This window comes from Streptomyces sp. NPDC102437, assembly GCF_044765565.1.
GTDB lineage: Bacteria > Actinomycetota > Actinomycetes > Streptomycetales > Streptomycetaceae > Streptomyces.
On sequence record NZ_JBIWKI010000018.1, the window covers coordinates 1 to 56,791 of the forward strand.

Annotated in this window: 48 protein-coding genes, 5 pseudogenes and 1 riboswitch (1 of these 54 cut by a window edge); of the genes and pseudogenes, 15 read left to right on the forward strand and 38 right to left on the reverse strand. The window is 70.1% G+C overall.

The genetic code is table 11. The features are described 5' to 3' along the window. Positions 1-106: 106 nt before the first annotated feature. Complete coding sequence (locus ACIRJP_RS22905; RefSeq protein ID WP_404177124.1) at positions 107-2,539, reverse strand: ATP/GTP-binding protein; 2,433 nt, start codon at positions 2,537-2,539, stop codon at positions 107-109. 244 nt (positions 2,540-2,783) lie between these two features. Here ACIRJP_RS22905 and gabT point away from each other — a divergent pair, with 244 nt between their 5' ends. Next, the gene (gene gabT, locus ACIRJP_RS22910) at positions 2,784-4,124 is read left to right on the forward strand and encodes a 4-aminobutyrate--2-oxoglutarate transaminase (RefSeq protein WP_404177127.1); all 1,341 of its coding nucleotides are present in this window, start codon (positions 2,784-2,786) and stop codon (positions 4,122-4,124) included. Between the two features lie 304 nt (positions 4,125-4,428). Then, positions 4,429-5,091 (forward strand): phosphatase PAP2 family protein, encoded by a 663-nt coding sequence (locus tag ACIRJP_RS22915; RefSeq protein ID WP_404177130.1) that lies wholly within the window; start codon positions 4,429-4,431, stop codon positions 5,089-5,091. Here ACIRJP_RS22915 and ACIRJP_RS22920 read toward each other — a convergent pair. The 8 genes and pseudogenes from ACIRJP_RS22920 to ACIRJP_RS22955 form a co-directional block, all read right to left on the reverse strand. Next, the gene (locus ACIRJP_RS22920; protein WP_404177133.1) at positions 5,076-6,896 is read right to left on the reverse strand and encodes a chitinase; all 1,821 of its coding nucleotides are present in this window, start codon (positions 6,894-6,896) and stop codon (positions 5,076-5,078) included. The two genes, ACIRJP_RS22915 and ACIRJP_RS22920, sit on opposite strands and share 16 nt — an antisense overlap. A gap of 173 nt (positions 6,897-7,069) precedes the next feature. After that, positions 7,070-7,529 (reverse strand): annotated as a pseudogene (locus tag ACIRJP_RS22925) (hypothetical protein). A 175-nt stretch (positions 7,530-7,704) separates the two neighbouring features. After that, positions 7,705-9,120 carry an NAD(P)/FAD-dependent oxidoreductase gene (locus ACIRJP_RS22930; protein ID WP_404177135.1) on the reverse strand — a complete coding sequence of 472 codons (1,416 nt, stop codon included), beginning with the start codon at positions 9,118-9,120 and terminating at the stop codon, positions 7,705-7,707. Between the two features lie 24 nt (positions 9,121-9,144). Then, positions 9,145-9,945: an ABC transporter permease gene (locus ACIRJP_RS22935; RefSeq protein WP_404177138.1), complete on the reverse strand. Its 801-nt coding sequence runs from the start codon at positions 9,943-9,945 to the stop codon at positions 9,145-9,147. After that, positions 9,945-10,874 carry an ABC transporter permease gene (locus ACIRJP_RS22940; protein ID WP_266729400.1) on the reverse strand — a complete coding sequence of 310 codons (930 nt, stop codon included), beginning with the start codon at positions 10,872-10,874 and terminating at the stop codon, positions 9,945-9,947. The genes ACIRJP_RS22935 and ACIRJP_RS22940 overlap by 1 nt, the downstream gene beginning before the upstream one ends. Next, positions 10,871-12,019 carry an ABC transporter ATP-binding protein gene (locus ACIRJP_RS22945; RefSeq protein WP_404177141.1) on the reverse strand — a complete coding sequence of 383 codons (1,149 nt, stop codon included), beginning with the start codon at positions 12,017-12,019 and terminating at the stop codon, positions 10,871-10,873. Before ACIRJP_RS22945 ends, ACIRJP_RS22940 begins: the two co-directional genes overlap by 4 nt. Positions 12,020-12,073: 54 nt before the next feature. Further along, a complete protein-coding gene (locus ACIRJP_RS22950) occupies positions 12,074-13,324 on the reverse strand; it encodes a PotD/PotF family extracellular solute-binding protein (RefSeq protein ID WP_404177144.1) in 1,251 nt (416 codons plus the stop codon). A gap of 42 nt (positions 13,325-13,366) precedes the next feature. After that, positions 13,367-14,881, reverse strand: a complete 1,515-nt coding sequence (locus ACIRJP_RS22955; protein ID WP_404177147.1) for a gamma-aminobutyraldehyde dehydrogenase — start codon at positions 14,879-14,881, stop codon at positions 13,367-13,369. A gap of 217 nt (positions 14,882-15,098) precedes the next feature. On the opposite strand from ACIRJP_RS22955, the gene ACIRJP_RS22960 reads away from it, so the two are divergent. After that, the gene (locus tag ACIRJP_RS22960; protein ID WP_404177150.1) at positions 15,099-15,638 is read left to right on the forward strand and encodes an NADAR family protein; all 540 of its coding nucleotides are present in this window, start codon (positions 15,099-15,101) and stop codon (positions 15,636-15,638) included. A gap of 136 nt (positions 15,639-15,774) precedes the next feature. On the opposite strand, the gene ACIRJP_RS22965 is transcribed toward ACIRJP_RS22960, so the two are convergent. Beyond that, positions 15,775-16,503, reverse strand: coding sequence for a DUF4190 domain-containing protein (locus ACIRJP_RS22965; RefSeq protein WP_404177153.1), 729 nt, complete (start codon positions 16,501-16,503; stop codon positions 15,775-15,777). 49 nt (positions 16,504-16,552) lie between these two features. Here ACIRJP_RS22965 and ACIRJP_RS22970 point away from each other — a divergent pair, with 49 nt between their 5' ends. The 6 genes and pseudogenes from ACIRJP_RS22970 (at position 16,553) to ACIRJP_RS22995 (ending at position 22,666) form a co-directional block, all read left to right on the forward strand. Further along, positions 16,553-17,671, forward strand: coding sequence for an adenosine deaminase (locus ACIRJP_RS22970; RefSeq protein WP_404177461.1), 1,119 nt, complete (start codon positions 16,553-16,555; stop codon positions 17,669-17,671). Positions 17,672-17,693: 22 nt separating this feature from the next. After that, positions 17,694-18,398 carry a glycerophosphodiester phosphodiesterase gene (locus tag ACIRJP_RS22975; protein ID WP_404177156.1) on the forward strand — a complete coding sequence of 235 codons (705 nt, stop codon included), beginning with the start codon at positions 17,694-17,696 and terminating at the stop codon, positions 18,396-18,398. A gap of 141 nt (positions 18,399-18,539) precedes the next feature. Further along, positions 18,540-19,341 (forward strand): annotated as a pseudogene (locus ACIRJP_RS22980) (SAM-dependent methyltransferase). Positions 19,342-19,354: 13 nt separating this feature from the next. Next, positions 19,355-20,608, forward strand: coding sequence for a sensor histidine kinase (locus ACIRJP_RS22985; RefSeq protein ID WP_404177159.1), 1,254 nt, complete (start codon positions 19,355-19,357; stop codon positions 20,606-20,608). Then, positions 20,605-21,270 (forward strand): response regulator, encoded by a 666-nt coding sequence (locus ACIRJP_RS22990; protein ID WP_388591351.1) that lies wholly within the window; start codon positions 20,605-20,607, stop codon positions 21,268-21,270. The genes ACIRJP_RS22985 and ACIRJP_RS22990 overlap by 4 nt, the downstream gene beginning before the upstream one ends. Positions 21,271-21,469: 199 nt before the next feature. Further along, complete coding sequence (locus tag ACIRJP_RS22995; RefSeq protein ID WP_404177162.1) at positions 21,470-22,666, forward strand: serine hydrolase domain-containing protein; 1,197 nt, start codon at positions 21,470-21,472, stop codon at positions 22,664-22,666. 1 nt (position 22,667) lies between these two features. Here the strand turns inward: ACIRJP_RS22995 and ACIRJP_RS23000 are convergent, their stop codons facing one another. From ACIRJP_RS23000 to ACIRJP_RS23010, 3 genes are all read right to left on the reverse strand, one after another. Next, on the reverse strand, positions 22,668-23,213 hold the full coding sequence (locus ACIRJP_RS23000; protein ID WP_404177165.1) for a hypothetical protein: 546 nt from the start codon (positions 23,211-23,213) through the stop codon (positions 22,668-22,670). 63 nt (positions 23,214-23,276) lie between these two features. Beyond that, the gene (locus tag ACIRJP_RS23005; protein ID WP_404177464.1) at positions 23,277-24,440 is read right to left on the reverse strand and encodes a PotD/PotF family extracellular solute-binding protein; all 1,164 of its coding nucleotides are present in this window, start codon (positions 24,438-24,440) and stop codon (positions 23,277-23,279) included. 190 nt (positions 24,441-24,630) lie between these two features. After that, positions 24,631-26,070 (reverse strand): gamma-aminobutyraldehyde dehydrogenase, encoded by a 1,440-nt coding sequence (locus tag ACIRJP_RS23010; RefSeq protein ID WP_404177168.1) that lies wholly within the window; start codon positions 26,068-26,070, stop codon positions 24,631-24,633. Positions 26,071-26,233: 163 nt separating this feature from the next. On the opposite strand from ACIRJP_RS23010, the gene ACIRJP_RS23015 reads away from it, so the two are divergent. The 5 genes from ACIRJP_RS23015 (at position 26,234) to ACIRJP_RS23035 (ending at position 31,457) form a co-directional block, all read left to right on the forward strand. Continuing rightward, positions 26,234-26,740 carry an Lrp/AsnC family transcriptional regulator gene (locus ACIRJP_RS23015; protein WP_404177171.1) on the forward strand — a complete coding sequence of 169 codons (507 nt, stop codon included), beginning with the start codon at positions 26,234-26,236 and terminating at the stop codon, positions 26,738-26,740. Next, a complete protein-coding gene (locus ACIRJP_RS23020; protein WP_266729411.1) occupies positions 26,725-28,104 on the forward strand; it encodes an aspartate aminotransferase family protein in 1,380 nt (459 codons plus the stop codon). The genes ACIRJP_RS23015 and ACIRJP_RS23020 overlap by 16 nt, the downstream gene beginning before the upstream one ends. A gap of 279 nt (positions 28,105-28,383) precedes the next feature. Next, entirely contained in the window at positions 28,384-29,121 is a 738-nt protein-coding gene (locus tag ACIRJP_RS23025; RefSeq protein ID WP_404177174.1) for an ABC transporter ATP-binding protein, read from the forward strand. After that, positions 29,103-30,281, forward strand: coding sequence for a hypothetical protein (locus ACIRJP_RS23030; protein WP_404177177.1), 1,179 nt, complete (start codon positions 29,103-29,105; stop codon positions 30,279-30,281). The genes ACIRJP_RS23025 and ACIRJP_RS23030 overlap by 19 nt, the downstream gene beginning before the upstream one ends. Positions 30,282-30,335: 54 nt before the next feature. Further along, positions 30,336-31,457, forward strand: a complete 1,122-nt coding sequence (locus ACIRJP_RS23035; RefSeq protein WP_404177180.1) for an LOG family protein — start codon at positions 30,336-30,338, stop codon at positions 31,455-31,457. A gap of 13 nt (positions 31,458-31,470) precedes the next feature. Here ACIRJP_RS23035 and ACIRJP_RS23040 read toward each other — a convergent pair whose 3' ends face one another. The 10 genes from ACIRJP_RS23040 to rpsB all read right to left on the reverse strand — a co-directional run bounded on the left by ACIRJP_RS23040 (position 31,471) and on the right by rpsB (position 41,993). Beyond that, a complete protein-coding gene (locus ACIRJP_RS23040; RefSeq protein WP_404177183.1) occupies positions 31,471-31,923 on the reverse strand; it encodes an SRPBCC domain-containing protein in 453 nt (150 codons plus the stop codon). Between the two features lie 167 nt (positions 31,924-32,090). Continuing rightward, positions 32,091-33,116, reverse strand: coding sequence for an ABC transporter ATP-binding protein (locus ACIRJP_RS23045; RefSeq protein ID WP_404177186.1), 1,026 nt, complete (start codon positions 33,114-33,116; stop codon positions 32,091-32,093). A 2-nt stretch (positions 33,117-33,118) separates the two neighbouring features. Then, positions 33,119-34,732: an ABC transporter permease gene (locus ACIRJP_RS23050; protein WP_404177467.1), complete on the reverse strand. Its 1,614-nt coding sequence runs from the start codon at positions 34,730-34,732 to the stop codon at positions 33,119-33,121. Between the two features lie 116 nt (positions 34,733-34,848). Next, complete coding sequence (locus ACIRJP_RS23055) at positions 34,849-35,961, reverse strand: thiamine ABC transporter substrate binding subunit (protein WP_404177189.1); 1,113 nt, start codon at positions 35,959-35,961, stop codon at positions 34,849-34,851. 74 nt (positions 35,962-36,035) lie between these two features. Continuing rightward, positions 36,036-36,152, reverse strand: a riboswitch (TPP riboswitch). Positions 36,153-36,193: 41 nt separating this feature from the next. Next, positions 36,194-37,300 (reverse strand): 23S rRNA (adenine(2503)-C(2))-methyltransferase RlmN, encoded by a 1,107-nt coding sequence (rlmN, locus tag ACIRJP_RS23060; protein WP_404177192.1) that lies wholly within the window; start codon positions 37,298-37,300, stop codon positions 36,194-36,196. Positions 37,301-37,393: 93 nt separating this feature from the next. Continuing rightward, positions 37,394-38,479: a phosphatidate cytidylyltransferase gene (locus ACIRJP_RS23065; RefSeq protein ID WP_404177195.1), complete on the reverse strand. Its 1,086-nt coding sequence runs from the start codon at positions 38,477-38,479 to the stop codon at positions 37,394-37,396. Next, positions 38,479-39,036, reverse strand: coding sequence for a ribosome recycling factor (gene frr, locus ACIRJP_RS23070; protein WP_072487217.1), 558 nt, complete (start codon positions 39,034-39,036; stop codon positions 38,479-38,481). The genes ACIRJP_RS23065 and frr overlap by 1 nt, the downstream gene beginning before the upstream one ends. 179 nt (positions 39,037-39,215) lie before the next feature. Next, positions 39,216-39,992 (reverse strand): UMP kinase, encoded by a 777-nt coding sequence (gene pyrH, locus ACIRJP_RS23075; RefSeq protein ID WP_404177199.1) that lies wholly within the window; start codon positions 39,990-39,992, stop codon positions 39,216-39,218. 159 nt (positions 39,993-40,151) lie between these two features. Then, on the reverse strand, positions 40,152-40,988 hold the full coding sequence (gene tsf / locus ACIRJP_RS23080) for a translation elongation factor Ts (RefSeq protein WP_404177202.1): 837 nt from the start codon (positions 40,986-40,988) through the stop codon (positions 40,152-40,154). 99 nt (positions 40,989-41,087) lie between these two features. Next, on the reverse strand, positions 41,088-41,993 hold the full coding sequence (rpsB, locus tag ACIRJP_RS23085; RefSeq protein WP_404177205.1) for a 30S ribosomal protein S2: 906 nt from the start codon (positions 41,991-41,993) through the stop codon (positions 41,088-41,090). Positions 41,994-42,271: 278 nt separating this feature from the next. On the opposite strand from rpsB, the pseudogene ACIRJP_RS23090 reads away from it, so the two are divergent. Further along, a pseudogene (locus ACIRJP_RS23090) lies at positions 42,272-43,009 on the forward strand (peptidoglycan DD-metalloendopeptidase family protein); the annotation flags it as partial. Positions 43,010-43,095: 86 nt separating this feature from the next. Here ACIRJP_RS23090 and ACIRJP_RS23095 read toward each other — a convergent pair. From ACIRJP_RS23095 to lepB (ACIRJP_RS23165), 15 genes and pseudogenes are all read right to left on the reverse strand, one after another. After that, positions 43,096-43,662, reverse strand: a complete 567-nt coding sequence (locus tag ACIRJP_RS23095) for a TetR/AcrR family transcriptional regulator (protein ID WP_404177470.1) — start codon at positions 43,660-43,662, stop codon at positions 43,096-43,098. Positions 43,663-43,780: 118 nt separating this feature from the next. After that, complete coding sequence (whiG, locus tag ACIRJP_RS23100) at positions 43,781-44,617, reverse strand: RNA polymerase sigma factor WhiG (RefSeq protein ID WP_317868247.1); 837 nt, start codon at positions 44,615-44,617, stop codon at positions 43,781-43,783. Positions 44,618-44,858: 241 nt separating this feature from the next. Further along, entirely contained in the window at positions 44,859-46,136 is a 1,278-nt protein-coding gene (dprA, locus tag ACIRJP_RS23105) for a DNA-processing protein DprA (protein ID WP_404177209.1), read from the reverse strand. Beyond that, positions 46,133-46,771 (reverse strand): annotated as a pseudogene (locus ACIRJP_RS23110) (ATP-binding protein); the annotation flags it as partial. The pseudogene ACIRJP_RS23110 and the gene dprA, both read right to left, overlap by 4 nt. Before the next feature lie 48 nt (positions 46,772-46,819). Beyond that, a complete protein-coding gene (locus ACIRJP_RS23115) occupies positions 46,820-47,293 on the reverse strand; it encodes a VOC family protein (RefSeq protein ID WP_404177212.1) in 474 nt (157 codons plus the stop codon). A 28-nt stretch (positions 47,294-47,321) separates the two neighbouring features. Next, positions 47,322-47,891 (reverse strand): DUF6262 family protein, encoded by a 570-nt coding sequence (locus ACIRJP_RS23120; protein WP_404177215.1) that lies wholly within the window; start codon positions 47,889-47,891, stop codon positions 47,322-47,324. After that, on the reverse strand, positions 47,888-50,518 hold the full coding sequence (locus ACIRJP_RS23125; RefSeq protein WP_404177218.1) for a tyrosine-type recombinase/integrase: 2,631 nt from the start codon (positions 50,516-50,518) through the stop codon (positions 47,888-47,890). The genes ACIRJP_RS23120 and ACIRJP_RS23125 overlap by 4 nt, the downstream gene beginning before the upstream one ends. Further along, positions 50,515-51,666, reverse strand: a complete 1,152-nt coding sequence (locus ACIRJP_RS23130) for an integrase (RefSeq protein WP_404177221.1) — start codon at positions 51,664-51,666, stop codon at positions 50,515-50,517. Before ACIRJP_RS23130 ends, ACIRJP_RS23125 begins: the two co-directional genes overlap by 4 nt. Before the next feature lie 159 nt (positions 51,667-51,825). Beyond that, positions 51,826-52,815, reverse strand: a pseudogene (locus ACIRJP_RS23135) (YifB family Mg chelatase-like AAA ATPase); the annotation flags it as partial. Then, entirely contained in the window at positions 52,815-53,174 is a 360-nt protein-coding gene (locus tag ACIRJP_RS23140) for a YraN family protein (RefSeq protein ID WP_404177224.1), read from the reverse strand. The gene ACIRJP_RS23140 and the pseudogene ACIRJP_RS23135, both read right to left, overlap by 1 nt. Before the next feature lie 147 nt (positions 53,175-53,321). Continuing rightward, entirely contained in the window at positions 53,322-53,630 is a 309-nt protein-coding gene (locus tag ACIRJP_RS23145) for a DUF2469 domain-containing protein (protein WP_003965949.1), read from the reverse strand. A gap of 64 nt (positions 53,631-53,694) precedes the next feature. Further along, positions 53,695-54,183 (reverse strand): NUDIX hydrolase, encoded by a 489-nt coding sequence (locus ACIRJP_RS23150; RefSeq protein ID WP_358943846.1) that lies wholly within the window; start codon positions 54,181-54,183, stop codon positions 53,695-53,697. After that, positions 54,173-54,922, reverse strand: coding sequence for a signal peptidase I (gene lepB / locus ACIRJP_RS23155; protein ID WP_404177227.1), 750 nt, complete (start codon positions 54,920-54,922; stop codon positions 54,173-54,175). The genes ACIRJP_RS23150 and lepB (ACIRJP_RS23155) overlap by 11 nt, the downstream gene beginning before the upstream one ends. Positions 54,923-54,973: 51 nt before the next feature. Next, positions 54,974-55,915: a signal peptidase I gene (lepB, locus tag ACIRJP_RS23160; RefSeq protein WP_404177473.1), complete on the reverse strand. Its 942-nt coding sequence runs from the start codon at positions 55,913-55,915 to the stop codon at positions 54,974-54,976. A 274-nt stretch (positions 55,916-56,189) separates the two neighbouring features. Beyond that, positions 56,190-56,791: the 3' portion of a signal peptidase I gene (gene lepB, locus ACIRJP_RS23165; protein ID WP_404177476.1), read on the reverse strand. The gene runs 280 nt beyond the window's last position; the window shows 602 of its 882 coding nt (coding positions 281-882); the start codon falls outside the window, past its right edge; it ends in the stop codon at positions 56,190-56,192.

Consider the following 56,791-nt stretch of genomic DNA (forward strand, 5'->3'; position numbering starts at 1 on the left):
TTTTTGCGCCGCCCCTTACGACGGGCTTTTCTAAATCCTGCCGGGGGGGCGGGGCCCGCCCCCCCCCCCCCCGGGGGGGGGGGGGGCGGGCCCCCCCCCCCACCGCTCAGCCGTTCAGATTCACCAGCAGCGGCGGCGCGTGTTCGCCGTCGACCGTCGTCACGGAGAGAACCGCGTGCCCGGCGGGCAGCTCGTAGGCCAGCGCGGAGGCGGACCAACGTTCGCGCTCCACCTGCCGCACGGTGACCGCGTCGACGGTGACCGCCTTGCCGGTGGCGAGCTTGCGCAGCGCGTGCATGGCGCGGGTGAACGGCTGGTCGGCGAAGACCCCGTGCTGGGCCACCTCGCGGACGGAGACCCATTCCTTGCCCCATGCCTCCGAGAACCGCTTCCCGTCCCAGGTGGTGACGCCCGGGAAGATCATGCCGCATCCCACCGCGCCCAGCAGCGCCGAGTGCAGCCCCTCGGGGACGTCGTCGAGGGTGCGCAGCGCCAGTACGGCGCCGGCGTTCACCGACCTGAGCCGCCTGATCCCCTGGACGGTCTCGGCGGTGACCGTGTGCGTCGCGTCGTCCAGCACCAGACAGGTGAAGACCGACCGGTCGGGGCGGGCCGCGGCGATCGCGTTGAACTGTGCGAGGACGAGGCGGGTCAGCACCCGGCAGGCCCCGGCATGGGCGCGCTCCGGCAGGTCGATCCGGACCCTGAGCGGATGCTGTCCCAGCGAGCGGAGCGAGAAGGGCCGTGCCTCCTGGCCGGTGGCGAAGAAACCGGCGAACGCGGGCCGGTCGAGGAGGGCGACGCGATCGGCCAGTACCGCCGCCGGGTCGCCCGCTCCGCCGGTCTGCCGGATCCGGGCGTCCAGCTCACGGAGCATGGCCGAGTGGCCGCCCGCCTCCAGGGCGCGTCGCAGCTCACCGACGGCCGACTCGTCCCCGGCCAGCAGCTCCCGTAGCGCCGGCACCGCCGGGAAGCAGCCGTGGACCGCCCGGTACGGGCCGAGCAGCTGGCCGAGGGTCAGGGCAGCGCGCCGTCCGTCCAGGTCCGGCACGTCCCCGGCGAGACCTTCCGCGAGGGTGGCCGCGGCCTCGTCCGGGTCGGCCGACCCGCCGTACAGGTCGAAGTCGTGGACGGACGAGGGGTCGCCGATCTTCACCACGACGTCGTACGCGTCGTCGGGACCCAGGGATGCCCCCGCGGCGCCCACCGCGAGCACCGCCGCCCCGCCCGTCAGGGCCTGGAGGGCCAGCGTTTCGACGACCGGACGCACCACCCGCGCCGTCTTGCCCGCGCCGGGCGGGCCGACCGCCAGCAGGGACGTGCCGAGGAGGGCGGGGTCCAGGGCCATGCCCGCACCCCTGCTGGCGTACGGGTTGCGTTCGTCGTCCGCGCAGTCACCGATCCGGACCTGGCCGGTCAGCAGATCGTGACGCGCGGTCCGCAGGGGCATGTCCCGGCTGCCCGAGGGATGCAGAAAGGCGTCGGCCCCCCGGCGCACGACCGCCTCGTCGAAGGACGCCGGTCCGTCGTGACGGGTCCGCGCCCGCTCCCAGGCACGGTTCACGCGCACGCAGTCCACGTCGTTCAGGTGCCCGGCCCGGACGGCCGCGGTGAGCGCCTCCGCCGCCTCCACGCGTCCAGCGGCGCGCAGCTTCGGCCAGGTCGCCGCGTCCGTCCCGGCCACGGGCGGCGGGTTCCCCGCGTCCTGCGGGCGGGGGGCCGCGCGCCGCGCCCGGAGAGCGCGGAGAGCCGCGGGCCATTGCCCGGCCCGGCCGATCGGCACCACGACGACGGCGATGGCCACCGCGTAGGAGCCGTAGGCGGCCAGGGTGGCCAGCAACTGGTCCCCGCTGAACAGCCAGCCCCGCGTCCAGTAGAAGAGGACATCCAACAGCGGCACCTTCTGGGTCCAGATCAGCCACAGGGCCAGTAGCGCGCCGAAGCCCGAGAGGGCCAGCCGGGCACGCTCCGGCCGGGGGCCTGCCCAGTACCGGAAGAGCCCCGCCCAGTGTCCGACGCGGGCTGCCCACAGCCCCGCGATCAGCACCAGCAGCTGGTTGTAGAGCGTCTCGATGCTGTACGCGGCGGCCGGTACGGAGCCTGCCCGCAGCGTGTCGAAGACCCACCAGCTCCCCGGCGTGACCGCCTCCAGGGGCACCTTCACGTACGGGATCCGGAAGTCCGCCAGCAGCGCCCAGATCACCAGCCAGAGCGCCAGGGCGATCAGCGGCCCGAGCAGGGAGGGACGCGGCGGCCGCTCGGCGGAGCGCGGCACATGTCCGTAGCGCCAGACACCGGGCCCGGCGGCGGGGCGGACGGTGTTCAGCCACTCCACGACCGACGGCCCGGCCCCCGGAAGGCCGGCGGGCAGCGGCGGAGCCGTGGGCGGACCGCTCCGGGGGGCGCCGATGGGCATGGGCGGGGCGGCGGGCGGCGGCCCGGCCGGGCGCGGCACCTGAGGGCGGGGCACATCGGGCCGGCCGCCCTCCCCCTCGATACCGCTCGTGCCCCGCGCACCGCGCGCGTCGTCGCTCTTCATGAACCGTTGCCCCCTGACCGGCCGGGTCCGTCCGTCTGCCCCGGTCAATCTAGTGCGCCCGCAGGGCGAGTTCAGCAAGGCTCCCGCACCGGGGCGCACGGTTTCCCGGCCCGCCGCACCCCCTCGCTATGTCCGTGACGGACAACGGCGCGCGAACACCACTCCCGAACGGAACATGCCGTACCCCCGGCCTCGCCCATAGCCTGGCCGGGAAGCGTCCGAAACATCCCCCCAGGAGCCCCTCATGACCGAAATCCCGCAGGAGCGCCGCGTCGTCACTGCCATTCCCGGCCCGAAGTCGGTGGAGCTGCAGGCCCGCCGTCTGGAGACGGTTGCCGCAGGTGTGGGCTCCACCCTGCCGGTGTTCACCGCCCGCGCCGGTGGCGGGATCATCGAGGACGTGGACGGCAACCGTCTGATCGACCTCGGCTCCGGTATCGCCGTGACGTCGGTCGGCGCCTCCGCCGAGGCCGTCGTGCGCCGCGCCTCCGCGCAGCTCGCCGACTTCACCCACACCTGTTTCATGGTCACGCCGTACGAGGGGTACGTCGAGGTCTGTGAGCAGCTCGCCGAGCTGACGCCGGGCGACCACCCGAAGAAGTCCGCGCTGTTCAACTCGGGCGCCGAGGCCGTCGAGAACGCGGTGAAGATCGCCCGCATCCACACCAAGCGCACCGCGGTCGTCGTCTTCGACCACGGCTACCACGGCCGCACCAACCTCACGATGGCGCTGACCGCCAAGAACATGCCGTACAAGCAGGGCTTCGGCCCGTTCGCGCCCGAGGTCTACCGGGTGCCGGTGGCGTACGGCTACCGCTGGCCCACCGGTGCCGAGAACGCCGGTGCCGAGGCGTCCGCCCAGGCCATCGACCAGATCACCAAGCAGATCGGCGCGGAGAACGTCGCCGCGATCATCATCGAGCCGGTGCTCGGCGAGGGCGGCTTCATCGAGCCGGCCAAGGGCTTCCTCCCGGCGATCGCCCAGTTCGCCAAGGACAACGGCATCGTCTTCGTCGCCGACGAGATCCAGTCCGGCTTCTGCCGCACCGGCCAGTGGTTCGCCTGTGAGGACGAGGGCATCGTCCCGGACCTGATCACCACCGCCAAGGGCATCGCGGGCGGTCTGCCGCTCTCCGCCGTGACCGGCCGCGCCGAGATCATGGACTCCGCCCACTCCGGCGGCCTCGGCGGCACCTACGGCGGCAACCCGGTCGCCTGCGCGGGTGCGCTCGGCGCCATCGAGACGATGCGCGAGCTGGACCTGAACGGGAAGGCCAAGCGCATCGAGGAGGTCATGAAGGGCCGCCTCGCCGAGATGCAGTCGAAGCTCGACAACGGCGACATCATCGGTGACATCCGCGGTCGCGGCGCGATGATCGCGATCGAGCTGGTGAAGTCCGGCACGAAGGACCCGAACCCGGAGGCCGCCGCGAAGCTCGCCAAGGCCTGCCACGCGGAGGGCGTCCTGGTCCTCACCTGCGGCACGTACGGCAACGTCCTGCGCTTCCTCCCGCCGCTGGTGATCGGCGAGGACCTGCTGAACGAGGCGCTCGACGTCATCGAGCAGGCTTTCGGCCGGATCTGACCTGTGCGAGCCCCGACGGCTCCGGAAGGCGTTCCGGCAGGTGTTCCGAGGGGCCCGCGTGTGGGCCTGTGAAGAACGTGTGGGGGGCCGATGGCGGGATCTGTTTCCCGCTGTCGGTCCCCAGTCGGCTGCCGTACGGTTCCTGCAGATGAGAGAAACACCCCGCCCGCAGGGGACTGCGGGCGATGCCGGGCCGGAGCTTCCCCAGCGCCGTCCTGGCCGTGCCTTCGGGCACACCGCTGGAGTCTCTGGCTCCGGAACTCCTCACCGATCGGATGGCCGCTCGCCCCAGACCCCCCGGGGCGTGCGGCAAACCGGTCCGACCGGCCGCCCCGGAACCACCCCCCCTGTTCCCGGGCGGCCGGCTGCTTTCCTCTTCCTGGCACCACTCCTCCTGGTGTTCTTCGCGCTCACCACCTGGCAGATCGTGGCCGACGGCCCGCTGCGCGCACTGGACGAGCGGACCGGCCGGGCCGTCGTCGGCCACGGACCCGCCCGGCTGACCGAATTCCTCGCCGATCTGGGCAATACGCAGGTCGCGCTCCCGGTGCTGGGCTGCGCGATCGTCCTCGCCCTGGTGCGCGGTGCGCGCCGTGCCCCGCTGCACGCGGCGATCGCCATGGGCGCGGTGCCCGCGCTGGTCGTGCCGCTGAAGGCGTGGAGCGCCCGTCCGGGGCCGCTGACGGACGCCACCGGCTACTTCCCGTCCGGTCATGCGGCGACGGCCGCGGTGGCGTACGGGGCGGCGGCGCTGCTGGTCGCGCCGTACGTGCGGCGATCGTGGTCATGGATGATGCCCGTCGCCGCTGTCCTGGTGACCACGGCGACGGGCATCGGTCTGGTGCTGCGCGGCTACCACTGGCCGCTGGATGTGCTGGGCAGCTGGTTCCTGTTCGAGGCGGTGCTGCTGCCCCTGAGAAATGTCCGTGGCCCCAGAAATGTCCGTGGCCCTCAGCTGCCGAAGTAGGCGTCGAAGTTCTTCGAGAACTCCCCGTTGTCGAACCGGTCCCAGTTGATCGACCACGTCATCAGTCCGCGCAGCGCGGGCCAGGTTCCATGGGTGGTGTAGGAGCCGCAGTCGGTCTTCTTCGTCAGGCAGTTCAGCGCCTTGGTGACCTCGGCGGGCGAGGTGTGGCCGTTGCCCGCCTGGGTGGAGGCGGGCAGGCCGATGGCGACCTGGTCGGGGCGGAGCGCCGGGAAGATCTTCGTCCGGTCGCCCGCCACCGGGAAGCCGGTCAGCAGCATGTCGGTCATGGCGATGTGGAAGTCCGCGCCGCCCATCGAGTGGTACTGGTTGTCCAGGCCCATGACGGAGCCCGAGTTGTAGTCCTGGACGTGCAGCAGGGTCAGGTCGTCGCGCAGGGCGTGGATGACCGGGAGGTAGGCGCCGGCCCGGGGGTCCTGGCCGCCCCAGGGGCCCGAGCCGTAGTACTGGTGGCCGAGCTGGACGAAGAAGGTCTCGGGGGCCATCGTCAGGACGAACTTGTCGCCGTACTTGGCCTTGAGGGACTTCACCGCGGAGATCAGGTTGACCACGGCCGGGGTGGTGGGGTTGCGGAAGTCGTTGTCCCCGGTGTTCAGCGAGAGCGAGTGGCCCTCGAAGTCGATGTCGAGGCCGTCCAGACCGTACTCGTCGATGATCTTGCCGACCGAGGAGACGAAGGTGTCGCGGGCGGCGGTGGTGGCGAGCTGCACCTGGCCGTTCTGGCCGCCGATGGAGATCAGCACCTTCTTGCCCGCGGCCTGCTTGGCCTTGATGGCCGCCTTGAACTCGGCCTCGGACTCGACGTTCGGGCACTCGGCGACCGGGCAGAGCGAGAAGCGGATGTCGCCCGAGGTGACCGAGGTCGGTTCACCGAAGGCCAGGTCGATGACGTCCCAGGAGTCGGGCACGTCCGCCATCCGCGTGTAGCCGGAGCCGTTGGCGAAGCTGGAGTGCAGATAGCCGACGAGCGCGTGGGCGGGCAGGCCGCCTCCCTCGCCGCCGCCCTCCGTGGTGGTGGCGGAGACGGCCGCGGACTTGGCGGACTCCCCGGCGGAGTTGGTCGCGGCAACCTGGAAGCTGTACGCGGTCGACGCGGCGAGGCCGGTCACGGTGGTGGAGGTGCCGGTGACCGAGAGGACCTTCGTGCCGCCCCGGTAGACGTTGTAGCCGGTGGCCCCGGAGGAACCGGTCCACGAGAGGTCGACGGAGAAGGCGGTGGCCGTGCCGGCCTTCAGTCCGGTGGGGGCGGCCGGGAGTTCGGCGGGGGCGCCGCCCGGACCGACGAGGGTGAGGTCGTCGGCGTAGTAGGCGGGGGTGCCGAACCAGCCGTGGGTGTAGACGGTCACCTCGGTGGTGGACGGGCCGGTCCTGAACGTGGTGGTGATCTGCTTCCAGTCGGCGGAGGACTGGCTCCAGGTGGAGACGTCGGTGGTGCCGGTGCCCTCCGCGCCGAGGTAGACGTAGGAGCGCTGCACCCAGGCGCTCAGCGTGTAGGTGGAGTCCGGCTGGACCGCCACCTGCTGGGAGCACTTGGCGTTGTCGGAGCCGGCCGGGGCCGCCTTCAGCGCCGAAGCGCCGCTGTGGGCCGGGGTGCTGACGGCGACTCCGCTGCCGCGGGTACAGGACCAGCCGTCCAGGCCGGACTCGAAGCCGCCGTTGCGCGCCTGGTCGGTGTCGGCAGCGGCGGCGGGCGGAGCCAGGACGGTGAGGCCGCCGGCGGCGAGCAGGGCCGCCGCGAAGGCGGCCACGGCTCCGGTAGATCGAGCGTGGGGTCCCGTGCGTTCCACAACGGCCTCCGTGCGTGGGGGAATTGAGTGCAGCCGCCACAACATGGTCCAGACCAATCGAGTTGTCAAGACCTCTGACAGTGCCGTCAGTCCCGGGGCGCCCGCCCCGGACCGACCGCGTACACCGTTCTCCCCGGCCCGGCGGCCGGCTCCTTTCACCCGCCCGGTCCCTGTCAGCCCCTGCCGCGCCCGGCCTGTCCGGCCGCCGCCTCGTGCATCGCGAGTCCAGAAGTGCCGCGTCGGTGAGGGTTCCCGAGCCGTCGGGCGGGATCAGCCGGCGCACCCCGCCGCTGGACGCCCGGCCCGGCTGCGGCACGACGATCCAGGTTCCCTGCCCCACGCCCCGTACTCCGGTGCCGACCCAGCGGGAGACGGTTCCCGGCGCCACGAAGAAACCCGTGCGGGCGTCGCCGAAGTCGGAGAGAACAGGACCGGGCCTGTCGATGAGGCGGGTCGGTACGTCGAGGGTGGGACGGCCCAGCGCCCCGGCAGGATCAGCACGTCCCAGCGCCGGCCGGAGGGAAGGAGCGCGACCCGTCGGAGATTGTGCTCCCATTCGCACCGGCAGCCATCCGGATCCGGCGCCACCGATGCCAGCCATTCGACCGCTGCCTTGGCCCCCGCGCCAGCCATGACCTGTCTCCATTCCGTGTGCGCCGGCCATACGGTGACGGTGCTTCACACAGGAGAGAGAGGTGAGGCCGATCGATTACGCGGGTTCGGGCAACGAATTCACGACAAGCGGGCAGGTCACCCCCGGGTGGGGTGACCTGCCCGACGTACTCTGCTTCCTGCTCGACTGCCGTACTCAGCTGTCGAAGCCGAGTCCCAGCCGGTCCATCGTCCGCAGCCAGAGGTTACGGTGCCCGCCGTTGCTGTCAGCCCTGGCCAGGGACCGCTTGGTGAGCTCGATCCCGGCCCAGGCGAAGGGCTCCGGCGGGAACGGCATCGGCTTGCTGCGGACCATTTCCAGCGCGGTCCGTTCGTTCTGTTCGCCCGCCAGCAGATCGAGCATCACATCGGCGCCGAAACGGGTGGCGCCGACGCCGAGTCCGGTGAATCCGGCGGCATAGGCGACCCGGCCCTGATGGGCCGTGCCGAAGAACGCGGAAAAGCGCGAACAGGTGTCGATCGCCCCGCCCCAGGCATGGCTGAAACGCACCCCCGCCAATTGCGGGAAACAGTCGAAGAACTGGCCCGCGAGCTTGAGGAAGGTCTCCGGACGCTGATCGAGATCGGCGCTCAGCCGGCCACCGTACGGATAGATCGCGTCATAGCCGCCCCACAGGATCCGGTTGTCGGACGACAGCCGGAAATAGTGGAACTGGTTGGCGCTGTCGCCCAGCCCCTGCCGGTTCCTCCAGCCGATGGAGGCGAGCTGGTCCGCGGTGAGCGGCTCGGTCATCAGCGCGTAGTCGTAGACCGGCACGGTGTACGGGCGCACCCGCTTGACCAGCGACGGGAAGATGTTCGTACCGAGTGCCACCCGGCGCGCGAAGACCCTTCCGTACGGGGTGCGGACCGCCATCCCCGTGGTGGACCTGGCCAGTTCGAGGCCCCGGGTGTGCTCGTACACCCGCACGCCCAGGTCGACGCAGGCCTGCTTCAGGCCCCAGGCCAGCTTGGCGGGGTGCAGCATGGCGACGCCCCTGCGGTCCCAGAGACCACCGAGGAACGTCGGTGAGTCGACCTCGGCGCGCAGCGCGTCCCGGTCCAGGAATTCCGACCCGGTGAAGCCGAGCTTCTCGGCCTCCTGGTGCCATTCCCGGAGCTCTTCGAGCTGGTGCGGTTCGGTGGCGACGTCGATCTCGCCGGTGCGCTCGAATTCGCAGTCGATCGAGTAACGGGCGACGGCGGCCTCGATGGCGTCGAGGTTGCGTTCCCCGAGCTCCTCCAGCTTGTGGATCTCCTCGGGCCAGCGCTCCAGCCCGTTGGGCAGGCCGTGGGTGAGGGAGGCGGCGCAGAATCCGCCGTTGCGGCCCGAGGCGGCCCAGCCCACCTCGTGCCCCTCGATCAGTACGACGTCCCGTTCCGGGTCGCGTTCCTTGGCGATCAGCGCGGTCCACAGTCCGCTGTAGCCGCCGCCGATGACGAGCAGGTCGCAGTGCTCGTCACCGGTGAGTGCGGGCAGTGTGCCGGGCTTGCCGGGGTCGTCCAGCCAGAACGAGACGGGCTTCGCGTCGGAGAGCGATTGTGCAGCAGTACGCATGGCAGCTGGGGCCATGGTTTCCAACTCCTTCAGGGCTTTCTATCGTGCGCTGTTCTTGCGCCGGTTCGCAATGAGCTGGCCGACGACGACCACCATCACGGCAATGATGAACATCGCCGTGCCGATGACGTTGATCTGCACGGGCGTGCCGCGCTGTGCCGATCCCCAGACGAACATGGGGAAGGTCACGGTGGAGCCCGCGTTGAAATTGGTGATGATGAAATCGTCGAAGGAGAGCGCGAAGGCGAGCAGAGCTCCCGCGGCGATTCCGGGGGCGGCGATCGGCAGCGTCACCCGCAGGAAGGTCTGCACGGGTCCGGCGTACAGATCTCGGGCGGCCTCCTCCAGCCTCGGGTCCATCGACATCACGCGCGCCTTGACGGCCGTAACGACGAAGCTCAGGCAGAACATGATGTGCGCGATGAGGATCGTCCAGAAGCCCAGCTGTGCGCCCATGTTGAGGAAGATGGTGAGCAGCGAGGCGGCCATGACGACCTCGGGCATCGCCATCGGCAGGAAGATCAGCGAGTTGATCGCGCCGCGCGCCCGGAAGCGGTAGCGGACCAGCGCGAAGGAGATCATCGTGCCGAGGACGGTCGCGCCGACAGTGGCCCAGACGGCGATCTGCAGGGACAGCGAGAGCGAGCCGCACATGTCGGCGACGCCGCAGGGGTCCTTCCAGGCGTCGAGCGAGAAGCGCTGCCAGGAGTAGTTGAAGCGCCCGTTCGGCTTGTTGAACGAGAACACCATGACGACGATGTTCGGAAGGATCATGTACGCGAGGGTCAGCAGACCCGCGATGACGATCAGATTCCGGCGTATCCAGCGCAGTGCGGGCATCAGACCAGGTCCTCCGTCCCGGAGCGGCGGATGTAGACGGTGACCATGATCAGGACGACCGCCATGAGGATGAAGGAGAGCGCGGCCGCCGTCGGATAGTCCAGGACCCGCAGGAACTGGGTCTGGATGACGCTGCCGACCATTTTCGTGTCGGTGGAGCCCAGCAGTTCCGCGTTGACGTAGTCACCGCTGGCCGGGATGAAGGTGAGCAGCGTTCCGGAGACGACACCCGGCATGGAGAGCGGGAAGGTCACCTTGCGGAAGGTGGTGGCGGGGGTGGCGTACAGGTCGCCGGCCGCCTCGTGCAGCCTGCCGTCGATCCGCTCCAGCGAGGTGTAGAGCGGCAGGATCATGAACGGCAGGAAGTTGTACGTGAGGCCGCAGACCACCGCCATCGGGGTGGCCAGCACGCGGTTGGACTCGGTCCAGCCGAGCCAGCTGGTGACGTCCAGGACATGGAGGGTGTTCAGTACGTCGACGACCGCGCCGCCGTCCGCGAGGATCGTCTTCCAGGCGAGCGTGCGGATCAGGAAGCTGGTGAAGAACGGCGCGATGACCAGCACCAGGACGACGTTGCGCCAGCGGCCCGCCTTGAACGCGATGAGGTAGGCGAGCGGGTAGCCGAGCAGCAGGCAAAGGATGGTGGCGGTGCCGGCGTACAGCAGGGACCGGACGAACTGCGGGTAGTAGTCGGTCAGCGCGTCCCAGTAGGTCTGGAAGTGCCAGGTGACCTCGAATCCCTTCTCCAGGGATCCGGTCTGCACGGAGGTCGACGCCTGGTAGACCAGCGGCAGCGCGAAGAAGACCAGCAGCCACAGGATGCCGGGGAGCAGCAGCCAGTACGGGACGAGGCGCTTGCGGGTGGAGGGCTTGCGCAGCACGAGCTCCGCCGTGACGGGCGCCGGTGGCGCCTCCTTGGTGACGGTCACGCCGCGTCCTCCACCGTCTCCACGCCGGCGTCGATGTCCTGGGCTGCGTCCAGTCCGAAGGTGTGCGCGGGGTTCCAGTGCAGAACGACCTCGGCCCCGGCGGTGAGCCGCGCGTCGCGCTCGATGTTCTGCTCGTACACCTGGAGCGCCTTGCCGGCCGGGCTCTCCACCACGTACTGCGTGGACACCCCGATGAAACTGGAGTCGATGATCCGTCCGGTGACCCGGTTGCGGCCGTCGGCGATCGTGTCCGCGTCGTCGGCGTGCGCGAGCGAGATCTTCTCCGGGCGGATGCCGAGGAGCAGCTTGCCGCCGCTCGTGGTCGGGGCCGTGCACCGGTCGGCGGGCAGCCGCAGCTTCCCGCCGCCCGCCGCCACCACGATGTCGGTGCCCGCGGAGACGGTCTCGCCCTCGATGAGGTTGGAGGTGCCGAGGAAGTTGGCGACGAAGGTCGTCCTCGGGTTCTCGTACAGGTCGGCGGGCGCGCCGAGCTGCTCGACGCGGCCCCCGTTCATCACCGCAACGGTGTCGGCCATGGTCATGGCCTCCTCCTGGTCGTGGGTGACGTGGATGAAGGTGATGCCGACCTCGGTCTGGATGCGCTTGAGCTCCAGCTGCATCTGGCGGCGCAGCTTGAGGTCGAGGGCGCCGAGCGGCTCGTCGAGCAGGAGCACCTGCGGGTGGTTGATCAGGGCGCGGGCGACGGCGACGCGCTGCTGCTGGCCGCCGGAGAGCTGGTGCGGCTTGCGCTTGGCGAAGTCGCCGAGCTGGACGAGCTCCAGCATCTCGTCGACCTGCTTCTTCACGGACTTGATGCCGCGCCGGCGCAGGCCGAATGCGACGTTCTCCGTGATGTCGAGGTGCGGGAAGAGCGCGTAGCTCTGGAAGACCGTGTTGACGGGCCGTTTGTACGGGGGAAGCCCGGTGATGTCGCGGCCACCGAGCGAGACCGTGCCGGTGGTCGCCTCCTCCAGGCCCGCGATCATCCGCAGGGTGGTGGTCTTGCCGCAGCCGGACGCGCCGAGCAGCGCGAAGAAGGAGCCCTGCGGGACGGTGAGATCGAGCGGCTTGACGGCTTCGAAGGAGCCGTACGTCTTGCTGATCCCGGTGAGGCGGACGTCGCCGCCGGTCTGCTGCTGTGTCATGGATCGCGGTCCCAGTGGTGTCAGAGGGAGATCAGGAGGGGTGCGGAGCGGCGGTCAGGCGCCGATGAGCTTGGCGAACTTCTCCTCGTACGCCGTCTCTTCCTTGCTGGTCAGAGAGCGGAAGGCGTGCGACCGGGACGCCATCTCCCGGTCCGGGAGGATCAGGACGTTGTCGGCCATCGCCCGGTCGATCTTCGCCAGCTCGTCACGGACCCCGTCGACCGGGCAGACGAAGTTGATGTATGCGGCGAGTTTCGCGGCGACCGACGGCTCGTAGTAGTAGTCGATGAGCTTCTCGGCGTTGGTCTTGTGCCGGGCCTTCACCGGGACCATCAGGTTGTCGCTGGATATGACGTAACCCGCAGTGGGTATCGCGTACTTGATGTCAGGGTTCCCGGCCTGGAGCTGTATGACGTCGCCGGCCCATCCGACGCAGGCGGCGATGTCGCCCTTGTCGAGGTCCGCGGTGTAGTCGTTGCCGGTGAAGCGGCGGATCTGGTTCTTGTCCACGCCCTTCTGGAGGCGGCCGATCGCGGCGTCGTAGTCGGCGTCGGTGAAGTTGCCGGGGTCCTTGCCCATGTCGAGCAGGGTCATGCCGATGGTGTCGCGCATCTCCGAGAGGAAGCTGACCCGGCCCTTGAGCTTCGGGTCGTCCAGCAGCTGGCTGACGGAGTCGACATTGCGGCCGCCGGTCGCCTTGGAGTTGTAGGCGATGACGGTGGGGATGCCCGCCCAGGGGTAGGAGTGGGCACGGCCCGGGTCCCAGTCCGGGGAGCGGAACTGGGCCGAGAGGTTGGCGTAGGCGTGCGGCAGGTTCGACGCGTCGAGCTTCTGCGCCCAGCCGAGCCGGACGATGCGGGCGGCCAGCCAGTCGGTGACGCAGATGATGTCGCGGCCGGTGTCCTGGCCGGCCGCGAGCTGCGGCTTGATCTTGCCGAAGAACTCGACGTTGTCGTTGATGTCCTCGGTGTACTTGACCTTGATCCCGGTGCGCTCGGTGAACGCCTCCAGGGTGGGCCGGTGCTTGCCGTCATCGGTGACGTCCATGTACTCGGTCCAGTTGGAGAAGTTGATCTGCTTCTCCTCGGCCGAGTGGTCGTCGGACGCCGCGGCGGCATCCCCCTCCCGCTTGGCGGGCGGGATGCCGCACGCGCTCAGCGTGCCCAGCCCGCCGATCGCCAGCGCCCCCATGCCGGAGGCGCGGATCAGCGATCGGCGGGTCAGAGCGCCCCGTCCGTTGGTGAGGCTGCGTCGCATCGCGGCGATCTGGGCCGCGGAGAGGCGCTCGGGCTCGTACTGCTCCATGCGCGTTGCCCTTTCGGGTGTGTGTGGCCGGGGTCGGCCGGCTTATCGGTCCCCGAAGATTGTGCGGTGCCAGTCCTTGCGGGCGACCGCGGTGTTGTCGTACATGACGTGCTTGACCTGTGTGTACTCCTCGAAGGAGTACGAGGACATGTCCTTGCCGAAGCCGCTGGCCTTGTATCCGCCGTGCGGCATCTCGCTGATGATCGGGATGTGGTCGTTGACCCAGACGCAGCCCGCCTTGATCTCGCGGGTGGCGCGGTTGGCGCGGTACAGGTCGCGGCTCCATGCGGAGGCGGCGAGTCCGTACGGGGTGTCGTTGGCGAGGCGGATGCCCTCGTCGTCGCTGTCGAAGGGCAGCACGACCAGGACCGGGCCGAAGATCTCCGACTGGACGATCTCGCTGTCCTGGGCCGCTCCGGCGACCAGCGTCGGCCGGTAGTAGGCGCCGGCCGCCAGTTCGCCGCCGGGGGCTTCGCCGCCGGTGACGACGGTGGCGTACGCGCGGGCCCGCTCGACGAATCCGGCGACCCGGTCGCGCTGGGCGTGGCTGATCAGCGGGCCGAGGTCGGTCGACGGGTCGAAGGGGTCACCGAGCCGGACGCTCTCCATGAGCTCGGCGACGCCCTGCACGAAGGCGTCGTACAGCGGGCGCTGGACGTAGGCGCGGGTGGCGGCGGTGCAGTCCTGGCCGGTGTTGATGAGCGCTCCGGCGACCGCGCCGTTCACCGCGGCTTCGAGGTCGGCGTCGTCGAAGACCACGAAGGGGGCCTTGCCGCCGAGTTCGAGGTGGAGGCGCTTGACGGTGGAGGTGGCGATCTCCGCGACCCGCTTGCCGACGGCGGTGGAGCCGGTGAAGGAGGTCATCACGACGTCCGGGTGGCCGACGAGGTGCTCGCCGGCGTCCTTGCCCGCGCCGGTGACGATGTTGATCACACCGTCGGGGATCTTGGCCTCGGTGGCCGCCTGGGCGAACATCAGCGAGGTCAGCGGGGTGATCTCGGCAGGCTTCAGCACGATGGTGTTGCCCGCGGCGATGGCCGGGAGGACCTTCCAGGCAGCCATCTGGAGCGGGTAGTTCCAGGGCGCGATGGAGCCGACGACGCCGATCGCCTCGCGGCGTACGTACGAGGTGTGGTCGCCGTCGTACTCGCCGGCCGACTTGCCCTCCAGGTGGCGGGCGGCCCCGGCGAAGAAGGAGGTGTTGTCGACGGTGCCGGGCACGTCGAACTCGGTGGAGAGCTTGATCGGCTTGCCGCACTGGAGGGACTCCACGTACGCGAAGTCGTCGGCCTGCTCGGCGAGTACGGCGGCGAAACGGTGCATCGCCTCGGCCCGCTCGGCGGGCGTCGCGCCCGACCAGCCGGGGAACGCCTCGCGTGCGGCCGCCACGGCGGCGTCCACGTCGGCGGTGCCCGCCAGCTCGTAGCGGTAGACGGTCTCGCCCGTCGCCGGGTTCACCACGTCGTGGTGACGTCCCGATGTTCCGGACCGCAGCTTTCCGCCGATGTACTGTGCGCCGTCCGCGAAGCGGTCCCGCACCTGGATGCCGTTGCCCATGACGATCTCCTCCGCCGCGTACCCCGGAGTGCGGGGGCCGGCGTAGCCTCTGCTCGATTTGAGTGCCGATCCTGGCAGAGGGGATCTACCCCAACAAGTGATTCCGTTGTTTCCTTTTGGTTACGCGACGGAATCTGTCGACCATGTGTCGCGTCGGTACAGAAATCCCCGTACGGATTGTCAGTGGCGAATGCCACACTCGCATGTCATGGAACACATGGACGATCTCCTTTCGCGGGCCGCGCGCGGCGAGAAGGTGAAGTACCTGCACTTCTGGGGGCACCGCCCCCGGCCCGACGGCCGGATCGGTACGAGCTGCCTCAGTCAGTGGTGGCCGTCGCGTTTCACGGTCGACGGTGTGACCTACGCGTCGGCCGAGCACTGGATGATGGCCGGCAAGGCGCGGCTGTTCGGCGATGCGGAGTCGGAGGCCGCGGCGGTGGCGGCGAAGAGCCCGGCGATGGCGAAGAAGGTGGGCCGGCTGGTCCGCGGTTTCGACGACGCGGTGTGGGAGCGCGAGCGGTACGGGCTGGTGGTGGCCGGCAGTGTGCACAAGTTCGGCGGCGATCCGGAGCTGCGGGAGTTCCTGCTGAACACCGGGGACCGGGTGCTGGTCGAGGCGAGCCCGATGGACCGGATCTGGGGCATAGGCCTGGCGGCGGACGACCTGCGGGTGGCGAATCCGGCGAGCTGGCGCGGGCTGAATCTGCTGGGGTTCGCGCTGATGGACGCGCGGGCGGAGCTGCGCGCTTCATGAGGCCCGCCGGACACCCGCCGGACACTTGGCGGGCGGTTTCCGGGACGGCGGTGTGCGCGGTGGCCCGGCGGCCGAAAGCCCGATGGCCCGGCTGCGGGAGCCGGGCCATCGGGAGCGGGAATGACTGCGGTACCGGCTAGCGGGCGACCTCGAGGACCAGCGACGTGGAGTACGGGTCGTCGTTGGAGGTGCTCTCTTCGAAATCTTCGCCGTGGGCGACGAACACCCAGATGAAGAAGCTGATGATCGCGACGCCGAAGACGATGCCGATGGACCCCATGATGATCCCGGCGAGCGCCTGACCACTGTTGGTCGCCTCACCGCGCTGCACCCGCTTGCGGCCGAGGATGCCGAAGATCAGGGCCAGTGCGCCCAGGACCAGGCTGGGTATCCCGTAGATGCAGAACAAGCAGACGGCCAGGATGCCGAGCACCATGGCCGCGGTACCCATGCCGTTGGAGGGCGGCGGACCGCCCCAGGGCGCCTGGTTGTACCCGGGGTACCCCGGGTAGCCGCCGTACTGCGGGACGGGCGGTGCGGCCGGGTAGCCGTACTGGCCCGCGGCCGGCGGGACCGGCTGGCCCGGTCCGTTCGGTCCGACCGGCGGCGGCGGAACCTCACCGGGGCCGGAGCCGAAGCCGGGCACCGGCCCGGTCTGCGCCGGCGAACCGAATCCCGGCGGTGTCGAATCGGCGGGTGCGGGGCCGTCCCCGGCGCCCGGCATCGAGGCGACCGTGGGCTGGTTGTGCACAGCGGGCGGGCGGGGATCGCCGGCCGGCTTCTCCAGCGGCACCTTGCTGTCCGGCGGAGCCCACGGATCGCGCGGCGCGGCCCCACCCTCTGGCTGCTCTGTGTTGTCTGACATGGGCCTCCCCCATCGTGGTCCGGTCATGCTACGGCCCCGCCGCGCACCGATGGGCCCGGCCTACGATGATCCCCGTCCTCTGCCCGGCCGACCGTGCCCGGCACCCGTTCCGTTCCACGCCCCGGAGAGTTCGATGACCGATCTGCATCCCTTCATCGCAGGGCTGCCCAAGGCCGAGCTGCATGTCCACCACGTCGGGTCCGCCTCTCCGCGTATCGTCGCCGAGCTGGCCGCGCATCACCCCGACTCCAAGGTCCCCACCGACCCGGAGGCGCTCGCCGACTACTTCACCTTCACGGACTTCAGGCACTTCATCGAGGTGTACCTCTCCGTCGTGGACCTGATCCGCACCCCGGAGGACGTCCGCCTGCTGACCTTCGAGGTCGCCCGCGACATGGCGCGGCAGAACATCCGTTACGCGGAACTCACGGTGACCCCGTTCTCCTCGACCCGGCGCGGCATCCCGGAGCAGGCGTTCATGGAGGCGATAGAGGACGCCCGCAAGGCCGCCGAGGCCGAGCTGGGTGTCGTGCTGCGCTGGTGCTTCGACATTCCCGGCGAGGCCGGGCTCGAATCGGCCGAGGAGACCGCCCGGCTCGCCGTGGACCTGCGGCCCGAGGGGTTGGTCTCGTTCGGTCTCGGCGGTCCGGAGATCGGTGTGGAGCGCCCGCAGTTCAAGCCCTACTTCGACCGGGCGATCGCCGCGGGCCTGCACTCGGTGCCGCACGCCGGGGAGACCACCGGCCCGCAGACCGTCTGGGACGCACTGATCCACCTGCGCGCCGAGCGCATCGGCCACGGCACCAGCTCGGTCCAGGACCCGAAGCTGCTGGCCCACCTCGCCGAGCACCGCATCCCGCTGGAGGTCTGCCCGACCTCGAACATCGCGACCCGCGCGGTGGCGGACATCGAGCAGCACCCGGTCAGGGAGATGGTGGACGCGGGCGTCCTGGTCACCATCAACAGCGACGACCCGCCGATGTTCGGCACCGACCTCAACAACGAGTACGCGGTGGCCGCCCGCCTCCTCGGTCTGGACGAGCGGGGGCTCGCGTCGCTGGCGAAGAACGCCGTCGAGGCGTCGTACCTCGACGCGGCCGGCAAGCGGAAGCTGGGAGCCGAGATCGACACGTACACGGCCAACTGGCTGGGGCGCGCGGGCCGGTGATCCAGGTGGCCACAATGGCCCCATGGTCACCTCAGTCACCGCCGTGGCCCACCGCGGCGATCCCTACCGTGTCCGCGAGAACACGCTGCCCTCGATCCGCTCAGCGCTCGGACGAGGGGCGGACGCGGTCGAGATCGATGTACGGCTCACCCGGGACGGCGTTCCGGTCCTGCTGCACGACGCCACGCTGAAGCGGCTGTGGGGCCACGACGTGCGGCTCGACCGGCTGACCTACGCGGAGCTCACCGAGCTGACCCGGGGCGGTGTGCCCACCTTGCGCGAGGCGCTGCTCACCGCCGGGGCGCACCGCGTCATGGTCGATCTGCCGGGCTCGACGGACGGCTCAGTGTCGAGGATCGTCGGTGTCGTGCGCGAGTGCGGGGCCGGTGAGCGGGCGTACTACTGCGCGGGGGCCGTGGCGATGCTCCGGGTCCGGGCCGCCGACCCGGGCGCCGAGATCGCCCTGACCTGGACGAGTCCGGCGCCGCCGCGCGCCGCGCTGCTCGACGCGGTGCGGCCCCGCTGGCTGAACTACCGGTTCGGGCTGGTGGACCCGGAACTGACCGGGCGGCTGCACCGGGACGGGCTGCTGGTCTCCGCCTGGACGGCCGACACCAGACGGACCATGCGCCGCCTCGTCCGGCACGGCATCGACTCGATCACCACCAACCGGGTCGACGTCCTGCACGATGTCCTCGCCAACTCCCGGGCGGGCCAATGCGGTTGACCGGTCGGGCATCATGGACCCACCGGCCCGCTCCCGTCGACGTCCGGCGCATGGCCTCGCCACACCTCCCGTCGACCGGTCCGGCATCATGGGCCCGCCCCGTCGTCCGTGATGCGGGCCCGGCGCAGGAGGAGCAGCGACATGACCGATCCCCGCACCACCCCCGTCCCCGACCGCATCCGTTCCGACGTCGCCCACAACGCGCGGGTCTGGAACCACTGGCTCGGCGGCACGGACAACCACCCCCGTGGACCGCGCGGTCGGCGACCGGGTCACGGCCATGTATCCGAGCATCGGCGAAGTGGCGCGCGCCGACCGGGCGTTCCTGGAGCGGGCGGTCCGCTATCTGGCCGGTGAGGCGGGGATCAGGCAGTTCCTGGACATCGGCACCGGCCTGCCGAGCGCCGGCAACACCCACGAGGTCGCCCGGCACACCGCGCCCGACTGCCGCGTCGTGTATGTCGACAACGATCCGACGGTGCTGCCGCTCGCCCGGACGCTGCTCGCCGGATCGCCGCAGGGCGCGACCGAGTACGTCGACGCGGACGCGCGCGACCCGGAGCGGATCCTGCGCGCGGCGCAGCCGACGCTCGACCTGGGGCGGCCGGTCGCGGTCATGCTCCTGGGCATTCTGAACTTCGTGCTCGACACGGACGAGGCGCGGCGCATCGTCCGCACGCTGATGGACGCGCTGCCCTCGGGCAGCCATCTGGTGCTCACCCATCCCACTCTGGAGCTGGGCGGCGAGGGCAACGAGGCGGCGATGCGGTTCTGGAACGAGAACGCCACCCCGCCGATCACCGCCCGCACCCGCGCCGAGTTCGCCGCGTTCCTGACCGGGCTCGACCTCGTGGACCCGGGCGTCGTGTCGTGCGCGCACTGGCGCGGCGAGCCCGGTGCGGCACAGGTCGCGCAGTTCGGCGCGGTTGCGCAAAAGCCCTGAGGGCGCCGGTCCGATGCGCATACGGGACATCACCGCGAGAGTGCCGGGACTCTCCCCGGGGGCCGGCCCCCTCGGCACGGACCTGCTCATCGTTCTTCTGGTCCAGGCCGCCATGACCATGCCGTTCGTCGTGCCGCGTGCCCCGGAGCTGCCGGAGGCGACGTGGACGTCGTACGGGCTGACCACCCTGATGGTGCTGCCGCTGCTGGCCCGCCGCCGGGCGCCGGTGGCGGTCCTCATCGCGGTGCTGGCCGCCGGCGCCCTGTACACATTCACCGTGGACGGGCCGGGTCAGCCGCTCCCGTACACCGGTCTCGTGGCGTTCTACACGGTGGCCGAGCTCTCCTCGCCGCCGAAGCGGATCGGGATCGCGGCGCTCACGGTGGCGGCGGTGCTGTTCTCGGTCGGACTCGACGGCGAGGACATGAGGGAGCTGCTCTTCTCCCTGTTCGTGTTCGCGGCGGCCTACGCCTTCGGCCGGTTCACGGTGACGCGCAGGGCCTATCTGCGCGCGGTGGAGGACCGGGCCCGTCAGCTGGAGCTGACGCACCGGATCGAGGCCGAACAGGCGGCGGCCCGCGAACGGGCCCGGATCGCCCGGGAGATGCACGACATCCTGTCCCATGCGGTGAGCCTGATGATCGTGCAGGCGGAGGCGGGACCGGTGGCGGTCCGCACGGCGCCGGAGCGTGCCGAGGCGGCCTTCGACGCGATCTCGGAGGCAGGCCGGGACGCGATGGCGCAGCTGCGCCGGATGCTCGGCGTACTGCGCGAGAACGAGGGCGCTCCAAACGCGCCGCGGGAGCCGCAGCCCTCGCTGGCCGGACTGCCGGAGCTCGTGGAGCGGGTGCGCGGCAGCGGTCCGGCGGTCTCGTACGAGGTCACGGGCAGCCCCGGCTCACTGGACCTGGCGGTCGAGGCGACCGTCTACCGGATCGTGCAGGAGGCGCTGACGAACGTGGTCAGGCACGCGGACGCGAGCACGGTCGGTGTCCGGCTGGAGCACGGACGCGACGCGCTGACGCTCACCGTCACCGACGACGGACGGGGCCCCGGGGGCGGTGCGGGGCTGGGGCTGATCGGCATCCGGGAGCGGGCCGCCGCGCACGGCGGCACGGCCGGTACCGGCCCCGGTCCGGGCGGGCGGGGGTTCCGGGTCCGGGTGACGATCCCGCGGGCCCGGCCGGAGACAGAGGCACGGGCAGAGGCGGAGACAGGGGTGGAGACGAAGGTGGAGAGGAAACAGGGGACAGAGGTGGGAAGTTGACGATCCGTGTGGTGGTGGCAGACGACCAGGAGCTGGTACGCAGCGGCTTCGCGATGATCCTGGACGCGCAGCCGGACATCGAGGTGGTGGCCGAGGCGGGCGACGGCCGGGCGGCGGTCGAAGCGGTACGCCGTCTGGCGCCCGACGTGGCGCTGCTCGACATTCGGATGCCCGGCACGGACGGCATCGAGGCCTGCCGCGCCATCAGCGCCGGGACCGGCTGCCGGACGGTCATGCTGACCACCTTCGACTCCGACGAGTACGTCTACGAGGCCCTGCACGCGGGCGCGAGCGGTTTCCTGCTCAAGGACGTCCGCCGCGACGACCTGGTGCACGCGGTACGGGTGGTGGCGGCCGGGGACTCGTTGCTGGCTCCTTCGGTGGCGCGCCGGCTGATCGCCGAGTACACCTCGCGCCCGCCGGCCGCGGCCGTGGCACCGTCGGCGCGCCTGGACGTACTGACCGCCCGGGAGCGCGAGACGCTGCTGCACCTGGCCCGCGGGCTGTCGAACGCGGAGATCGCGGCGGCGCTGGTCGTCAGCGAGCACACGGTGAAGACCCATGTCGGCAATGTGCTGTCCAAGCTGGGGCTGCGCGACCGGATCCAGGCGGTGATCTGCGCTTACGAGTGCGGGGTCGTGACTCCCTCTCCGGAATCGTGACCCCTTCTCCAGCTCCGGTCGTGACGCTGCCCCCAGTCGTGGCTCCCTCTCCGGGGGGAGGTCCGGCATTCGGCTCCCCCGCGCAGGGGAGCCCGTCTCCCCCTGGCAAACCCCCGGGCGGGGGATCCGCCCGGGGGCGCCGATCAACAGGATGGAGTCCGTGAGCAGTTGAGGATTCCACGCCCAGGAGGCACCCGTCATGAACGTCCGCATGTCCAGCACCGTCCTCGCAGCCGCGCTCGTCCTCGGCATCGCCGCGGGCCCAGCCTCACCGGCCCTGGCGGCCGGTACCGACGCCTCGGCGGCCGCAGGGCACTGGGCGCAGAGGGCTCCTGTCGCAGAGGCTCCGGACGCCGAGGCGCTGCAGGCCGCCATCGCCGGGCTCCCGAAGGACGACGCCACGGCCGCGCTGGTGCGCGTCTCGGGCTCGGGGGGCGACTGGCGGGGCAGCTCCGGCGTCCACGACCTGGCCTCCGGACGGCCGGCGGACCCGGACGGCCGCTTCCGGGCCGGTTCGGTGACCAAGATCTTCACAGCGGCCGTCGTGCTTCAGCTGGCCGAGGAGGGCAGGGTCGGCCTGGACCGCCCGGTCCGGCTCTATCTGCCGGATCTGATCCCGGCGGCGTACGAGGACGTCACGGTGCGCCAGCTGCTGAACCACACGAGCGGCATCCCGTCCGTCGGCTCCGGTGGCGACCTGGACGACTGGTACGCGCACCGCTTCGACCTGCACGACCCGGAGCGGACCGTGCGCGAAGCCACCTCCCTGGAGCCGGACTTCGTGCCCGGCGCCCAGCAGCACTACGCCAACATCGGCTACACCGTGGCGGGCCTGCTGATCGAGCGGGTCACGGGCGACACGTACGGCTCGCAGGTCTCCCGACGCGTCCTGGAGCCCCTGCACCTGAAGGACACGTACTTCCCCGGCACCGACCCGGCGATCCGCGGACCGCACAACCACGGCTACCAGCTCTTCGGCACGGGCGAGCTGCGCGATGCGACGGTGTGGGGGGCGACGGACGCCTGGGCGGCGGGCGACCTGATCTCGACCACCGCCGACCTGGAGCGTTTCACCCGGGCGCTGTTCGGCGGGCGGGTGGTGCGCGGTCCACTGCTCCAGGAGATGTTCACGCTGCCCGACGCCTCGGTGCGTGAGTACGGCACGGGCAAGCCCGCCGCGTACAGCGCGGGTCTCTCGGTGATGCGGCTGGGCGGACGCGAGGTCTGGGGCAAGACAGGTGGCCGCTGGGGCTACAACACCGTCGTCGCGGCCACCCGTGATCTCTCCCGGACCCTCGTCTACAGCGTCAACTCGACGGACGCGAAGGGGGACAGCATGAACACCACGGCGATGAACATAGTCGTGGCCGCCTTCGGTGCCCCGTCGGCCGGGTGACTCAGAGAGCCTGAGCGGTCGTCGCGGCGGGCTCCCGCCGCGGTGTCCCCTCCAGGGCCTCCAGCCGCTTGATCATGCGGCGCACCACGAGCAGCGGGATCACCCCGAAGACGCCGAACGACATGTCGATGACCGACCACCAGAAGGGGATGCCTCGGATGGGTCCGCAGATCAGCGCGAGCGGGATGATCCCGGCACAGGCGATCATGCCGAACTCGATGACCCAGATGTTGCGGACCGGGTCGCGGTAGGGGCCGTAGAAGGCGACCGCGATGACCAGGTGCGCGAAGGCCAGCCAGTCGGTGCCGTACAGCACGAAGGGGTACTTCGCGTCGGCCTCGTCGAGGCCGGTGCGGACCTTGGGGATCCACTCCATCAGTGCCGGGAAGTGCTCCGGAACGGGAGAGGCCGAGGACCTCAGCAGGTCCTCGGCCCAGTGGAGTTCATGGACGAGCGGAAAGGCGGTCAGCCCGCTCAGTACCAGACAGACGATAAAGACGGCCAACCACACGCGTATGCGCCTCAGCAGGGCTCTTTGCTCGCTCATGTCCGCAGCGTACGCCCGTGTTTACCGGCCTCCTACGCCACCCCTGGTACGGCTGGGTACGGCTCACAGGCCGACGATGGAGTTCCATTTCTTCGCGAACCCGGTGCGTTCCTCGGAGGTGATGTCGCGGGCGATCGCGAGCCGCTTGCGCATCGCGTCGTCGGGGAATATCAGCGGATCCCCGGCGAGCTCGGCGGTCTCCTTGTCCTTCGCGGAGGCCAGCACGTCGCGGGCGGCCGGGACGGGGCAGACGTAGTTGACCCAGGCGGCCAGCTCGGCGGCGACCTCCGGCTCGTAGTAGTAGTCGATAAGACGCTCCGCGTTGCGCTTGTGGCGCGCGAGGTTGGGGATCATCAGTGACTCCGCCCAGAGCTCGGCGCCCTCCTCGGGGACCACGAACTCGATCTCCGGGTTGTCCGCCTGGAGCTGGATGACGTCGCCGGAGTAGGCCTGGCAGGCGAGCACGTCGCCGGTCGACAAGTCCTTGATGTAGTCGTTACCGGTGAAGCGGCGGATGTGCCGCTTCTTCACCAGCTTCTCGACCTGGTCGCACACCCGGTAGAAGTCGTCCGGCTGCCAGCGGGTGATGTCGACGCCGTTGCCCTGCATCAGCAGGGCCATGGACTCGTCGAGCCCGGACATCAGTGTCACCTTGCCACGCAGGTCGTCCGCCCACAGATCGCTCAGGTGCTTGATCTCGCGGCCGAGCTTCTTGCGGTTGTACGCGATGCCGGTGATCCCGGACTGCCAGGGGACGCTGTGCATCCGGCCCTTGTCGAAGGCGGGCGAACGCAGTTGCGGGTCCAGGTACTTGGCGACGTTCGGCTGCTTCGCCCGGTCCATCTCCTGCACCCAGCCCAGCCGCACGAACCGGGCGGACATCCAGTCGCTGATGACGATCAGGTCCCGGCCGGTCTCCTGGTGGTTCATCAGCGCCGGGCTGATCTTCCCGAAGAACTCGTCGTTGTCGTTGATCTCCTCGGTGTACGTGACGGAGATCCCGGTCCGCCTCGTGAACGCGTCGAGAGTGGGCCGCTTCGACTCGTTCTCGTCGTCGGTGTCGATGTAGAGGGGCCAGTTGGCGAAGTGCAGGGTGTGATCGTTCGCCGAGGTGTCGCGTCCGGCGCGGTCGCCGGGTTCCACATAGGCGGCGGGCACTCCGCAGCCGGCCAGCGTGACACCGGCGGCCGTGGCTCCGAAGGCGCGCAGCAGGGACCGGCGGGGCATGGGGTTCTTCGGGGTTGCTCGCACCTGCGCAGGATGCCGGTCGGCCGGCGGCGCGGGCAATGGACCAACCGTCCAGCGCCACCCGCTCCGTCCGCACACCCTGTCGATGCGGGCGCAACGGTACGGTCCCGGGGAACGGGAACGGCCCCGGGCGGGCGCCCGGGGCCGTGACCTGCCTGCTGACGGAATATCAGTCGTCGAGCGAGGTCATGACGTGCTTGATGCGGGTGTAGTCCTCGAAACCGTACGCCGAGAGGTCCTTGCCGTAGCCGGACTTCTTGAAGCCTCCGTGCGGCATCTCGGCGACGAGCGGGATGTGGGTGTTGATCCACACGCAGCCGAAGTCGAGGTTCTTGGACATCCGCATGGCGCGGGCGTGGTCCTTGGTCCACACCGAGGAGGCCAGGGCGTACTCGACGCCGTTGGCGTACTCCACGGCCTGGGCCTCGTCGGTGAACTTCTGGACGGTGATGACCGGGCCGAAGACCTCGTTCTGGATGATCTCGTCGTCCTGCTCGAGGCCGGAGACTACGGTCGGGGCGTAGAAGTAGCCCTTGTCGCCGACCCGGTGGCCGCCCGCCTCGACCTTGGCGTGGGCGGGGAGCCGCTCGATGAAGCCGCTGACCTGCTTCAGCTGGTTGGCGTTGTTGAGCGGGCCGTAGAGCACGTCCTCGGCGTCCGGCTGCCCCGTCTTGGTGTCGGCGGCGGCCTTGGCGAGCGCGGTGACGAACTCGTCGTGGATGGACTCGTGGACCAGGACGCGGGTCGCGGCCGTGCAGTCCTGACCGGCGTTGAAGTAACCCGCGACGGAGATACCTTCGACGGCCTTGGCGATGTCGGTGTCCTCGAACACGACGACCGGTGCCTTGCCGCCGAGCTCCAGATGGACCCGCTTGACGTCCTTGGAGGCGGACTCGGCGACCTGCATGCCGGCCCGTACCGAGCCGGTGATGGAGGCCATCGCCGGGGTCGGGTGCTCGACCATCGCGCGGCCGGTGTCCCGGTCGCCGCAGATGACGTTGAAGACACCCTTGGGCAGGATCTGGCCGATGATCTCGGCGATGAGCACGGTCGACGCCGGGGTGGTGTCGGACGGCTTGATGACGACGGTGTTGCCCGCGGCGAGCGCCGGGGCGAACTTCCAGACGGCCATCATCATCGGGTAGTTCCACGGCGCGACCTGCGCGCAGACGCCGACCGGCTCACGCCGGACGATGGAGGTCAGACCCTCCATGTACTCGCCGGCCGATCGGCCTTCGAGCAGCCGGGCCGCACCCGCGAAGAAGCGGATCTGGTCCACCATCGGCGGGACCTCTTCGGTACGGGTCAGTTCGAGCGGCTTGCCCGTGTTCTCCGACTCGGCGGCGATGAGGTCCTCGGCGCGCTCCTCGAAGGCGTCCGCGATCTTCAGCAGGGCCTTCTGGCGCTCGGCGGGCGTGGCGTCGCGCCAGGCGGGGAAAGCGGCCGCGGCGGCGTCCATCGCGGCATCGACATCGGCCTGCCCGGAGAGCGGCGAGGTCGCGTAGACCTCTTCCGTCACCGGGTTGATCACATCGATGGTCCGCCCGTCAGCGGCGTCCCGGAATTCTCCGTTGATGTAGTTGCGCAGACGGCGCACCTCGGTGGTCACAACCACCCCTCCTGTCGACACGTCCAATGGGTGAGATGCCCAGGGTAGTCGCTCGGGTGTCGCTTTCGACATGCCCAACCGCCGCGAACTTCGGATTCAGTTAGATCCGAACCCTCAAACAACGAATTTCATCGATCCGGGCTTGCCAGACCGACGAGTCCCGGTGCACAGTGGATCCGTGGCCAGTCGCAGCGCAGACTCCAGGACCGGGAACGGATCGTCACCAACGGTCGATGCCGTCTCCCTCGCAATCATCGAGCAGCTCCAGGAGGACGGACGCCGTCCGTACGCCGCGATCGGCAAGGCCGTCGGCCTCTCCGAGGCGGCCGTGCGACAGCGAGTCCAGAAGCTGCTCGATCAGGGCGTGATGCAGATCGTCGCCGTCACCGATCCCCTCACCGTGGGGTTCCGGCGGCAGGCGATGGTCGGCATCAATGTCGAGGGAGACCTCGATCCCGTCGCCGAAGCGCTGTCGGCCATGGCCGAGTGCGAGTACGTGGTGATGACCGCGGGCTCCTTCGACCTGATGGTGGAGATCGTCTGCGAGGACGACGACCACCTGCTGGAAACGATCAACAAACGCATCCGGGCCCTCCCCGGTGTGCGCTCCACCGAGAGCTTCGTGTACCTGAAGCTCAAGAAGCAGACCTATATGTGGGGAACCCGATAGCCGTGAGCAAGGACCTCAGCCAAACCGCGTACGACCACCTGTGGATGCACTTCACCCGCATGTCGGACTACGAGAACGCGCCCGTTCCCACCATCGTGCGTGGCGAGGGCACCTACATCTTCGACGACCAGGGCAAGCGTTACCTGGACGGCCTGTCCGGCCTGTTCGTGGTCAACGCCGGTCACGGCCGTCACGAGCTCGCCGAGGCCGCGTACAAGCAGGCCCAGGAGCTGGCCTTCTTCCCGGTGTGGTCCTACGCCCACCCCAAGGCCGTCGAGCTGGCCGAGCGCCTCGCCGACTACGCCCCGGGCGACCTCAACAAGGTCTTCTTCACCACCGGTGGCGGCGAGGCCGTCGAGACCGCCTGGAAGCTGGCCAAGCAGTACTTCAAGCTCCAGGGCAAGCCGACCAAGTACAAGGTCATCTCGCGTGCGGTCGCCTACCACGGCACCCCGCAGGGCGCCCTGTCCATCACCGGCCTGCCGGCCCTGAAGGCCCCCTTCGAGCCGCTGGTGCCCGGCGCGCACAAGGTGCCGAACACCAACATCTACCGCGCCCCGATCCACGGCGACGACCCCGAGGCCTTCGGCCGCTGGGCCGCCGACCAGATCGAGCAGGAGATCCTCTTCGAGGGCCCGGACACCGTCGCCGCGGTCTTCCTGGAGCCGGTGCAGAACGCCGGTGGCTGCTTCCCGCCGCCGCCCGGATACTTCCAGCGTGTCCGCGAGATCTGCGACAAGTACGACGTGCTGCTCGTCTCCGACGAGGTCATCTGCGCCTTCGGCCGTCTCGGCACGATGTTCGCCTGCGACAAGTTCGGCTACGTGCCGGACATGATCACCTGCGCCAAGGGCATGACCTCGGGCTACTCCCCGATCGGTGCCTGCATCGTCTCGGACCGCGTCGCCGCGCCGTTCTACGAGGGTGACAACACCTTCCTGCACGGTTACACCTTCGGTGGCCACCCGGTCTCCGCGGCGGTCGGCCTCGCCAACCTCGACATCTTCGAGCGCGAGGGCCTCAACCAGCACGTCCTGGACAACGAGAACGCGTTCTTCACGACGCTGCAGAAGCTGCTCGACCTGCCGATCGTCGGCGACGTCCGCGGCAACGGCTTCTTCTACGGCATCGAGCTGGTGAAGGACAAGGCCACCAAGGAGACCTTCACCGACGAGGAGACCGAGCGCGTCCTGTACGGCTTCCTCTCCAAGGCGCTGTACGACAACGGCCTGTACTGCCGGGCCGACGACCGCGGCGACCCGGTCGTCCAGCTCGCGCCGCCGCTGGTCTCCGACCAGTCGACGTTCGACGAGATCGAGGGCATCCTGCGCACCGTCCTCACGGAGGCATGGACCAAGCTCTGACCGGCATGACGACCGGCGGCCCGACCACGGATCGGCCGCCGGTCGGACCGCCCCGTCGCTTGACCATCGCTTGACCACTGTTCGACCGGCTTCCAGCCGTCATCCTCATACGGTCCACACGGCCCGGATGCGCCCATTCGAGTGGGAAGGGGCGCACCCGGGCCGTGTGCTGTGCGCTCACCGCGGTTCGAATCCTTACGGTGCCGAGTGACCGATCGCCCCCGACTTCGTTCCCCCGTACGGGGGACGGGAATTACGATCTGAACCGAGGTGTACGCCATGGTGGCCCCGCCGGACAACGACGTGATCTGGGCGCGCTCCCTGCAACATTCCCACAACGGCTCACCCGCGCTCGGCGGCGTATCCCTGGGAGTCCATGACGGCGAGATCCTCGCCGTGACCGGCCCCCGGGGCTGCGGCAAGACGACCCTGCTGCACTGCCTGTCCGGTCAGCTGGTGCCCGAGCAGGGCGAGGTGTGGTTCAACAGCGTCCCCATCCACACCATGGGCCCCCGGCTGCGCGAGCGGCTGCGCCGAGACCGGTTCGGCTGGATCGCCCCCGAGCCCCAGCTGGTGCCCGAGCTGAACACTTGGGAGAACACCGCTCTCCCGCTGCTGCTGCGCGGCACCTCGCACCGGGAGGCGAAGAAGGCCGCCCTGGAGTGGCTGGAGCGGCTCGACATCGGCGCCTGCGCCAGGCAGCGGCCGCACACCCTGCTCCAGGGGCAGCGCCAGCGGATCGCCGTGGCCCGCGCCCTGGCGGCCGCCCCCACGGTGATCTTCGCCGACGAACCCACCGCGACCCTGCACCGCAGCGACCGGACGCATGTGTTGCGCACCCTCACCAGCGCTGCCCGTTCGCACGGGATCACGATCGTGCTCGCCACCCACGACGCGGAGATCGCCGCCCTCGCCGACCGTACGGTCCCGCTGCTGGACGGCCGTCGCGTCGCCACCGTCGCCCTGCCCGCCGGGTCCGATACGGAAGGCCGCGCGGCGTGCTCGCTCTCCGTCTAGCCCGGGGTTCCCATCCGCTGGTCCTGCTGAGGCGGCTGCTGGTCGCCGCCGCCTCCGCCGGTGTCGGCTTCCTGCTGCTGTGCGCCCTGGGCTACGCCTCGGCGCACCCGGCGCACTCCACCGGCGCCGTGCTGCGCCTGCTGTGGTGCTTCGTGCCGCTCGCCGCCACCGTGCAGTTCGCGGTCGCGGTGGCACGTACCGACCCCAGCACCCGGCCGCGCTCCGGGCTGTCCGCCGTGGGCCTCGGGCCGGTCCGGCTCGCGGTGCTCGCCGCGGCCTCCACCGCCGTCTCCTGCACCCTCGGGTCGATGGTGGCGCTGCTGTTCTACCTGCATCTGCGCGGTGATCTGTCCGGGCTGCCGTTCGACGGCGCCGCGGCCGGACTGCTCGACGCCGAGACCCCGCTGCCGCCGGCTGCCGCGCTGGTGCTGCTGGCCCTGGTCCCGGTGGCCGCGGCGACGGCGAGCGCGCTCGCGCTGCGCGCCGAGCCGGTGGTCGCGGCCGCCCCGGACGACTCGGAGGTCCTGACGGAGCCGGAGGCCCCCGGTCCGGCGGCGCCTCCCACTGGGCTGCCATGGGGAGTGGCGCTTACCGCGGCGGGCCTCGCCGTCGAGGCGTACATGAGCCGGGGCGACGTCCGCAGCCTGCTCCCGCTGCCCGGCGGGCTCGACGCCACCCCGACGGGGGTGCTGGTGGGGTGGACGCTGACGGCGGCCGGTCTGGCCATGGCGGGCCCGGGGCTGGCGTATCTGTGCGGGCGGCTGCTGCAGGCGGCGCGCCCCGGCGCCGTCCGGCTGCTGGCCGGCCGGGTGCTGATGGACGAGTCGCGCCGGATCGGCCGGCCGCTCGGGGTGGTCTGCGCGGTGCTCGCCGCGGCGGTCGCCGCCTACGCTCTCTACGGGACGAAGCCCCACCCCCTCGGCCCGCTGACGGTCCTTGGCGCGGTGCTCGTGCTCGGCTGCACGACGGCGACGCTGATGACCTCGGCACTGGAGGCGCGGCAGGCGCGCGCACAGACGGCGCGGGCGCTGCTGCGGCTCGGCGCCCCGGTATCGGCACTGCGGGCCGCGACGGCCCTGCGCGCCGCCGCCCTGCTGATCGTCTTCGCCCCGCTGACCTGGCTTATCGCCGAGCTGGCAGCACTGCCGCTGACGGCCTGAGCACGCGCGCCGCGGACCACACCCCGCACCCCGGCCGCTACGTAGCATGACAACGTGGACAATCCGGACGATCTCACTCCCCCGCCGCCCGGCCCCGAGATCGGGTCGCTCGCCGAATTCGACGAGGCGGTCGCCTCGGGGTCACTGGCCGGGCACCGGGTGCAGTCGGTCGACCTGACGGACCGCGGCGCCGCCCTGCTGGCCACCGACACGGCGGGCGCCGTCTTCCTCGGCTGCAGGATGGAGCCCGGGGCGACGGCGAAGGTACGGGCCGACGGCGCGTTCGTCTTCCCGCCGGTGCCCGGACTCCCCTTCGATCCGTACCGCGGCCTGCTCTACACCCCCGACGCGCTCTACGAGGGGCTGTCGGACGGCGGCTACGCGGCCACACCGGACGCCCGCGCGTACCGCTGGTTCCAGCGGACCCGGGCGAACGGCGACACCCTCGCGTCGATGCTGCGGGCGCTGCACGACGACGCGGTCTCCGACGCGCTGGACGAGTTCCTGACCGGCGCCCGCGTGGTCGGGGTGATGGGCGGCCACGCGACGGCCCGCGGCAGCGCCCCGTACGCGGCCGCGGCCCGGCTGGGCCGGACCCTGGCCCGAGGCGGTCTGACCGTGGCCACCGGCGGCGGGCCCGGCGCGATGGAGGCCGCGAACCTCGGGGCGTACACGGCGCCGCACCCCGATCCCGTACTGAACGAGGCCTGCGCGCTGCTGGCCACGGCCCCCTCGTTCACCCCGTCGGTCACCGACTGGGCACTGGCCGCCTTCGGCGTCCGGCGGCGCTGGCCGGGCGGCGGCGGTTCCGTCTCGATCCCGACCTGGTTCTACGGGCACGAGCCTCCGAACCCGTTCGCGGACCGCATCGCCAAGTACTTCGCCAACGCACTGCGCGAGGACGGACTGCTCACCCGCTCCACGGCAGGCGTGATCTTCCTGCCCGGAGCGGCCGGCACCGTACAGGAGATCTTCGACAACGCGACGCCGAACTACTACGGCTCGCTCGGCGGACCGACCCCGATGGTGCTGGTGGGCCGCGCCCACTGGACACGCGCCCTGCCCACGTGGCCGCTGCTGCGCGCGCTGGCCGCCGGCCGGGCGATGGAGTCCCTGATCGTGCTCGTGGACACGGTGGACGAGGCCCCCGAGGCACTCGCCCGGCTGTACGCGTAGGTCCCGTCCGGGCTCAGCAGGACGCGAGCCGGGCCACGAGCGCGTCGAAGAAGGCCTCCCAGCCGTCCTCGGCCGCCGCGTACTGCTCGGCCGTGAGGTTGCCGCCGCGCTGCCGGAAGACCATCTCGGTGGTCCCGTGGCCGCGGTCGGTGAAGGTTGCGGTGACGGTCTCGCCCTCGACGTCGGCGGGCGCGGAGGCGTCCTTCAGGGTGAACACCAGCCGCTCCGGGGCCACCACCTCCCGGTAGACGCCGTGGAACGGCATCTCGGTGCCGGGCACCACCATGACCAGGTTCCAGGCGCCGGCCGGCCTGACGTCCATCGACACCCGGTCGAGCGGCACCTCGGCGTCGCCGCCGTACCAGGCCGCGAAGTGCTCCGGCGTCGTCCAGGCCGTGAAGACCTTCTCCGGCGGGGCGTCGAGGATGCGGGTGATGTCGATGCCCTCGCGTGCTGACTCGGTCATGTCCCTGTCCTTCCGGATCTGCCGCACGGTCCCGGGGCCGCCCGCGAGGGCGTCCCACCGGGTCCCTGGGCGGCCGGCGCCGCACTCCGGCGCATCCGGCAATCCTCCGGCCGATGGGCGGCTCCCGCGACCGGTGCGCGCCGTCCCCGGGCAGCCTTGGGCGGCGGTCAGAGCCGGGCGGGCAGGACCACTGTCTCCGCCGCGTCGAAGCCCGCCCCGATCGTCGTGCCCTCCTCGGGGACTTCCCGCAGCGCGCACTCCGCCTCCAGCTCCGGACCGCTCTCAGGCTTCAGCCGCACCGCGACATGATTGCCCCGGAACGTGCGCGTCCCGACCACACAGCGCAGCCCCTCGTCCAGGGCGCCGATCTTGACCCCGGCCGGCCGCACCAGCAGATCGCACGCCCCCTGCGGCGAGCCCTTCGGCACCGGCACCCTGCCCCACACCGTGTCGGCGACGGCACCGGTCACCGTCGCCCCGACCACGTTGTCGAAGCCGAGGAACCGGGCGACGAAGGCGGAGGCGGGCCGCTGCCAGACCTCCAGCGGGGTGCCCACCTGGGCGATCCGCCCGTCACGCATCACCACCACCCGGTCGGCCAGGGCGAACGCCTCGCCCTGGTCGTGGGTGACGGCGAGCACCGTGGTGCCCAAGCGGCCGAAGAGCGTGCGCAGCTCGACGACGAGCCGTTCCCGCAGACCGCGGTCGAGCTGGCCGAGCGGCTCGTCCAGCATCAGCAGCTTGGGGCTCGGGGCTAGGGCCCGGGCCAGGGCCACGCGCTGCTGCTCACCGCCGGACAGGGCGGCGACGGCGCGCCGCTGGGCGCCGGGCAGGCCCACCATGTCGAGGAGTTCGCCGACCCTGTGCTCCTGGTCGCGGCGCGAGACCCCGCGCATCCGCAGCCCGAAGGCGACGTTGGCGCCGACGTCCCGGTGCGGGAAGAGCTGGTGGTCCTGGAACATCAGGCCGAGCCCACGCCGGTGCACCGGCACCCCGGCCTGGTCCGCGCCGTCCAGCAGCACCCGGCCGCCGTCCGGCGGGTGCAGTCCGGCGACCACCCGCAGCAGGGTGGACTTGCCGCTTCCGCTCGGCCCGAGCACACAGACGATCTCGTGCTCGGCGACCTCCAGGTCCACCGCGTCGATCGCCGCCCGCTCGCCGAAGCGAACCGTGGCCGATTCCAGTGTCAGCATTCCTAGAACTCCCCGGACCGGTCCGTGCGGATACGTTCGAGCAGCAGCAGCGAGACGGCGCAGACCACCATCAGGATGGTGCTCAGCGCCATCGCCTGGCCGTAGTTGAGCTCCCCGGCCCGCCCAAGCAGCCGGGCCACGACGACCGGCAGCGTCGGGCGGTCGGGCCTGGCGATGAACACGGTCGCGCCGAACTCACCGAGCGAGACGGCGAACGCGAAACCGGCCGCGACCAGCAACGCCCGCCGCACCAGCGGCAGATCGACCTCCCGCCAGACCCGCAGCGGCGACGCCCCGAGCACCGCGGCCGCCTCCCTCAGCCGCGCGTCCACCGCGCGCAGCACGGGCAGCAGGGTCCGTACGACGAAGGGCACACCGACCAGCGCCTGAGCGAGCGGCACCAGGATCCAGGAGGTCCGCAGATCCAGCGGCGGTTTGTCCAGGGTGATCAGGAAACCGAAGCCGACGGTGACCGCGGACACCCCGAGCGGCAGCATCAGCAACGCGTCGAGACCGCGCACCAGCCGGCCGGCCCGCCGGGTCAGCGCGGCGGCGGCCAGCCCGCCGATGACCAGCGCGATGACCGTCGCGACCAGCGCGTACTGCAGGGAGTTCCAGATCGCTTCGAGCGGCGCGACCAGGAACGTACCGCCGCCCGCGTCCACGGAGGACAGGGCACGGTAGAAGTCGAAGCCATGCCCGCCGGTGGTGTCCAAGGAGCGCTCGACCAGCACACCCAGCGGCAGCAGGATCAGCAGCAGCACGGTCAGCAGCACCCCGCCGAGCAGCGCCCACTGCCCGGCGCCGCGCGGCCTGCGGACGGTCTGCGCGGGGTCGACCAGCTTCAGCGCGGTCTCCCGGCGCCGTACGGTCCAGGCGTGTACGGCGAGGATCGCGCCGACCGCGGCGAACTGCACCAGCGTCAGCACAGCGGCCGTCGGCAGGGCGAGCAACTGCGCGGTCTGCCGGTAGATCTCCACTTCGAGGGTGGCGTAACCGGGGCCGCCGAGGATCTGAACGACACCGAAGGAGGTGAAGGTGAAGAGGAAGACCATCAATGCGGCGGCGGCCACGGCGGGTGCCAGGGCCGGCAGGGTGACCCGTCGCCAGGCGGCGAACCGTCCCGCGCCGAGCACCCTGGCGGCCTCTTCCTGCCGGGGGTCGAGCTGGGACCACAGCCCGCCCACCGTCCGTACGACCACCGCGTAGTTGAAGAAGACATGGGCGAGCAGAATCGCCCAGACGGTGGTGTCGAGCCGTACGCCCCAGAGTTGGTCGAGGAATCCGCCGCGTCCCAGCAACGCCAGGAAGGCCGTCCCGACGACCACGGTCGGCAGGACGAACGGCACCGTGACGACCGCCCGCAGCAGTTGTTTGCCGGGGAAGTCGAAGCGGGCGAAGACATAGGCGCCGGGCAACGCGATCAGCAGGGTCACCGCCGTCGAGGCGAGCGCCTGCCAGGTGGTGAACCAGAGGACGTCGCGGATCTCCGGCCGGGTCAGCACCTCGCCTATCCGGCCGAGCTGCCAGACGCCGTCCACCTTCAGGCCCCGGCCGACGATCGCCGCGACCGGGTAGGCGAAGAACAGCGCGAAGAACGCGACGGGCACGGCCATCAGGCCGAGCCGCACCGCGCTCCCGCGCCGGGCCTTCGCGCGAGCGGCAGCCGCGTGCGCGGACCGCGGGCGGGGAGTCTTCCCGCCCGCGTCCGTTCCGCGTACGGGACTCTTCGTTACTTCACTACGAGCGAGGACCACGACTGGACCCACTGCTCACGGTTCTTGGCGATCCGGTCCGGGGCCACGGTCGTCGGGCTGGCCACCGTCGCGCCGAACTCGGTGAAGAGTTCCGGCAGCGCCGCGTCCTTGACCACCGGGTTGACGAACATGTTGAGCGGCATGTCCTCCTGGAACTTCTTGCTGATCAGGAAGTCCAGCAGTGCCTTGCCGCCCGCCTCGTTCTTCGCCCCCTTCAGCAGACCGGCGAACTCGATCTGGCGGAAGCAGGTCCCGGTGGCGACACCGGTCGGGGCCTCGGCCGGCTGCGGCTTCGCGTACAGCACCTCGACGGGCGGGCTGGATGCGTACGAGACGACGAGCGGCCTGTCTGCCTTGGCTTTCTTTCCGCCCGCGGAGCCGGAGAACTCCTCGTTGTACGCCTGCTCCCAGCCGTCGACGACCTTGACGCCGTTGCGCTCCAGCTTCTTCCAGTAGTCCTGGTAGCCCTTCTCGCCGTAGGTGGCGACGGTGCCGAGGAGGAAGCCGAGACCGGGCGAGGAGGTCCCTGCGTTCTCGGTGACGAGCAGGTCCTTGTACGCGGGCTTCGCCAGGTCGTCGAAGGACCGGGGCGGCGCGAGCTTCTTGTCGGCGAAGTACTTCTTGTCGTAGTTGACGCAGATGTCACCGGTGTCGATCGGGGTGACCCGGTGCTGGTCGGCGTCGAGCCGGGTGTCCGCCGCGACCCGGTCGATGCCCTTCGCCTCGTACGGCGTGAAGAGCCCGCTGTCGAGGGCGCGGGAGAGCAGCGTGTTGTCGACGCCGAAGAACACGTCGCCGCGCGGGGAGCCCTTGGTCAGGATCTCCTGGTTGAGCGCGACACCCGCGTCGCCGCTCTTCAGCACCTTGACGGTGTATCCGGTCTCCTCGGTGAACTGCTTCAGCACGTCCTTGGAGGCGTTGAAGGAGTCGTGGCTGACGAGGGTCACGGTCTTGGAGCCCGAGCCCTTCGTGCCGCCGGAACCGGAGGACGTGTCGTCGGAACTCCCGCACCCGGCGAGTGCGGTGACGCCGAGCGCGGCGGCGAGGGCCGAAGCCGCGAGCTGCCTACTCCTGCGCGTGGTGATCATTTGTGTATTCCTCCTGGGTTTTGGCCAGGAAGAGACGCGGCCCTGCCCGCGGTAAGCGGGCAGGGCGCAACAGCATGAGTTGATGACCGAACTTCCTACCCGGAATGACCCGGGCGAGGTTCAGAGGGTCTGCGGCCGACCTGTCCTCGGTGCCGCACTCTCAGCGCTGTGGCGCTCCCCTGTCGGAATATGAAGTTGATTTCGGGCCCAGATTACACGGGCCCTATCGGCCTCAGCGCTCGGCCGCCGCCAGCTGACCGCAGGCCCCGTCGATCTCCTGGCCGCGGGTGTCCCGCACGGTGACCGGCACCCCGTGGGCGGCGATCGCCTCGACGAAGGCCTTCTCGTCCTCGGGCCGCGAGGCGGTCCACTTGGAACCGGGCGTGGGGTTCAGCGGGATCAGATTGACATGAACCCGCTTGCCCTTGAGGAGCCGGCCCAGCCGGTCACCGCGCCACGCCTGGTCGTTGATGTCACGGATCAGCGCGTACTCGATGGAGATGCGGCGGCCGGACTTCTCCGCGTACTCCCACGCGGCGTCCAGCACCTCGCCGACCTTCCAGCGCGTGTTCACGGGAACGAGGGTGTCGCGCAGTTCGTCATCCGGCGCGTGCAGCGAGACGGCGAGACGGCACTTGAAGCCCTCATCGGCGAAACGGAGCATCGCGGGCACCAGGCCCACCGTGGAGACCGTGATCCCGCGCTGCGAGAGCCCCAGCCCGTCCGGCTCCGGGTCGGTGAGCCGGCGGATCGCGCCGACCACCCGGTTGTAGTTGGCGAGCGGCTCGCCCATGCCCATGAAGACGATGTTGGAGAGCCGCGCCGGGCCGCCGGGGACCTCGCCGTCGCGCAGCGCCCGCATCCCGTCCACGATCTGGTGGACGATCTCGGCGGTCGACAGATTGCGGTCGAGGCCGGCCTGCCCGGTGGCGCAGAAGGGGCAGTTCATCCCGCATCCGGCCTGCGAGGAGATGCACATCGTCACGCGATCCGGGTAGCGCATCAGGACGGACTCGACGAGCGTCCCGTCGTGCAGCTTCCACAGCGTCTTGCGGGTGGTGTCGTCGTCGCAGCTGATGTGACGGACCACCGACATCAGGTCGGGGAACATCGCCTCGGCGAGCTTGTCCCGCGACGCGGCCGGGATGTTGGTCCACTCCGCCGGGTCGTGCGCGTACCGCGCGAAGTAGTGCTGCGAGAGCTGCTGGGCGCGGAACGGCTTCTCGCCGATCGCGGCGACGGCTTCCTTGCGCTCGGCGGGCGTGAGGTCGGCGAGATGCCGCGGCGGCTTCTTGGCTCCGCGGGGCGCGACGAAAGTGAGTTCTCCGGGCTTAGGCATGGTTCATCCAGTGTCGCAGACAGAACAGTGAGGGCCCGCCGTCCTGTGGACAACGGGCCCTCACTCGTAAAATCGCAGGTCAGGAATGCTTTCTCAGCTGGATCCGACGAACAGCACCAGCAGCAGCCAGACCACCGGGGCGGTCGGCAGCAGCGAATCCAGCCGGTCCATGATGCCGCCGTGCCCCGGCAGCAGCGTGCCCATGTCCTTGATCCCGAGATCCCGCTTGATCATCGACTCGCCCAGGTCACCGAGGGTCGCGCTGGCCGCGACCGCGAGCCCGAGCAGCAGCCCCTGCCACCAGGAACCGCCGTCGATCAGGAACTGCATGCACAGCGCACCGGCGACCATCGCGAAGGCGACGGCGCCGAACAGACCCTCCCGGGTCTTTCCGGGGCTGATGCGCGGCGCCAGCTTGTGCTTCCCGAAGCGCCAGCCGACGGCGTACGCACCCGTGTCGCTGACCACGGTCAACAGCAGGAAGGTGAGCACCCGCTGCGGCCCGTCGTCGGCGGTCAGGAGCATGGCGACGAACGTGGCGAGGAACGGTACATAGAACACCGCGAACACGCCGGCCGTGACGTCCTTGAGGTAGCCCTCGGGCGGTGCGGTCATCCGCCAGACGAGCACCGCCAGCGCGGTCAGCGCCATCGCCACCCAGGCGCCTTCGGCGCCCTGCGCGTAACCGGCCACCACCATCGCCGCGCCGCCCACCGCCAGCGGGACGAGCGGCGCCTTGATGCCCTTGCGCTCCTGGAGCCGTGAGGTGAGCTCCCAGAGGCCCACGACGACGGCGACGACGATCACACCGACGAAGACGGCCTTCACGATGAACAGCGAGGCGACGATGACGGCGCCGAGCCCCACACCGACCCCTATGGCGGCTCGCAGATCACGGCCCGCACGTTTCTTCTGCGGGGGCGGCGGCGCGGTGGGCATGGGCTCCTGCGGCTTCTCGTCACGGAACAGGGGGCCGCCGCTCAGGCGTCCGGCCCCCTGGTCCCGGTCATCACGGTCGTCAGCGTCTCTACCTGCGTCGGGAACGTCCGGCACTATGGGCATGGGCCGAGTCTGCTGGGCGTCATGCACATCGTATGCAGGACCGGCCGGAGCAGCCTGCATCTCGGGCGCACCCCAGCGGCCGGCTCCCTGCGGGGCGCCCCAGGAAGAGTCGTTCATCAGACTTCGAGCAGCTCGGCTTCCTTGTGCTTGAGCAGCTCGTCGACCTGCGCGACGTACTTCGCGGTGGTGTCGTCGAGCTCCTTCTCGGCGCGACGCACCTCGTCCTCGCCCGACTCCTTGTCCTTGACCAGCTTGTCCAGAGTCTCCTTGGCCTTGCGGCGCACCGCGCGGATGGAGATCTTGGAGTCCTCGGCCTTGCCCTTGGCGACCTTGATGTAGTCGCGGCGGCGCTCCTCGGTGAGCTCCGGGAAGGTCACCCGGATGATATTGCCGTCGTTGCTCGGGTTGACGCCGAGGTCCGAGTCGCGGATGGCCTGCTCGATGTTGCGCAGCGCGGTCTTGTCGAACGGCGTCACGACGGCCATGCGCGGCTCGGGCACCGAGAACGAGGCGAGCTGGTTGATCGGGGTCAGCGCGCCGTAGTAGTCGGCGACGATCTTGTTGAACATCGCCGGGTGCGCACGGCCGGTACGGATCGCGGCGAAGTCCTCTTTCGCCACGACGACGGCCTTCTCCATCTTCTCCTCGGCCTCGAGGAGGGTTTCTTCGATCACCACGTGCTCCTGCGTGTCTTGAGTGGGCCCGTCGTGCTCGGGCCCGGCGGGTCCTGCGTCGCGTCCTCACCTGCACGGTGTCCGACCGGCAGGCCGTTGTCCATCCTTCGGGGCCGGTCCCGGGGCTGCCCCCGGGGGCCCGGACCTCCCCGTCGTACTCCGGGAAGGTCCCCCGGTCGTCAGACCCGGGTGCTCCGGTCACTCACGAGCGTGCCGATCTTCTCACCATTGACCGCGCGGGCGATATTGCCGGTGGCGGTCAGCTCGAAGACGAGGATCGGCAGGTCGTTGTCGCGGCAGAGCGTGATGGCGGTGGCGTCGGCGACCTTGAGATCGCGGGCGAGAACCTCGCTGTACTCGAGCGCGTCGAACTTCACCGCGTCGGGGTTGCTCTTCGGGTCGGAGTCGTAGACCCCGTCCACCCCGTTCTTGCCCATCAGGAGAGCCTCCGCGTCGATCTCCAGGGCGCGCTGGGCGGCAGTGGTGTCGGTGGAGAAGTACGGCATCCCCATGCCGGCGCCGAAGATGACGACGCGACCCTTCTCCAGATGGCGCACGGCGCGCAGCGGAATGTACGGCTCCGCGACCTGCCCCATGGTGATGGCGGTCTGGACACGGGAGTCGATGCCTTCCTTCTCCAGGAAGTCCTGGAGTGCCAGGCAGTTCATGACCGTGCCGAGCATGCCCATGTAGTCGGACCGGGCCCGGTCCATGCCGCGCTGCTGGAGCTCGGCGCCACGGAAGAAGTTGCCGCCGCCGATGACGACAGCGATTTCCGCGCCGTCGCGGACGACTGCCGCAATTTCCCGGGCGATGGCGTGTACGACGTCGGGGTCGACACCGAGACCCCCGCCGCCGGCGAACGCCTCTCCGGACAGCTTCAGCATGAAGCGTCCGGCCACCTTGCCGTCGTCGCGCTTGTGGTCACCTTTTGCGGCGTCCGCGCCCTTGTTCATGGAGATTCTCCTCGTGCACATACGAAGAAGGCCATTGCCGGTGGGTCTGGTGTCCCTCAGCGGCAATGGCCTCCTCGTCAGATCTGCGGTCGTACGGCTTGAGTGCGGCCGACGACTGCACTAGACCCTATCGGGGTCCACCGTGTTTCGCGGACGGACTCAGATGCCGACCTTGATGCGCGAGAAGCGCTTCAGGGTGACACCGGCCTCGTCCAGGACCTTCTGGACGGACTTCTTGTTGTCCAGCGCGTACGGCTGGCCGAGGAGGGTGGCCTCCTTGAAGAAGCCGTTGACGCGGCCCTCGACGATCTTCGGGAGCGCGGCCTCGGGCTTGCCCTCGGCGCGCGTGGTCTCCTCGGCGACGCGGCGCTCGGCCTCGACGACCTCGGCCGGGACGTCCTCGCGGGACAGGTACTTCGGGGCGAACGCGGCGATGTGCTGCGCGACGCCCTTGGCCAGCTCGGCGTCGGCCTTGTCCAGCTCGACCAGAACACCGATCTGCGGCGGCAGGTCGGGCATGGTGCGGTGCATGTACGCGGAGACGTACGCGCCGGAGAACTGCGCGAAGCGGTCCAGCACGATCTTCTCGCCGAGGTTGGCGTTGGCCTCGTCGACGTACGCCTGGACGGTCTTGCCGGCCTCGATCTCGGAGGCGAGCAGCGCCTGGATGTCGGCCGGGGAGGTGGCGGCGACATGCGCGGCGAGGGTGTTCGCGACGTTCTGGAACTTCTCGCCCTTGGCGACGAAGTCCGTCTCGCACTTCAGCTCCAGCAGAACGCCGGACGTCTGCTCCTCGGAGATGACGGAGACGACGGCACCGTTCTCGGCAGAGCGGCCCTCGCGCTTGGCGACGCCCTTCTGACCCTTGATACGGAGCGCCTCGACGGCCTTGTCGACGTTGCCGTCGGCCTCGTCGAGCGCCTTCTTGCAGTCCATCATGCCGGCGCCGGTGAGCTCGCGGAGCTTCTTGACGTCAGCGGCGGTGTAGTTCGCCATGAGTCTGGGTTTCTCTCTCGAAGTCTGAAAGATCTACGGGTGAACGGCGGGGGCGGTGCTTGTGGCACCGACCCCCGCCGTCATCAGCCGTGACGGGTGTCAGGCCTGCTCGGCGTCCGCGGCCGGGGCCTCGGCAGCGGGGGCCTCGGCGTCCGCGACCTTCTCGGCCTCGGCGTCCGCGACCTTCTCGGTCTCGGCGGAGGTCTGGACCTCGGCGTCGGCCTTCTTGTCGCCCTCGAGCAGGTCGCGCTCCCACTCGGCGAGCGGCTCGCCGGCGGCCTTCTCGCCCGGCTTCGAGTCACCGGTGGCGGCACCGGAACGGGCGATGAGGCCCTCGGCGACGGCGTCGGCGATCACGCGGGTGAGCAGGGTGACGGAGCGGATCGCGTCGTCGTTGCCCGGAATCTTGTAGTCGACCTCGTCGGGGTCGCAGTTGGTGTCGAGGATCGCGACGACCGGGATGTGGAGCTTGCGCGCCTCACCGACGGCGATGTGCTCCTTCTTGGTGTCGACGATCCAGACGGCGCTCGGCACCTTCTGCATCTCGCGGATACCACCGAGGGTCTTCTCCAGCTTGGCCTTCTCGCGGGAGAGAACCAGGAGCTCCTTCTTGGTGAGGCCGGAGGCGGCCACGTCCTCGAAGTCGATGAGCTCGAGCTCCTTCAGACGCTGAAGGCGCTTGTAGACGGTGGAGAAGTTGGTGAGCATGCCACCGAGCCAACGCTGGTTGACGTACGGCATGCCGACGCGCGTCGCCTGCTCGGCGATGGCCTCCTGGGCCTGCTTCTTCGTACCCACGAACATGATGGAGCCGCCGTGCGCGACGGTCTCCTTGACGAACTCGTAGGCGCGGTCGATGTACGACAGCGACTGGAGCAGGTCGATGATGTAGATGCCGTTGCGCTCGGTGAAGATGAAGCGCTTCATCTTCGGGTTCCAGCGACGGGTCTGGTGACCGAAGTGGACGCCGCTTTCCAGCAGCTCCCGCATCGTGACGACGGCCATGGCCGTACTCCTTGAGGTGCTCGGTTGTCGCGACCGCAGGATTGCTGTCGCGCCTGACGCCCCGACGCGCCGTGCCACTGGGGACCGAGGAGCGCGGCCACCGTCCGCAGAGAGGGAGGTGGCGGGGCGTGCGAAGTCGACCCGGTGACCCGGATCGCCATAGGAAGTGTACGGGACGGCCCGAGTGCCGGGTGACGGCGCTGTCCACAACCGGCAGGTTGTCCACAGATCCGGTTCATGATCCCCCGCGGATCGCGGGGCTGCGGGACGGTTCTGCCATGCGATCCACAACTGATCCGACCGGTTCGGCCGCTCCTGCGGAGCCCGTTCCCGCACGCCTGCGGAAGGCGCTCGTGGTGGCGATGGTGGTCCTGCCGGCGGCAGTGTGCGGCTTACCGGTCGCCGCGGCCGGCGGGCCGAACCCCGCGCCCGTTCCTGCAGCCGGGAGACCGACGCCGAGGCCCGTTCCCGCAGCCGGGAGACCGACGTCGAGGCCTGCGCCCGCAGCCGACAGACCGACGTCCACATCCGCGCCCGCGCCCGCGCCCGTGCCTGAATCCGGGCCGGCGCCGGACGGCGGCCGGAGTTGGCCGCTCGCCGGGCGGCCCGTGGTCGTACGGGGCTGGGAGCCCCCGGCCGGCACCTACGGGCGGGGCCACCGGGGCGTCGACCTCGCCGCGGAGCCGGGTGCTGCGGTGCTCGCCGCCGCCCCGGGAAAGGTCTCGTTCGCGGGGCAGGTAGCGGGACGCGGGGTGCTGGCGATCGAGGTGGCCGACAGCGGTGATCCCCCGCTGCGGACCACGTACGAACCGGTGCGGGCGCTCGTCGCGAAGGGCGAGGAGGTGACGGCGGGGCAGGCGGTGGCGATCGTGGAGGCGGGGCCCTCCCACTGCGCGGCGGACTGTCTGCACTGGGGCCTGCGGCGCGGTGACACGTATCTGGATCCGCTGTCGTTGCTACCGCCGTCACTGCTGCGACGGGGCCCGTCCCGGCTTCTTCCGGTATTCGGCGTGCCCGGGGCCGCGCGCGCCGACGGAAGGACCGGGGACGGGCTCGCCGCCCCCGGCGTTCTGCTCGCGGTCGCCGGGACGCGGCGACCGCGTCAGCTCCGTGCGCCCTGTACGCCTCGGAGGATCATGCCGACGGCGGTGTCCGCGATCACGGCCGGCTCCTCGGCGACGGCCAGCTCGATACGTCGCACCGCGGCGTCCACCGAACCCTGGAGCAGCATCGCCGCCAGCCTCGGCTGCGCGTGCCCGAGGTGGCCCAGCGCCTCGACGATCATGGCGATCAGCCCGCCGTGCGCGGCCCTGATCTTCTCGCGCGCCCCGGCGTCCAGCTCGCTGGCCGAAATGGCGACGACCGCCCGGTGGCGGCGGTCCCCGACGAGTTCGAGCTGCCGGCGCACATATGCCTCGATCTTGCCCTCGGGCGTCGTGGCCTGCTCCATCGCGTTCTCGACCTCGGCCGCCCAGACGGGGAAGTCGACGGCGCAGAGCTCCTCCACGACTGCCGCGCGGGAACGGAAGTACTCGTACACGGAGGACCGGGCGAGGCCCGTCCGTTCGGCGAGAGCGGGGAAGGTCAGCGCTTCCGTACCACCCTCGGACAGCAGGGAGCGTGCGGCGTCCAGGAGGGCGCCGCGCTGCATGGTCCGGTGCTCGGCCACCGAGGCCGCTCGAATCCTGGGCACGTGTCCACTCTACGGCGACCGGTGTTCGAGAGGGCGAGTGCGGCCCTGATCGATGGCCGAAGCAAGCATGGCCGGCACCGGTTGCAAGCGGGGCTCAGCGTCCGGCGTCGGCCAGTTTCGCGCGCAGTTGCAGCACTGATTTGGTGTGGATCTGGCTGACCCGGCTCTCGGTGACCCCGAGGACATTGCCGATCTCGGCGAGGGTGAGGCCCTCGTAGTAGTAGAGCGTGACGACCGTCTTCTCGCGCTCCGGAAGCGTGTTGATCGCCCGCGCGAGCAACCGTCTGAGCTCGCGGTCCTCGGCGACCTCCACCGGATTGTCGGCGGTGGTGTCCTCAAGCGTGTCCATCAGGCTGAGCCGGTCGCCGCCCTCGCCGCCGACGTGCAGCAGTTCCTCCAGCGCGACCACGTTGGCCAGCGACAACTGGCTGAAAACCGCATGGAGTTCCTCAAGCGCGATGCCCATCTCCGCGGCGACCTCCGCCTCGGACGGGGTGCGCCGCAGCTGCGCCTCCAGCGTGGCGTAGGCGCGTTCGACCGCCCTCGCCTTCTGGCGCACCGAGCGCGGGATCCAGTCCAGCGCCCGGAGTTCGTCGATCATCGCGCCCCGGATCCGGGTGATCGCGTAGGTCTCGAACTTGATCGCGCGCTCGATGTCGAACTTCTCGATCGCGTCGATCAGTCCGAAGACCCCAGAGGAGACGAAGTCCGCCTGCTCGACGTTGGAAGGCAGGCCCACACTCACTCGGCCCGCGACGTACTTCACCAGCGGCGAGTAGTGGAGGATCAGCTGCTCCCGCAGCCGCTCGTCGCCGGTGGACTTGTACGAACGCCACAACTCGTCGAGCGAGGAAGGGGCGGGGGGACGCACAGTGCCACGCGCAGCCGGTGGCGCTGCCGCGCGGTCAGACCCGGAGGTGTGCTGGGGCATGTGGTGCCTTGAGCCGTTCTGCCGTGAAGTGCTGTGGACGTATGTCTGAGTCGAAACCCTTGTGAGCGTAGCGTGACGATGATGTCGCGGTCCGCGCAGGATAGAGGATCGGCGCTGTGCGAATCCGGCCGATTCGACACGGCTGAGGCCCGGGGCCGTCGACGTGCGTGTCGGCCCCGGAGGCGTCGCTGAAGGATCCGCCGAGGTCATCGGCATCACCTTTTCACCCGAATGCTCCAGGTCAAGTACCGCCTCGCCGCGCGTCGCCATTGCAAGTCGGCCGCGGCGTCAACCGCCATCCCTCGCCATCCCGTTCGACGAACCCCAGTGAGTGCAGTTCGTACAGCCTGCCGAGCGCTTCATCGGCGCTGGTTCCCGCGGTGCGGGCCACATCGCGCCCGCTGACGGCACCCCGGCAAGGCAGGGCGTCGAGAACTCTGGCGGAGGCCGCGTCCAGCAGGTCCCGGGGGTGCACGGGGCCGCGTCTGGCCGGGGCGAGTTCGCCGATGTCCCCCACCAGTTCGGCGACTTCGGCGGCATCGGTGACCAGGACGGCCTCTCCGCGCAGGAGTTCATGCACCCCTGCCGACAGCCCGCTGGTGGCTGGTCCTGGCACGCCCATCGTGAAGCGGCCGAGCCGCTGTGCGCAGCGCGCGGTGACGAGCGAACCACTGCGATATTCGGCTTCGACGACGACCGTCCCGCGCGTCAACGCGGCGATGACCCGGTTCCGGAGAATGAATCTGCTGCGGGTGGGATGATCGGACGGTGGTAATTCACCGATGACGAGCCCCTGTTGCGCGATCCGTCCGATCAGCTCGGCGTGTCCCCGCGGGTAGGGGACGTCCACCCCGCAGGCCAGGACCGCTGTCGTGGCCCCGCCGACGGCAAGCGCGCCGCGGTGCGCCGCCCCGTCGACCCCGAACGCGGCTCCCGACACGACCACCCACCCCAGCTCCGCGAGTCCCGCGCCGAGTCCGGCCGCCATGTGCGATCCGTAGGGGGTGCAGGCCCGGGCGCCGACCACTGCGACCGAGCGCAGCGCCCAGAGCCGCAGATCGCGGGGCCCCCGCACCCACAGGCCGGTCGGCCTGGCGTCCGCGAGGTCGTCGAGCTGGCTGGGCCATTCCCCGTCTCCGGGACAGATGAACCGCCCGCCGAGCGCGCCGATCACCGAGAGGTCCCGCCCGGGGTCGGCGCTCTCGGCCCGCAACCGGTATCCGGCGAGCCGCTTCGGGGTCATCCCGCTCAGCTGCTCCGCGGTGCCGTCCCGGCTGGTGATCCGCCGTACCAGTTCGACGGCACCGCACTCGCGCAGCCAGCGGCCAGCGTGCTCGTCCCCGGGCTCGATGATGCGGGTCAGGGCGGCCCGCGCCAGCCGCTCCTGACCGCTCACCGTCAGCCCCGGCCCGGCCCCGGGCTCCTCCCCCGTGGCGCGTGCCGGACCCCGTACCTCCCCCGACAGGTCCGGCCCGTCCCCCGGCCCGTCCCCCGGCCCGTCCTCCGTCCGCCGCGTCATGACGGCGTCCCGGCGTTCATCAGGGCGCCCCGTGGGATCCCGGTCCGCAGTTCCAGCGCCACCGCGATGTCAGAGGCGTCCGGACGGTCGGCACCGCGCAGATCGGCGACCGTCCACGCAACTCTGAGCACCCGGTCCAGGCCCCGTGCGGTGAGCATGCCCCGTTCCATGTCCCGCTCGGCCGCGAGAAGCGCACCCGGTGCCGCGACCAGCCTGGTCCGCAGCTCATGGCCGGGCACCTCGCTGTTGGTGGACCACCCGGTGCCCGCCAGCCGCTCCGCCGCCCGCGCCCTGGCCCGCCGGACCCGGGCCGCCACGGAGGCCGTCGACTCGCCCCTGCCGCCATGCCCCATCAGGTCCTCTCGCCTGACCGGGTCGACGAACACCCGCAGGTCCACCCGGTCGAGCAGCGGCCCGGAGAGTCTCGCCTGATAGCGCCTGACCGTGGAGGACGGGCACTCGCAGCCGGCGCCACTGAGGCCGTACCGGCCGCACGGGCAGGGATTGGCGGCCAGCATCATCAGAAATCTGGCGGGCAGCCGCACCACCCCGGCGCTGCGCGCCACCACCACGTGTCCCGATTCCAGCGGCTGTCGCAGCGCGTCCAGCGCCCGTACGGAGAACTCGGGCGCCTCGCGTTCTTTACCGATCCTCGAAGTGTCCGTGTTGGTTCTGACCTGGAGTTATTCGTCGCGTAGGTGTCCGTGACGAAGTGTTTTCGGCGGATTGAATACACAGAACTCGTTGCCCTCGGGGTCGGCAACGACGATCCAGCGAAAGCCGTGTTCGTGGAGTTCCTCAGAGAGCCTCGCAGCGCCTAGCTGTTCGAGGCGATTGACCTCGGACGTCAGGTCTGCGGCGCCAAAGTCGAGGTCAAGATGCATGCGGTTCTTGCCCTGCTTTGGTTCTGGGACGTGCTGCAGGAGAAGGGTTGGTGCAGGAGCAGGCCCGACCAAGCTCAGGTAGGGAGGCCCGTGGAAGCCGCGGCGGTAGTCCAACGGGGCGAGCGCTCCGAGCCAGAAGTTCGCTTGCGCTTCGGTGTCGACACAGTCCAGGGTCACAACGATCTGCATGGCGGAACGGTAGGGGGCTTGGTTCGCCTTGGCGATCCCTTTTTTCGGCAGCATTTGGGGTGTGCTGCCGCTCTTCAGGATCAAGCATCCTCTGCGAGCCATGGTTCGAGGGTCATGATCGGTCATGTTCGAGGAGCTGGGCTTCGAGGTCGGCGATGCGTTTGTTGGCGAAGCGGAGGTTGGAGCGGGCCCCCTCGAGTCGTTCCTGGAGATTGCGGTGTTCCCCGGTCAGCTGTTGGACGCGCCGTTTGAGCGTGGTGTTCTCAGTGACCAGGGCCTGGACCGACTCGCCGGGGACCATCTGGTCGAAGTCGCGGATCTGCCCCATGAGGTCCCCGATGTGTTGACGCTGAGCGAGGACTTCCTTCTGGGTGCGCCCCAGTTCGGCCTCGGCGTTCAAAGCCCGCTCGCGCCAGGTGGCTTCGATCCGTTCGTGCTCGTCGCGTCCGGCCTGATCGTGCCGACTGCGGCTGTCGGAGACGGCGTCCTTGACGAGGTTTCGAGCCTCGGCGTTCTCGTAACAGAAGGTGGCGGACACTCCGGCGCGCTCGGCGATCGACCGGACGGTCAGCCGGCCGCGTTCGCGCCGGAGCTGGCTGATCGCCTTCTGAAGTTGGACGAGCTTGTGCTCGGTCTGCTGCTTGCGGGCGGCGATCGCCGCCGCGGGGGCGGAGGATTTCATGCCGCCTCACCGTCTCCGTCTTCTTCCCACCGGGCCAGTTCCTGGGCCTGAAAGGCCGTCGCCCAGACCTTCCCGAAGTAGTCCTGGGGCCTGCGCAGATCGAGAGCGAGGGCCTCCTCGAGGAGACCGAGAGCTCCAAGGGCCTTCTCCAGGCCGTCGATCGCGCGGGCGGTGGGGGCGAAGTGATCGTGCAGGTAGTCGGCGGTGGCTGAGTCCGGGGCCCCTTCCGCGAAGACGCGCCATTGTTCTCGTTTGCGGTGCCAGTAGACGAGGTCGGCGCCGGACAGGACGAACTTGTCGCAGTTGTGGCAGTCGAGATTGAAGGGGCAGGCGTCGCCGTCGACGACGGGCTGAAAGGTGCAGAACCCTCCGTCGGACGGGGTGGACATGCGGGCGAGGTCGATGGCGAGGGCTTCGGCTTCCTGCCGGCTCATCGGTTCGCCGCCCGACAACAGCGTGCCGGGCTCGGCGGAGCCGGGGCCCGCGACCCAGACGATCTGCAGGGCCTCTTCGAGCCGGGGGTCGGTGTTGGCCAGGTGGACGTAGTGCTCGGCCATCTCCTCGGAGACCTGGCCGAGGTAGCGTTTGACGTGGGTGAGGTTGGCGCCGTTCTTGAGCAGGTTCGTGGCCAGCGTGTGGCGGGCCTGGTGGGGAACGCAGTGGGCGAGGTCGAGGGTTTCCACCCAGTCGCGGAACTGGTCTCCGAACCAGCCGTAGCTGACTCCCTTGAGCAGGTCCCGGTTGCGGGCCTGCCGAGGGAAGAGAGCGATTTCCTTGCGTTCGCGCGGGGTCGGCGGGCGTCCGTGGCGCTGGACGAACCGGGCGACGGTCTTGGCCTGACGTTCCTGGATTCTCTGGAAGAGACGTTCGGGGATGCGGATGGCCTGGTCGAAGTTGCCGACCTTGGTCTGGTCGTGCCAGAACATGGGCAGTTTGCCGAGCCGGCCGATGCACTCGAGGCGGACCTGGAGGACCTCGTTGCAGCGTCGTCCGGTCAGGACCAGCGCTTCCCAGGCGTCCCGCAGACCGCGGTCGTTGATATCGAAGTCGTCCAACTTCTGCAGGTTGTCGGGGTGGGCCAGGGCTCGGGCGACATCGTCGGGGAACGGCGACCGGCGTCGCAGTTCGGTCTTGCCGACGGGCAAGGCGACGATGAAGGCCCGGTCCAGGCCGAGTTCGTCGGCCTTGCCGCCTTCCATCGCCTCGCGCATGATCCGGCGGACGCCGCTGAAGGTGTGCGCGACCGTGTTCTTGGTGGCCTTCGTCGGTTTGCCCTTGCGGACGTGTCCGCCGCCCCTGCGCTGGATACCCAGGGTCATCAGCCCGTGTTCGGCCCGGTGCCGCTGATCCGCGACGAAGTCGATGGCGAGGGACTCGGTCAGGCCGCGGGGGTCGTGCCCGCCGCCGGGCGCATGGACCTCCAAGAACGCGCTCAGCTCGACGCAGCCCCGGCGGTTTTGGTCAAAGGTGGCGCCGGAGCGGGGCGGATGGGTCAGCAGCCGCAGTGACAGCGAGTCCCAGAGCAGGTCACGCAGCCACCTCTGCGACACAGCTGTCAGGTCGAAGTGGGAACTGCGGCTCTTGAACCGGACGCCGAACTGGTCCGTCTCGATGAAGCCTGCGTCCTTGGTGTCCTCCCGGCTGAAGTAGACCAGCCGCAGGTAGGTGAGCATCCAGTGAGCGAGCTTGGTCGCGTGATAGGACGCGGTCTCCAGATCGAGGTCGGCCAGCGAATCCACCGTCTGATCCCGGCAGTGATTCGCCAGGTTCTGCAGCCACGGCATCGTCCAGGTCGCCTCCCGCTCGGGGAGCTTGGTGTAGTGGAACATGGCCCACTTGAGCTCGGCCTTCACCAGCGGCCGCAGGCCCCGCAGCGACACCTTGCCGTTCGCGCGGTGGACCGCCGGCGCCGTCCGGCACCACCTCTTGAACTCCTCCTCGCTCCGATAGCTGACGACCGCGTTCTTGTTCTTCCACTCCGTGAGCATCCGCCCCCAGTTCCTGGGAACCTGAGCCCCGCCGGGGCGCCCGTCGCGTTCATAGGCCAAGACGTGCCGCCGGCACAGCCCCAGCAGATGCACCGCTTGTTCCGGGCAGACCAGAGCACGGCAGTGGCCGAACGACGGGATCACCGGCTGCCCCGCCATCCAGAGCGCGAAGTCGAGAACCTCGCCGGTCTCCGCCCGATGGAAGTTGCGGTCACGGGGCCAGCGCTTGCTGTGCAGGTAACACAGGCCGACCGTCCTGTTCCAGGCCGGAGTGTCCGGGCAGATCAGGCAGGCAGGAGGGGTGAACCACGATCTCTCCTGCAACGGCTCGGCGGCCCGGAAGAACTCCGCGACGCTCACGTTCTTGCCGTGCTCCCTGCGGAACGCGGCCCAGTGCTTGCTGTGCCGAAAGCAGAACTCGCCGCCCGGGTTCAGGGCCCGCTGGCACTGCGGGACCCCGCAGGTCCATCCGAACGTCGGGTGATCCGGGGGAACTGCGATCACGTCCGGGCGGAACAGCGGGTCGAAGGAGGGTGCCGCGATCAGCGCGGACAACATCTCCAGCCGGTCTCCGACCGTCCGCGTCGGCGCCGTCCCCGGCTCGAGGACCGGGAGCAGTGGACGAACTGCCTCGCTCATTCCTCTTCCCCCCAGGTCTTGCGCAGTGCCGTCTGGAACTCGGCCGAATGCAGGTCGGGATGCCCGTAGACCTCATCGAGCATCCGCATCGACGCCCAGTTCCCCGCCACCTTGGCGACCAGCGGGTTGTTGTCCGAGGCGTCCAGGACGTCGTTGGTGAACTGGTGCCGGAAGGCCTTCGGCGTGATCCGTCCCGGCAGCCCGGCCCTGCGGCCCGCCCGCCGCAGCATTCCCCGGGCCGCATCCGCCGACCACGGCTGCCCGCGATTCGGGCCGGCCAGCTGGATGAGCAACATGCCGTGCCCGCCCGCGTACTTCGCATACTCCGTCGTCATGTACTTGAAGTAGCTGCTGACCATGGCGGGACTGGCCCGGTAGATCTCTCCCTCGGTCACCACTCCGTCGACGACCTTCCAGTCCGGTTTGATCTTCGCCGCTGCCCCGTTGGTATTGCCCCACCGATGGCAGACATGCAGGTGAGGGCTCTTGCAGTCGCCGCAAGGCGCGTCGTCACGCAGGTGCAGGTCCACCAGGTGCAACCCGGTCAGCCCGCCGATACGCAGGCTCGTATCCGATAGCCAGGTCACCACCATCGCGTCCCGGGCCGTGTTCACCGCCTCTGCCAGCTCCGGCTTGGCGCCCTCGGGCAGCATCTTCGGATGCCGGCGCCGGGTACCTCTCTTCGGCGACAGCGGGTTCGCCGGCATCGACGTCTTCACGTGCCCCAGCAGAGCCCGGTTCCGGTCCGCCTGGGTCGGCAGTCGCCGGACGGCCAAGGCCTCCCGCAACTCGTCGTTGATGCCCTTCACGGTGCACTGGTGCAGGTAGAAGCCCTTCAGACACGCGGCGGCCACCTCCAGCGCGGAAGATCCGTAGGGCTTCTTCGGAGGCATCCGCCACGGCTCTCCCCAGGGCATCTGCACCCGGGCGCCCGCCGCCCCCATGTACCGGTGCAGGTCCAGCAACGTGATCGACTTCGTGGTCAGACCTTCCCGGACCCGCCACCGCAGATGATCAACGAGGTAGTACGCGTACGTCTTCTGCGAACCACTGCCCTCGTGCGTACGCAGGAAGCCGTCTGCCTCCTCATCGACTGAGCAGTCCGGCCAGACGATCGTGTACGACCGTCCGCCACCAGAGCGCTTCATCGACTGAACCCGAATGTCCTCCAGGACCAACCCAGTTCGCACAGGCCCCTCCCCCTCCCTACGTCGCGAGGAGGCTTTCCACGTCCGGTAAACCAGAACGTCAGGCCCTCATAGACAGCCCAAACGAGTGACCCGGACACGCTGAGAGTGGCCGGTAAAGTCCAGAAAGAGAATTCCCCGGTGGGCCAGCGAAACCGCGCCGGGCCTCGGCAGTCCGTTGCCCCCGCCGACCAGCGACTGCATCGTCGCCGAGTGGTGGGGTGCGCAGTAGGGCGGCCGACTGACCAGTGGTTCTCCCGGTGGCAGGATGCCCGCCACCGAGTGGACCGCGGTCACCTCCAGGGATTCCTTCCGCGTCAGCTCCGGCAGGATGGCCGGCAGCCGCTCGGCCAGCATGGTCTTGCCGGCGCCCGGTGGCCCCGAGAGCAGGAGGTGGTGACCGCCCGCCGCGGCGACCTCCAGAGCCTTGCGGGGCAGCCCCTGCCCGGCCACGTCCGCGAGATCCGGTGCCTTCCCGTCGCCCTGCCCGGCCCCGCGGGCGAGCCCGGTGCCGATGCCCGCGCCGGGCACCATCAGCCCGGCCAGCATGGTGTCGGGGCGCCCCTCGTCGTGCGCCTGCCGCTCGTCGGGCACCGGTTCGTCGCAGAGCACGGCGATCAGCTGCCGCAGGCTCCGTACCCCGAGGACGGAGATCCCCGGGACCAGCGCCGCCTCCCCCGCGGTCTGTTCGGGCACGACGACCTGCCGGTACCCCGCCTCCGCCGCGGCGAGCACGGCCGGCAGCACACCGCGCACCGGCCGCACCCGGCCGTCGAGCCCCAGCTCGCCGATCATCACCACATCGGCGATGGACGCGGGATCGATCCGCTCCGACGCGCCCAGCACCGCACAGGCGACAGCGAGATCGAACCCGGATCCTCCCTTCGGCACCGAGGCCGGAGACAAGCCCACCGTGAGTTTCTTCTGCGGCCACTCGGCTCCCGAGTTCGCCACCGCGGCCCTGACCCGGTCCCGGCTCTCCACCAGGCTCTTGTCCGGCAGCCCCACCAGGGTGAACGCGGCCACCCCCGCCTCCAGGTCCGCCTGGACCTCCACCACCACACCCTCGACGCCGACGAGCGCCACCGAGCACGCCCGCGCGAACCCCATCAGGCCACCCCCCGCGCATGCTCGGCGACGGGCGCCCCGCGCCGGGGCAGCACCACGCCGACGAGGTCGATCCGGACCCCGCCGGGCGGCGGGCCGCCGTGCCGGTGGGTCCAGATACCGGCCAGCCGCCGCAGCCGCTCCGCCTTGACCGGTGTGACAGCCGCCATTGGATGCTCGAACGCGCTCGCCCTGCGGGTCTTCACCTCGCAGACCACGAGTGCGTCGCCGTCCATCGCGACGATGTCGATCTCACCGGCGCGACAGCGCCAGTTCCGTTCCAGTACGGACATGCCGGCCTCGGCCAAAAGCCGCGCCGCCAGATCCTCGCCGTACCGCCCGAGTGCCCCCCGTGCGTTCATTTCGGCACCACCTCCGGGACCGACTCTGACGCGTCCGGTCCCGATTGGTGGATCTTGGTGGACAACCCTGGGATTGTGGATAACCCGGCCACCCGGAAGTAGGAATCACCGGGGAACCGCCCGGGTATCAACGCCCCAGGGCTGGGCTCAGCCGCCCGGAAGTTCGAGATCGCTCTTGTTGAGCTCCTCGATGTTGACGTCCTTGAACGTCAGCACCCGTACCTGCTTGACGAACCGCGCGGGCCGGTACATGTCCCAGACCCAGGCATCCGCCATCGATACTTCGAAAAACACCTCGCCCTGGACCGAGTGCACCTGCATCTCGTAGTCGTTGGTGAGGTAGAAGCGCCGTTCGGTCTCGATCACATATTTGAACAGACCGACGACATCTCGGTACTCCCGGTAGAGCTTCAGCTCCATCTCGGTCTCGTACTTTTCGAGGTCCTCGGCGCTCATTGGCATGTTCCCCTTCAGCCGTGCGTGCCCCCATTGTGCGCCAGGCCCCGGTTCCCCTGGGCGCTTAGGCGATTTCGGGGTCGAGAACCAGTGGCGTACGCGGAGGACCCTCGTCGAGCAGCGTGCGCAGCAACTCGGCGAGCCTGGTCGGGTACACCGTCTCACGCGCCGCCGACAGTTCGGCGGAGGTCCACCACCTCAGCCCCGCGACGCTGCGCTGCTCCAGCCCGGTCTGCCCACTGGTGTCGGTGGCGGTCTGCCTCGTACGTGCCAGGAAATACCACTCGTCCTGGTCCCAGCGGCGTCCGTCGAACGGGAACGAGCACATCCGCTGCCAGAGCAGCGGCCCCAGCTCGACGTCGGTGATCCCGGTCTCCTCGGTCAGCTCGCGCAGCGCGGCCTCCTCCCGGGTCTCGTCGCCCTCCACACCGCCGCCGGGGGTGAACCACCAGGTACTCGCCGGATCCTCCGGTTCGAAGCCGTGCATCAGCAGGATCCGGTCGTCGGGGTCAAGGAGCACCACGCGGGCGACCTTCCGCTTCTCAGTGCGCACCGGCGGGCACCTTTTCGCCCTTTTCGCGTCGCGAGCGCGCGGACCGTGCCGCGATCGGCCCGTATGCCGCACCGCCAAGGATGAGCACCACGCCCACGACCACTGCCGTGAGCTGCAACCGCAGCGGTCCGGGCGACGACACCCCGCCGGGCAGCGAGGCGAAGGCCTCCGGACGCTCGACCATGCCGTTCAGCGGCCAGGCGATGGCGTCCACCCGGGCCTGTACCGCGTCGCGCGGGACGGAGCCCTGCCCCGCGTCGTCCAGGTGGACCCTGGAGTCCAGGGACGCGGTGCGCTCGTCGCCCAGCAGGAAGAGCTTCCCCTTGGGCACCTCCGCCGTGAAGTTCTCGGCGGAGGCTGCGCCCCGGGTGCGCAGATACGGTTCATCAATGGGCTTGCCGTTGACCGAGAGCCGGCCGCCCTTGTCGCAGCAGGCGATCTTGTCGCCGCCGATCCCGACGACCCGCTTCACCATCGGCATGTCGCCCCATGCGGGATCGGTGAAGACCACCACGTCGCCGCGGCGCACCTCGCTGCCGTCGATGCGCTGCGCTAGCACCCGGTCGCCGGAGTTCACCGTCGGAGTCATCGACTGGGTCGGCACCGTGTACGGCTTGTACACCACCGCCCCCCAGGCGAACCCGCCGAGGAAGAGCACACAGCCGACGGCCACGGCCAGCCCGGACAGTGTGCTGCCGAGCCGACCGTGGCCGTCACCCGTACGTCCTTGTCCACTCATCCCAGCGTCCCCCACTCCGGAGATCGACAATCGCTGATCCGAGTGGGCACCCTACCCGGCGGTACGCCCGCTGGTCAGCCTCCTGCGGCGCCAAAGCACGAGGGGCAGCGCGCCAGCGATGCCGAGTGCTCCCGGGGCCAGGGCGGCCGCCGTGTTGATCCCCGGCTGATCGAAGGTGTCCGGGACCGGCAGCGTCGCCCAGCGGTTGATCGGCCACGCCACCACCACGGCCCGTCCCACGACGTCCTTGACGGGCACGAAGCCCTTGGTCGCCTCGTCCATGTGATAGCGCGAATCCAGGGAGTTCTGCCGGTGGTCGCCCATCACCCAGATCTTGCCCTCGGGCACCTTGACCGGGCCGAAGGGCTTGTCGTCGCACGCCGTGTCGCCGGGGAAGATGTACGGCTCGTCGAGCGCCTTCCCGTTGACCTTGACCGGACCGCCCTTCGCGCACTCCACGGTGTCACCACCGACCGCTATCGTCCGCTTGATCAGGTCCTTCTCCTTGGACGACGGCATCAGACCGATGAAACTCAGGAAGTCCTGCACCGCGTTCGACTCCGGGGTCGGCTCCCCGGCGAGCCAGTTGTCCGGGTCGTGGAAGACGACCACCTCGCCGCGCTCGGGCTCCGAGCCGAACCAGGGGGTGAGCTTGTCCACGAGCACCCGGTCGCCCCGCTGGAGCGTGTTCTGCATCGAGTCCGACGGGATCGAGAACGCCTGCACCAGGAAAGTCTTGATCAGCAGCGCGAGAACCAGGGCGACGACGATCAGCAGCGGCAGCTCCTTCCAGAAGGGGCGCTGCTTCCTCGCCGCCTTCTTGCCACCCCCGTCCGGGGCCTGCTCATCCGCAGGCGCGTCCGGATCCGGCGCCCTTCCCTGGTCGGCCGCCCGATCGGCCCCCTGCCCCACCGCCGGATCGACGGCAGGTTCGGTGGACTGGTCGGGCCCGTTCGCGGGGTCTCCGTGTCCAGGTCGTGCACCGGCAGCCACGTCACTCACATCCAGTCCTCACTATGCGCCCCGCCTGCTCCAGGACCCTGTCCGTTCAAGGGCCCACTGCCCGTTCGAGGGCCTTCTGCCCTGAACAACGAGCGGGAGTTCCTGAGGACCACCGCTTCGCCGACCACCTTGCCGCCCCCGGACCGCTGGGCACCGCCCTGCCGCCCCCGGGCCGCCCCGTGCGGATGCACTGATCGGCCGCCAGGATCCTACGAAGAAGACCTGGCGAGCGTCCCGTATTTGCTCGATCTTGCCGTTCCCTTTGTCAGGACAGGCGGACCCGCCTGCGCCAGAGCACGATCGGCACGGCCCCGGCGATACCGATCGCACCGGGCGCCATGGCCATCGCGGCGTTCAGGCCCGGCTGGTCGAAGGTCTTCGGGACGGGCAGCGTCGCCCAGCGGCTGATCGGCCACGCCACGACGAAGGCCCGGCCGACGACCTCGTCGTTGGAGACCGTGCCATTGCCCGGCAGTTCCTGGTGGTAGCGGGAGTCGCGGGAGTCCTGGCGGTGGTCGCCCATCACCCAGATCCGGCCCTCGGGCACCTTGATCGGGCCGAACGGCTCGTCATTGCATGAGGTATTGCCCGGGAAGATGAACGACTGCTCGTCCAGGGGCCTGCCGTTGACCACGACGGGGCCGTTCTCCCTGCACTCCACCGTGTCGCCGCCGATGGCGATGACGCGCTTGATCAGGTCCTTCTCCTCAGCGGACGGCATCAGCCCGATGAAACTGAGGAACTTCTGGACCGCATTCGGATGGACCTCCGCGGTGTCGTCCAGCCAGCCGCCCGGGTCGTGGAAGACCACAACCTCGCCGCGCTCGGGCTCCGAGCCGAACCAGGGGGTGAGCTTGTCCACGAGCA

Excerpts from the sequence above, each read along its gene's own strand:
- ACIRJP_RS22905 (WP_404177124.1), bottom strand. The coding sequence starts at position 2,539 with ATGAAGAGCGACGACGCGCGCGGTGCGCGGGGCACGAGCGGTATCGAG.
- gabT (WP_404177127.1), top strand. The coding sequence starts at position 2,784 with ATGACCGAAATCCCGCAGGAGCGCCGCGTCGTCACTGCCATTCCCGGC.
- ACIRJP_RS22930 (WP_404177135.1), bottom strand. The coding sequence starts at position 9,120 with ATGGCCCCAGCTGCCATGCGTACTGCTGCACAATCGCTCTCCGACGCG.
- ACIRJP_RS22935 (WP_404177138.1), bottom strand. The coding sequence starts at position 9,945 with ATGCCCGCACTGCGCTGGATACGCCGGAATCTGATCGTCATCGCGGGT.
- ACIRJP_RS22945 (WP_404177141.1), bottom strand. The coding sequence starts at position 12,019 with ATGACACAGCAGCAGACCGGCGGCGACGTCCGCCTCACCGGGATCAGC.
- ACIRJP_RS22950 (WP_404177144.1), bottom strand. The coding sequence starts at position 13,324 with ATGGAGCAGTACGAGCCCGAGCGCCTCTCCGCGGCCCAGATCGCCGCG.
- ACIRJP_RS22955 (WP_404177147.1), bottom strand. The coding sequence starts at position 14,881 with ATGGGCAACGGCATCCAGGTGCGGGACCGCTTCGCGGACGGCGCACAG.
- ACIRJP_RS22960 (WP_404177150.1), top strand. The coding sequence starts at position 15,099 with ATGGACGATCTCCTTTCGCGGGCCGCGCGCGGCGAGAAGGTGAAGTAC.
- ACIRJP_RS22965 (WP_404177153.1), bottom strand. The coding sequence starts at position 16,503 with ATGTCAGACAACACAGAGCAGCCAGAGGGTGGGGCCGCGCCGCGCGAT.
- ACIRJP_RS22970 (WP_404177461.1), top strand. The coding sequence starts at position 16,553 with ATGGGCCCGGCCTACGATGATCCCCGTCCTCTGCCCGGCCGACCGTGC.
- ACIRJP_RS22975 (WP_404177156.1), top strand. The coding sequence starts at position 17,694 with ATGGTCACCTCAGTCACCGCCGTGGCCCACCGCGGCGATCCCTACCGT.
- ACIRJP_RS22985 (WP_404177159.1), top strand. The coding sequence starts at position 19,355 with ATGCGCATACGGGACATCACCGCGAGAGTGCCGGGACTCTCCCCGGGG.
- ACIRJP_RS22995 (WP_404177162.1), top strand. The coding sequence starts at position 21,470 with ATGAACGTCCGCATGTCCAGCACCGTCCTCGCAGCCGCGCTCGTCCTC.
- ACIRJP_RS23000 (WP_404177165.1), bottom strand. The coding sequence starts at position 23,213 with ATGAGCGAGCAAAGAGCCCTGCTGAGGCGCATACGCGTGTGGTTGGCC.
- ACIRJP_RS23005 (WP_404177464.1), bottom strand. The coding sequence starts at position 24,440 with ATGCCCCGCCGGTCCCTGCTGCGCGCCTTCGGAGCCACGGCCGCCGGT.
- ACIRJP_RS23025 (WP_404177174.1), top strand. The coding sequence starts at position 28,384 with ATGGTGGCCCCGCCGGACAACGACGTGATCTGGGCGCGCTCCCTGCAA.
- ACIRJP_RS23040 (WP_404177183.1), bottom strand. The coding sequence starts at position 31,923 with ATGACCGAGTCAGCACGCGAGGGCATCGACATCACCCGCATCCTCGAC.
- ACIRJP_RS23045 (WP_404177186.1), bottom strand. The coding sequence starts at position 33,116 with ATGCTGACACTGGAATCGGCCACGGTTCGCTTCGGCGAGCGGGCGGCG.
- ACIRJP_RS23050 (WP_404177467.1), bottom strand. The coding sequence starts at position 34,732 with ATGGCCGTGCCCGTCGCGTTCTTCGCGCTGTTCTTCGCCTACCCGGTC.
- ACIRJP_RS23055 (WP_404177189.1), bottom strand. The coding sequence starts at position 35,961 with ATGATCACCACGCGCAGGAGTAGGCAGCTCGCGGCTTCGGCCCTCGCC.
- rlmN (WP_404177192.1), bottom strand. The coding sequence starts at position 37,300 with ATGCCTAAGCCCGGAGAACTCACTTTCGTCGCGCCCCGCGGAGCCAAG.
- ACIRJP_RS23065 (WP_404177195.1), bottom strand. The coding sequence starts at position 38,479 with ATGAACGACTCTTCCTGGGGCGCCCCGCAGGGAGCCGGCCGCTGGGGT.
- pyrH (WP_404177199.1), bottom strand. The coding sequence starts at position 39,992 with ATGAACAAGGGCGCGGACGCCGCAAAAGGTGACCACAAGCGCGACGAC.
- tsf (WP_404177202.1), bottom strand. The coding sequence starts at position 40,988 with ATGGCGAACTACACCGCCGCTGACGTCAAGAAGCTCCGCGAGCTCACC.
- rpsB (WP_404177205.1), bottom strand. The coding sequence starts at position 41,993 with ATGGCCGTCGTCACGATGCGGGAGCTGCTGGAAAGCGGCGTCCACTTC.
- whiG (WP_317868247.1), bottom strand. The coding sequence starts at position 44,617 with ATGCCCCAGCACACCTCCGGGTCTGACCGCGCGGCAGCGCCACCGGCT.
- dprA (WP_404177209.1), bottom strand. The coding sequence starts at position 46,136 with ATGACGCGGCGGACGGAGGACGGGCCGGGGGACGGGCCGGGGGACGGG.
- ACIRJP_RS23120 (WP_404177215.1), bottom strand. The coding sequence starts at position 47,891 with ATGAAATCCTCCGCCCCCGCGGCGGCGATCGCCGCCCGCAAGCAGCAG.
- ACIRJP_RS23125 (WP_404177218.1), bottom strand. The coding sequence starts at position 50,518 with ATGAGCGAGGCAGTTCGTCCACTGCTCCCGGTCCTCGAGCCGGGGACG.
- ACIRJP_RS23130 (WP_404177221.1), bottom strand. The coding sequence starts at position 51,666 with ATGAAGCGCTCTGGTGGCGGACGGTCGTACACGATCGTCTGGCCGGAC.
- ACIRJP_RS23140 (WP_404177224.1), bottom strand. The coding sequence starts at position 53,174 with ATGAACGCACGGGGGGCACTCGGGCGGTACGGCGAGGATCTGGCGGCG.
- ACIRJP_RS23145 (WP_003965949.1), bottom strand. The coding sequence starts at position 53,630 with ATGAGCGCCGAGGACCTCGAAAAGTACGAGACCGAGATGGAGCTGAAG.
- lepB (WP_404177227.1), bottom strand. The coding sequence starts at position 54,922 with ATGAGTGGACAAGGACGTACGGGTGACGGCCACGGTCGGCTCGGCAGC.